Source organism: Burkholderia sp. Tr-20390, assembly GCF_017104595.1.
Lineage (GTDB): Bacteria > Pseudomonadota > Gammaproteobacteria > Burkholderiales > Burkholderiaceae > Burkholderia.
In genome coordinates this window covers 1-57671 of the sequence record NZ_JAAGPC010000004.1, presented here as the reverse complement: position 1 = coordinate 57671, position 57671 = coordinate 1, and the positions used below count along the sequence as shown (strand labels likewise).

Here is a 57671-nt window from a genome sequence, read left to right as displayed (position 1 = left end):
GGCACGGCCACGGCGATCCGCTCCGTCGGCACCGCGCCTTGCTGCAGGATGACCTTGTCGAGATCCTCGACCAGCAACTTGATGCCGCCCAGCGACACGATCGACGACGAGCCGTGAAACCGCCCACTGGAGATCTGCGTGTAGTTCATGTTCCAGCCGTCGAACGCGCGCGCCTGTTCCTCCACGTCGGTGAACGCGCAGAACGCGACCGTTCGCGCGAACAGCGGATCGCCGGAGAAATCGCTCGGGTGGGCAGGCGGCGTCATCGAGGGCGGAGGGCGGGGACGGGCGGGCCGGATCGATTCATTGTAGCCGCTCGTCGCGCCGGTCAAAAAGCGCCGGACAGGCATCGCCTCGTCAAAACCCTGACTTGCCGAAATCCGATAGTGGAAAACCTTTCGGCACCCTATCTTTGGCAGCAATAGGACGCTGGAGAGACGGTGATGGAACTTCCCCGTGGCGGATTCTGGAGGAACTGGGTCGGCAATCAGTCGTGCGTGGCCGCGCATCTGGCCGCGCCCACCAGCGAGGCGGAGATCGCGGCGCTGGTGCATGCCGCGACGCGGCAAGGCAAGCACGTGCGGTGCGCGGGGTCGGGGCACTCGTTCACGCCCGTGGTGGCCACCAGCGGCCTGCTGCTGTCGCTGCAGGACTACCAGGGCATCGTGGACGTCGACGAAGCGCGCAAGCGCGTGACCGTGAGGGCCGGCACCAAAATCAATGCGGTGACGCGGCACCTGAAGGACCTCGGCCTGTCGCTCGTCAACCAGGGCGACATCGATTCGCAGGCGATCGCCGGTGCATTGGCCACCGGCACGCACGGCACGGGGACGACGCTTGGCAACCTGTCGTCGCAGGTCGTCGGAATGCGCCTCGTGCGCCCGGACGGCTCGATCATGAAGGTCAGCGACCGGCAGGACCTCGACCTGCTGCATGCAACGCAGGTGAACATCGGGATGTTCGGCGTGGTGTCGGAGATCACGCTGCAGGTGACCGATGCGTTCTGGCTGCACGACCGCGTGTGGCGCGAGGACTTCGACGCGCTGATGGAGCAGTACGACGACCTGGCCGCGAAGCACCGGCATTTCGGTTTCTTCTGGTGCCCGACGTCGGCCAGCCGCGAGCTCTACTGCCTGCCCGACACCACGAAGGTGTCGAATTCGAAGAAGGACTACGACGTGTGCGAGATCAAGGTGATGGATATCACCGACGCGCGCACGTTCCATGAAGGCGAGCACGAGAAGATCGCCTACAGCTCGGAGGTGTATGCGATCCACTACGTGCCGAACTTCCACGAGCTCGAGTACGCGGTGCCCGCGCAACACGGCAAGGAAGCGCTGCGCCGCGTGCGCGAGCTGATCCTCACGAAACACCGCGACTGCATTTTCCCGGTCGAGTACCGCTTCACGAAGGGCGACCCGGCGTGGATCAGCCCGTTCAATCATCAGGACAGCGTCACGATTTCATGCTCGGGCGGCCCGAACGGCGTCGACTACTGGCCGTTCCTGAAGGACGTCGACGCGATCCTGCGCGACTACGGCTCGCGTCCTCACTGGGGCAAGCTGCATTTCACGAACCGCGAGGACGTCGATCGCTGGTTCCCCAAGGCCGAGGCGTTCCGCGCACTGCGACGCAGCGTGGACCCCGAAGGCTATTTCCTCAACGATCACCTGCGGACGCTGTTCAGTTGAGCAGACCGAACGAACCGGAATGGAGCACGAAACATGAATGTCAAGATTGACGGCCGCCTGGCCGGCAAGGTCGCGATCGTGAGCGGCGGCGCCGGCGGCTGCGGCGGCGCGGCGTCCGAACTGTTCGCCGCCCAGGGCGCGAAGGTCGCGATCATCGACCGCGACGGCGACGCCGCCGACACGCTTGCGTCGCGGCTGCGCGATGCGGGCCTGCAAGCGATCGGCCTGGGCGCCGACGTGTCGAAACAGGCGGAAGTCCAGCAGGCCGTGAATGCCGCGCGGGAGCAGTACGGCAACGCGGACATCCTGTTCAATCACGCCGGCACGCTGATCGTCAAACCGTTCCTCGACATCGAGGAGTCGGAATGGGACTGGCTGATGGGCGTGAACGTGAAGAGCATGTTCCTGATGACGAAGGCGGTGTTGCCGCAGATGCTGGAGAAGGGGCGCGGCAGCATCGTCTGCACGTCGTCGATTTCCGCGGTGTGCGCGACGCCGGGCGAGGTGCTGTATGACGCGACCAAGGGCGCGTGCCACATGTTCGCGCGGGCGATCGCGGTCGAGTATCGCGACCGCGGCATTCGCTGCAACGCGCTCGCGCCGGGGTTCATCCGCACGCCGCACGGGATGCGCGAACTGAAGGACCTGCAGGCGATGGGTGTCGACGCGACCGAGGCGGCGATCGCGGTGCAGCAAGGCCGGCTGTGCGAGCCGTCGGAAGTCGCGGCCGCCGCGCTGTTCCTCGCGTCCGACGAGTCGAGTTTCGTCAACGGCACGCACCTGTTCGTCGACAACTGTTTCTCCGCCGTCTGATCGCGGATGCTCGCCAGATTCAACCGCCGCAAGGCGGTTGAATCTCATCGTTGCGCGTAGACATGAAAAAACCGACTCGCGGCATCGAGCCAGCGAGTCGGTTTTTTTTCAACCTGCTTCGAATCCGCTTCAGACAGACGGATCGACGTTCGCCTCGAGTTCGCGGATGCGCTCGAGATTGCGCGTGTCCTTCAGCACCGGCGGCCCCGCGAACGTGTTTCGCACGCCGAAGCCATACCAGATCACCATCAGCACCACCACGAAACCGACGAGCACGTACAGCACCTTCTCGTTCGGCGGCTGGATGCCGACATACGCGAGCACGCACGCGCCGACCAGCGCGAGCAGCGCACACGGCTTCGACCAGATCCCCAGTTGAAACGGGCCCTTGTCGGTCCACGAGCGGCCTTCGGCCAGCATCCCGGAGCCGATCGGCATCGCATACGAGATGAACAGGAACACCGCGCTGCCGGCGCTCAGCACCGAGAACGCGTCGCCGTACAGCGTGACGACGATCGCGAGCACCGCGCACGTCCAGATCGCGGGGCCGGGCGTCCGGTGCGTCGGGCTCACGCTGCGCAGCAGCTTCGACGCCGGCAGCCCGCCGTCGCGTGCGAACGCATACACCATCCGCGACGTCGACATGATCGCCGCGAGCCCGCACACGTAGTTGATGAAGAACATCGCGAGTTCGAGGGTGACGCGCAACGCCTTCGGAATCGGCGCGAGAATCGCCTCGAAAAAGCCGGTGCCCTGCTTCATGCTGGCGGTCAGGTCGGGCATCACCAGCACGAACGCGCACACCATCACGTAGCCGAACACCGCGGACCAGAACACCGACCCGATGATGCCGCGCGGCACGTTTTTGGCCGCATCGTGCGTCTCTTCCGACGTGTGCGCGGAAGCGTCGAAGCCGGTGATCGTGTAGGTCACGAGCAGCAGGCCGGACAGGAACGCGAGCGGCGTGGCCTGCTTCGGCCATGCGCCGCCATCGACGCCGGTGAAATTGGTGAACGTCACGAGGCGATGCGCGTCGAACGCGACCGGCGAGTAGACGAGCAGCGACACCACCAGCGCGATCGTCACCACGAAGATGAGATAGCCCGACAGGTCGGTGATCTTGCTCGCGATCCTGATGCCTCGCGCATTCAGGATCGCCTGCGAGATCGTGATGAACGCGATGAACGCCGTCTGATGCCACCAGGTCAGGCTGTCCGGGCTGACGCCGAACATCGGCGCGATCAGCGTCTTGAAGAACGGATCGTAGGTGCCGAAGTTGATCGCGGCGATCACGAAGATCAGGCCGATCAGGTTGAGCCACGCGGTCATCCACCCCCATTTCTTCCCGCCGAGGATGGCGCCCCAGTGATAGAGGCCGCCGGCCGTCGGAAACGCGGACGCGATCTGCGACATCGACACCGCGACGATCAGCGCGAACAGCGAGCCCAACGGCCAGCCGAGGCCGATCGACGCGCCGCCGGTGGCCGAAAACGCGAGCTGGAACGCGGTAATGCCGCCCGACAGGATGCAGATCACGGAAAACGACACCGCGAAGTTCGAGAAACCGCTCATACGTCTCGACAGTTCCTGCGCATAGCCCATCTTGTGCAGCAGGCTTACGTCACTGTCGGTGCCTGAATCAGGCTGGCGTTTTGCATCCATGGTCGCTCCGTCACGAATGTCCTGCGTGGCAGGACCGTCATCGCCGCCCGGGCCAGGCAAGCTGGCCCGCTCCTGGGATTCGTCGGCGGCTCGCGATGCCGTGTCGAGCGGTCATCGCTTTCCAGTCCGATGCGTGAACGGTATGAAATCAAATTTCCCGGCTCTATCAGATTTCGGCAATGGAGTGAAAATCCCGCGGGATGCACCGGAACAGGGCGTATCGGCCCGTTTCGTCGCCGGGAGGAGCGGGAGCGTGACGGAGGCGCGGCGACGGTGGCGGCGGTGGCGGGCGATCGCCGGATCGCCGCCAGGCAAGCGGCCCCGGACGCAAGCGGGAACCGGCGACGGCCTATTCGGTTTTCGGCGTGCCGTGTCGCGGTCCGAACCGGGCGCGATAGTCGCGCGGGGAGACGCCGACCTGCTTCGCGAACGCGCGCTGCAACGCGTCGACGCTGCCGAATCCCGACCGCTCGGCGATGCGTTCGAGCGGCCAGTCGGCCCGCTCCAGCAGCGCCTTCGCGCGCTCGACGCGTGCGGCCAGCACGAACTGCGCGGGCGATCGTCCGGTCTCCTTCAGGAAATTGCGCGCAAACGAGCGCTCGCTCATGTGCATCCGCGCGGCCAGCGCGGCGACGCCGAGATCGCCGGCCGGATCGTCGGCGATCTCGGCGAGCAGCGCGCGCATGCGCGGCGTCGCGTTGGCCAGCGAGCCGAGCCCGACGCTGAACTGCGCCTGTCCGCCGGGCCGGTGCATGAACAGCACGAGTTCGCGTGCGACCGCGAGCGCGGTCGGCGCACCGCAATCCGCCTCGACGAGCGCGAGACACAGATCGATGCCGGCCGTCACGCCGGCCGACGTATGGAACGGCGGATCGCTGACGTAGATCGCGTCCGGTTCGATCCGCGCGTCGGGACGGAGTGCCTGCAACATCGCGCACTGGTTCCAGTGCGTGGTCGCGCGCCGGCCGTCCAGCCATCCGCCTGCCGCCAGCACGAACGCGCCCGTGCAGATGCTCGCGATGCGCCGCGTGCCCGCGATCCGCGTGCGCAGCCACGGCAGCACGCCGGCTTCCGACGCGGCGTGGCGCAGCGCCGCTTCATCGCCGCCGGCGACGATGAGCGTGTCGATCCGCGCGGGCAGCGCCGCGAGCGCGGCCGTGCCGGCGAGGCGCAGGCCCGCGTGCGTGACGATGTCGCCGCCGTGTTGCGACGCGAGCGTGAGCCGGTACGGCGCGGCATGGTCGGGAAGATGACGGTTCGCGACCGCGAACACTTCCATCGGGCCCGTGATGTCGAGCGACTGGACGCCTTCGAAGCCGACGACGACGATGTCGCGTGCCGAACAGGTTGACTGGGACATGGCGGAAAGTGCGGTGGAGTTGTCCTTGTGACCGCGAGCATGATCCTTGTAATTTTCCGGACATGCAATCGACGGAAGCGGGTGAACGATGCGGGGACGGAAGACAGGCGGGGCGGTGCTGCTCGTTTGCGCGATGCTGGGCGCAAGTGCAGCGGGGTGGCAGGTGCCGGTGAAGGCGGAGGACGCACGGCCGGTCGCCCAAGCGCTGACGATCGGCGCGCCGAAGGCGGGCCGCGCGCGGCCGCTCGTGGCGATCGTCGCGGACAACGCCGGAACGGAGACGACCGATTTCATCGTGCCGTACACGCTGCTGAAGACGTCCGGGGCGGCCGATGTCGTCGCCGTATCGGCCGATGAAGGCGAGGTCGAACTGATGCCCGCGCTGCGCATGCTGGCCGATACGACGTTCGACCGGTTCGATGCCGCGACCGCTGCGGGGGCCGACGTGGTGATCGTGCCCGCGCTGCATCGCGCGGACAGCCCCGCCGTGCTGGCGTGGTTACGCAAGCAGGCCGCCGCCGGCGCGACGATGGTGGCGATCTGCGAGGGCGCGGAAGTGCTCGCGAACGCCGGCGTGCTGCGGCATCGTACGGCGACGTCCCACTGGTATTCGCGCGACAGTTTGCGGCGCCGCTTCACCGATACGACGTGGGTCGACGATCGCCGCTATGTGATGGACGGCAACGTCATGACGACGACCGGCGTGTCGGCGTCGATTCCCGCTTCGCTGGCGTTGGTGAGTGCGCTGGCCGGGCCGGCAGCGGCGCGCGAGACGGCGCGGCGCGTCGGCGCGCACGCATGGAGTGACGTTCACGACGGCAGCCGGTTCGCGTTGACGGCGCGTGCGGTGGCGGTTGCGTTGACGAACCGCGTCGCGTTCTGGCGGCACGAGACGTTCGATCTTCCGGTCGAAACCGGGTTCGACGAGCTACCGGTTGCGTTGACCGCCGACGCGTGGGCGCGGACCTGGCGCAGTGACGTCGTCGCGACGGCAGACGCGCGCGTGGTCGAGTCGAGGCACGGGCTGCGGTTGCTGGCGCAGCCGGCGAATGCGCGGCACGCGCGCATGACGGTGCCGGCTGACCGGCGCGGGGAAGCGGTGCTGCCCGGTGTGCTCGGCGACATCGCGGCACGCTACGGCGATGCGACGTCTGGCTGGGTCGCGCTGCAACTGGAGTATCCGAAGCAGTAGCCGTTGTGCGTGCTGCGCTTGTAACGGAATTCACCGGCGCCGGGCAGCGGAAATGTAGAGGCACGGCCGTTTCATGTCGATCTCCTCGCGAACGCTGTGCCGCTCACGCGCTGGCGGGGCGATGTTCCTGATCGATCAGACAGAGGCCGGAGCTTCGGCCGTCCTCCGGGCGGACAGCCGACTCCACAGCATGCCGGAGCGGCTGCCGCTGCGGCAGTACGCGAGCACCGGCTTCTGCAGCGTGTCGACCAGTGCACCGAAGGCATCGATTTCCGCATCGCCGATGCCGTCGCGCTCGACCGGCAGGTAGCGTGCTTCGAGGCCCAGTTCGCGGGCCGCTGCGGCGATTTCGTCGAACGCCGGATGGGCGTCGCCTTCGCCGTCCGGCCGGTTGCAGATGACCGAGCGGAAGCCCGCATTGCGGATCGCCTTCAGGTCGGCCGGCGTGATCTGCCGCGACGCGGAGAAGCCGTTCGCCGCCGTCGCGCGACACTGTTCGATCGCGTGGCGGAAACAGGCGATCGCGAAATCGACATCCTGCTCCGTCGTAAAGCGGCCGAAGCTCACGCGCACGGTGCGGCCGGCCGTTTCCGCATCGAGGCCGATCGCGGTCAGCACGTGGGACGGTGCGCCGCTGGTCGAGTTGCAGGCGGACGTCGACGACACGGCCAGCGCTTCGCCGAGCATGAACGGGAAGAAGCCCGGCGCATTCACTGTCAGGCTCAGCGTGTGCGGGATGCGGCGCGCGGCGGCCGCGTTCTGCGTGACATCGCCGAGTGCGACCAGCGCGTCCGTCAGGCGCGCGCCGAGCGCCGCGATTCGAGCGGCTTCGCCGTCGAGCTTCGCAGCGGCCAGTTCGCATGCCACGCCCATGCCAACGATCTGATGCGTCGCGAGCGTACCCGAACGCAAGCCGCGCTCATGCCCGCCGCCGTGAATCTGCGGGGCGATCTGGTCCGCGATGTCGCGGCGCACGAACAGCGCGCCGATCCCCTTCGGGCCGTACACCTTGTGCGCGGACATCGACAGCATGTCGATGCCGAGCGCGCGCACGTCGATCGGCGTCTTGCCGAGCGCCTGCGCGGCGTCGACATGGAGCAGCGCGCCCGCGTCATGCACGATGCGCGAGATTGCGCCAATATCGGTCAGCGTGCCGAGTTCGTTGTTCACGAGCATCAGCGACACGAGGCCCGTATCGGGGCCGATGGCGGTCGCGACTGCGTCGGCGGTGATCTCGCCGTCGCGCGTGGGCGTGAGGAACGTGACCGTCGAGCCGTGCTTCGACAGGTTCGCCATCGTATCGAGAATGGCCTTGTGCTCGATACGGCTCGTGATCAGGTGGCGCTTGGCGGTCGCGTTTTCCGCATAGCCCTTCAGCGCGAGGTTGTTCGATTCGGTGGCGCCCGAGGTCCAGACGATCTCGTCGGCGTCCGCGCCGATCAGCGCGGCGACTTGCGCGCGGGCCTGCTCGACCTTGTCTTTCGCGAGCCGGCCGGCGGCATGCGAGCTCGATGCCGGGTTGCCGAAGATGCCATCGAAGCCGAGGCAGGCCGTCATCGCTTCGATCACGCGCGGATCGGCGGGCGTCGTGGCGGCGTAGTCGAGGTAGTGCAGCGTGGTGGTGTCGCTCATGTCCTTCTCATGCTCGTTTCTTTCGGAATGGAAGAAATGATACGGGGGACAGAAGGGAAAAAGGATCCAAAGTTGGCTGGTGATTGCGCTTGATATGGAATAACGTTTTATCTAATTGTGGATTGGGGGAATTTATTTTTCTGGCGGCGGGCGAGTGCGATTTGCGTGCCCGCTGCCCATTTTGCGAGGGATGATCGCGATGCAGTATGAACTGACGACGTTGTCGTGTTTGCTGCTGGAGCAGGATGCCGTTTCCGCCGGCGCACACCGATGGGTATCGGATCCGGGGGCCGCGGGGCGTCTGCTTGGCGCATGGCGTTCGGAAATCGGCGAATTGGGGCAGATCGTCGTGCTGCGCGGCTTCGATGAAATCGCCGAGCTGCAACAGGAGCGCCGTCGTGCGTTGATGAGCGGCGGGCCGTTCAATATCGACCGTGACCACGTGGGTCTCAGCATGGAAACCTACGAACTGTTTCCGTTCCTGCCTGCGATCGAGCCGTCGACGCTCGGCAGGTTCTACGAATTTCGCCGCTATTGGCTCAAACCGGCCGGGATCGCGCCGACGATCGCCGCGTGGGGGCAGGCCGTCGGCCCCGCGCAAGCCTATACGTCGCATCTCGTCGCGAACATGTACGCGATCGACGGCCCGCCTCGCATCGCCCATATCTGGGGGTTCTCGAGCCTGGAGGAGCGCATGGCATTGCGCGCGCGCCACTATGCCGAAGGGCTTTGGCCGCCCAAGGGCGGACCGCAGCAGATCGAGCGGGCTACGTCGACGATTTGCCTGCCGGAGGCATGGTCTCCGCTGGGTTGAGTCTTCGGTGAATTGCCGATCAGGTCGCCGTATCTTGTTCGTTCTGAATCGCCAATCGATAGGCATCCCGCACCCATGCCTGGAGTGCGGGCTCATATCTGGCCGGGATCGTGATCGTGAGGGTGGTGAGGCGCGTACAGTTTCCCGGCAGCTCCAGATACCGCTGCCACACCTTCCGTACAAGCTGCGACATCGCGGAACACGTCATGCCGACTTCCGCCGCCACGGCCCGCTGCGATCGGCCCTTGACGAAAATCTCGTGCAGGGCCCACTGGTTCAAAGGCTTGATTCGTGTATTTTGCACGCGCAACAGGCGGAACTGTTCGGCAGTCATGCGTCGGGTCTTTTGCATTCAAACTCGCCCGGAAGTGTGAAGTGAAGAAATCAAGGTCGCGCCGCATGAAGTCTTGTGACCATCGAAGGCAGCGTCTCGACCTTCGACCTTGAATGCCGTGTCGCCCTCGGCAATCTCGCAAGCGCCATGAATCGGACACGAGCATGGGTCGCCGATGCGGGCGACCGCGCGCCCCATCACCGTGCTTTTTCGGGCGCCGGATTCGACCCGGCCGCCGTGGGTGTGCGTATCTTCTACCCGGATAATTCCCCGCATGGGATTCCGTCCTCCAAGTGGTTTGAGGTCTGACGCGGCGATCACGCTCGGATGAAGCAATCTGCCGCGCCGGTGTGCATCACCATGAATAGCCTTGCATGCCGTAATTCGTATCGTGTCGACGTCCCCACCACGGCAGGTAGGCGTTGTTTCCGCCGCGTGCGCGGAACCAGTCCTTGTCGGGATCGATCGGCGTGAGCTTCGACGGTGGCATGACGACAACCGCGACGGGATGCTCGGGGTCGGTCGTGCCGGCGACGAGTGCGTTGCCGCCGTAGTGATTGATCCGGCCGATGGAGAGCGCGACGTCGGTCAATGCGCTGCCGGTTCCCATGTCGCCGAGTAGGGCGGCTGTGTTGAAGGTCTGTTTGTGGTGGTCGTATTCGGGAAGCGTTTCCGTCAAGGTCTGCGCGAGCGCGGCAAGACGTGCCGACGATGCGTCGCTGCCTTTGCCTGCGTCGTGAACGATGTAGTTGAGGTCGGCGGCCGCGACGCCGGCGTTGCGCGCCGCTTGGTCGATGGTCGCCTTCCACGCCTGCACGGCGCGGGTCGTGCCGACCTTCTTCGGAAAATCAAGCGTGTTACCGGTCGCGGCCTTGCCGATCCATGCGAGTGGTTCACGCTCGGTATTGAAGGTTGGGCCGGCGAGGAACAGTACGACAAGGTTCTCGTTGATCTGTGCGTCCGTGGGCGGGAAGTTGGGTGCATCCCAGTTCATCACCCAGACGCTCTTGTCGGGGTTCGCCTGCAGGTAGTCCAACGCGTTGTTCAATGAAGTGAAGCCGGCGTTCGCGCCGCCTTGTGTGATTTGTACGTCGGGAGGCGTGTCGCGGCTCCACCTTTCTCGGAAATGCGGGTTGCCGATCGAGAATGATTTTCGAATTGAGTCGCGCAAGTAGCTTTGCGATTCAGCCGAATCAAGTCGATTCGGAATCGCAAGCTCAACATGAATTCCCGCCAATTCGCGCCACTCTCCTTTGTCGTTTGGTCCTACCGTGTAGAAATATTTTGGATTGGCGAAATAGCGCGAGCGAATTATTAGAGGAAACTCGAACATGTACTTGCGATAGAAGCCTCTAAATGTTTCCTCGCCTCTGTTTCCGTATGCGATACCAGCTACCGATTGCAACGTGGTAAACGACTTCGGATCAGTGCGAACCATATCGTCATTCTTGTTTGGAACGGCAAGTCCTTGGGTCCACAACAATTGCCATTGGGTGGGGTAGTCCATGCGTTGCAATGGATTCAGCCACATCAGGCCAACAACCTGTGCAACAAACGGCTTCGCCGATTCTTCTGCGGCTTGTTCGGCAAGCGCTCGGACAGGCGTGGCCTGTGCTGGACACATCAGGACGGTGGTGAATAGAAACACCATGACTGCAGCCAAGCCGGGCACGACAATGAATCGCTTCATCCAATCTCCTATTTCCAAATGGGCCGGGTCAGGTTGTTCTACGTGTGCCATCATCGAAGCCATGAGCACGGTGGTGATCAGCCATGTAGAAACGGCAACGGCGACACGTCTCGGCCATGTAGCGATCAGTGTTTTCAAATCACCCTTCAACATTGAGGCTGCATCGGCTTGCATTACCACGAGTAACCTTGCATGCCGTAATTCGTATCGTGCCGGCGTCCCCACCACGGCAGGTAGGCATTGTTGCCGCCGCGTGCGCGGAACCAGTCCTTGTCGGGATCAATCGGCGTGAGCTTCGACGGCGGCCGGACAACGACCGCGACGGGATGCTCGGAATCGGTCGTGCCTGCGACGAGTGCGTTGCCGCCGAAGTGGTTGATCCGGCCGATGGCGAGCGCGACGTCGGTCAATGCGCTGCCGGTGCCCATGTCGCCGAGTAGGGCGGCTGTATTGAACGTCTGCTTCTGGTGGTCGTATTCAGGAAGCGTTTCCGTCAACGTTTGTGCGAGCGCGGCGACGCGTGACGATGCGGTATCGCTGCCTGCACCTGCGTCGTGGACGATGTACTTGAGGTCTGGAACCCCGACGCCGGCATTGCGTGCCGCCTGGTCGATGGTTGCCTTCCATGCCTGCACGGCGCGCGTCGTGCCAACCTTCGGCGAAAACGCTTGCGTGTTGCCCGTTGCGGCTTTGCCGATCCATGCCAGCGGTTCGCGTTCCGTATTGAAGGTCGGACCGGCGAGGAACAGCACGACAAGGTTCTCGTTGATCTGTGCATCCGTGGGCGGGAAGTTGGGTGCGTCCCAGTTCATCACCCAGACGCTCTTGTCGGGGTTCGCCTGCAGGTAGTCCAAGGCTTTGTTCAGGGACGTGAAGCCGGCGTTCGCACCGCCTTGTGTGATTTGTACGTCGGGAGGCGTATCGCGGCTCCACAAAGTCTTGGGTGACGGCGGGCCGATTTCGAAGTATTCGACAATCTCCTTGGTCAGGATGGCTTTGGCATAGCCCGGTTCGAGCCTGACGGGTATGGCGAGTTCGACGTGGACTCCGGCGAGTTCGCGCCAGTCTTTTGAATTGTCAGGATTAACTGTGTAGAAGTACTTTGCGTTTGTCGCGTAACGCGTATGCATCAACCCAAGCGCTTCATTGATGTACTTGTGATAAAAACCTTTAAACGTCTCTTCCCCTTCATTGCCATATGCAACACCTGCTACTGATTGCAGCGTTGTGAACGACTTCGGATCGGTTCGTACCATGTCATCGTTCTTGTTCGGTGCGGCGAGTCCTTGGGTCCACAGTAATTGCCATTGAGTCGAGTAGTCTTTACGCTCCAATGGATTTAACCAGATTAGCCCAACGACCTGTGCGACAACCGGCTTCACCGGTCCTTCTGCAGAGGATCCCGCATGCGTTACGGGTTCCGTTGCCGGTGCCGCGTGCGCCGACCGTACCGTGGCCGTGGTGAGCAGGAGCACCATGAGTGCCGCCAGGCTGGGCACGACGAAGAATCGTTTCATCCAATCCCCTATTTCCAGTTGTATCGGGTCCGGTTGTTCTACGTGCGCCATCAACGACGCCATGAGTACGGCCGCGATCATCCATGCCGCGACAGCAACGGCGGCACGTCGAGGCCATGTAGCGATCAGTGCCTTCATATCGCTCCTCCGACCTTCAGATAGAACTGACCTTCACGCTCATTTACGATCGTACCGGGCATGCTTCCTTCGCTGTTTTCAGCGTGGACCCATTCATACAACGGCAATCTATCAAGCTCCCCTTTTGTGAAATAGCTTGCATATTTCCCGTTTGGATTGTTTTCTGGGATACCCGTGACCATCCGCCAATCCGCCTCAATCCGTAGCGCTTTCATTTGCTTGGGCGTCAGATAGCAAACCCCAATCGCCACATCGTACGCAAGCGCCTTTTCGGCATGCTTCGGATTGGTCATCGTCGTGGAGTGATTCGTCGGGCTGTTGGTCGAGCCACGATCAAGCCAATCGACAATCTGCTTGTCGCGCCATTCCTTGTAGCCCTCCGGCATTTCGCTCTTGCCGTCCTCACCGATCACGTGGCCATCACCATCGAGCCATTCCGTATTCAGCGTTCGCCGGGCCTCCATCCGCATCAACGCGCGGTCCTCGTAACGCTGTCCGGCTTCGCTCTCTGCCGTCCCTTGCGCGACGCTGTCATTGTTCTTCGGGTTGTACTGATCGTAGGGATCGTCCGCGCGCTTGTCTGCTTCGCTCTTGCTTGCGTCGCGCCATGCGGCCGGCGGATCGTTGCCTTCGTTGAAGTCGCTTGTCGCATTGCCGTCCTTCGTTTCGATGCGCTTGCCGAACCGCAACGCCTTCGGCGGGAACGGTTCGTCGAGTGCCGGCGCGTCCGCCACCACGCTCCAACCCTCCGGCGGATTGGCGTTCACGCGGAACATATTCAATGCCGAGCTGATCTGGGTCACGAAAAGCATGATCGGCGCGGATGCAAGCGTGGCCGCCACCCCGAACACGGACTCGTTTCCCTTGAGTGCACCGATGAGGTTGAATTTGGCAGGTGGCGAAGGCGGATACCAGAATCCCGACGTCGTTCCCTCTTTGCCATGCCGCCAGTCATCCTCCCGATACCGATAGCGTTTCTGCACGCCGACGTGGAAGCCGGAGGCAAAGACGCGCTGCGTCAGCACGCCGGGGACGCTGATATCGTTCAGCTCGTTCTCGTCGATGCCGCGCCAGCCGATGCCTTGAACCGTGACCGCCGAAATCACCTGGTCGTGTGGACAGCAATACGCGGTGACGCGACCATACGTCGATCCGTTCAGGCCGTGGCGCACCCGATCCTCGTGCGCCGCATACGACCGCTTGCTGGTCGGTGATACCCGTTCGTTCGCCATGTCTTCATCGATCTTGTCTGCGGCAAGTTCATAGGCCTTCCGCGTGCCGATGATCGACAGGAACTTGCCGAATGTTTTCGTGCGGGCGGTGTAGGTCTGCCGTCCGCGACGACCGCCACCGTCCCTGGTCGCGCGTTGCGACCAGGTATCCATGAACGTATCGGATGGATTCGGGCCGTCTGCGCGCGCAAGGCTGTACGGTGCATTCGCCAGCACGTAGGCATCGGCCACGCAATGCCCGCTACGTCCCCACGGATCTTCGACGTCGGGTAGTGCATCGCCGAAGAAAGCCGCGGTAAGGCCCACGATGTTGCCCTGGCTATGGCACACGACGGTGATCGGCACGTCGGCCTGCATGCGGCGAATCGACTCGATCAGCCTCGCAAGGCGCAACGCTGCAAGCACGCCATATGCGCGGGGCGGCGCGCGATACAGCGGTCGATTGGTCGGGTTGATCCCCTGGACGGTCAACCACCCGGCCGCGCGGTCGTCGAGGCCGCCGTGCCAGAGATCGGGCAGGCTCGCGCAACCGTTCGTGAACGGGCCGCCGCCCCAGTAGTCTTTCTCGTTCAGAAAGATCTTGTCGCCATACTCTTTCAGCTCAGCGGCGGTCGCCCGATAGCCCCATCGGAAATGAATGACGGGAGAGAAGGACGGGTCGGATTTGATGTAGTTGCCGGACCAAAGCTTCGGATTCAAAAAACCGTCCGGCGTCACGCTTTCCGTGTACTTCGCAGGCACCAGTTGCCCGGCCTCGATACCGCGATACTTGAGTTGATCGTCCAGCCGTCCGAGCCGGCGGTTCAAGCCATCGCACAGCCCCTGCTCGGCGGCCTCGAACCATTCGCCTTCTGAGTTCACCCCATGCACGAAGATGACGATACCGGGCAACGGAAGTTGTTTGATGCAGATCAGCCGAGTGTCTTTCGTCCACATCGCGACCCCTTCGCTCCGGCCGACGACGATCTGCGGCGGCTCCGGGCGCGGCGCAACCGCGTCGGGCACGTCGGTCTTCGCGGCATGCTCGTTGGTGCGGGCGTCCGCAGCCGGTCGAGGATCGAGAGATGAATCGGTCATACGGAGTCCTGCGCGTGCGTTAAACATTCTTCTTGGTGAACTGAACCGCCAGCTTCTCGAACCGGTCGGTATCGACCTCTGGCAGTTCCCCGGCCATGTCGGTCGTCAAGTCCGACAGCGTTCCCGATGCCTTTCGAATCTGTCCTTCGAACCCCGGTGCCGCGTGACCGTCCGTTGGGCGGACCAGCTTCGGGACGCGGCCGAGCGGACGTTGATCGAACGTCGGCAAGTCGACGCTCATGCTGGCGGGGCCATCCCATGCATGACCGTTCGATTTCACGGTGAACTTGCCGGGGCATCCCAGTTCGATATCGCCGCCATGCAGCTTGAGATACGCGCCGCCGGACGTGACGAATACGACTTCGTCGCTTGCCGTGCCGACGAGCTTGCCGTCGGCGGCAGTCAACCGGATGTTTTTGCCGGACTCGATCTGCGTGTCGTCGTTCTGCGATTGAAGGGCTACTTTCCCCTGATGCGCGATCGCCGATACGCCGTTGCCGTGCGCGAACATCGCGATGCCATGCCCGGCATGCAGATTGATTCGCTCGCCGCTCGTGATCTGCATGTGTTGCTGCGCGATCTGATCGATGTTCTCGCCGGCATACGTGACGTGCGTTTTCGGCGTGACGTTCAGCGACCCTGCTTGCGCGCCGAACGCCATGAATGCGGAGGCGTCACTTGCCGCGCCCGCTTCCGATCCGCCGGGTTTCCAGTGACGGAACGCGTTGGCGAGGTTGTCCTGGCCGGCCGTATCGACAGCGCGTCCGCCATGCTGGCCGGCATAATCACCGAGCGACTTGAACAACTCCGTGCATTGGTCGAGCAAGTGAATCAGCTCATCGCGATCGAGCTGACCGCCGGTCGCGTGCGACCGCGCATAGGTCGTCAACAGCATGCCTTGGGCCGCGCGCAACGCCGCGGCGGCGTCGGTGCGCAGTTCCGCGCCTTCCCCCCGGTCGCTCCCGTGTCCATCACGACGGGGCTGCGTCAGATACCCGAGATTCAATTGGGTGTGCGCATGTTCGCTCGCCAACTGCGCCGAAATTTGCGACGGCGTATCGTCCAGGCGAAGCTGGTTGTACCGGTGGCCGTTGATTTCCTTGGTCTTGATCCCGGACAAGTAACGGTTGCCGGGTAGCGAACCGGTATCGCTGAAGGTCGCGGGCGGGTTCGCGCCGTTGCTCAGGATTCCGATGATCACCAGACGGTCCGGATCGCCCGACAGGCTGCCCAGCAAAACCTCCATGCCGACCCGAGGCAGGAAAAGCGCGCCGAAGTATTTCCCCGCGAGACTTGCGCCGACGCGAATCGGCGCACTGTCGCCGGCCACGCCGGTCGTTCCGGCGCCTTGCGCGTGGGCGTGATCGACCGGGTCGTAGCCGTGAATCTGCACGCGCACGCGGCCGGCCTCATCGCAGAACACTTCCTCTCCCGGTGTGCCGACGATCGTGCCGGTGAGCAGATGGATCGGCGGCACATCGATTCGCGGATCGTAGGCAGGCGTGAGCGGCACGCCGCGTCGCACGCACGTGAAGCTGTTCTCATAGCGCGTGTCCGTTCGTTCCGATGCATCGGCCGGCGCCGGCGGAACGGCTTGCGCCAGGTGACGGCTTGCCGTGAACAGCCCGTTTGCGCGACCTGCCAGCATCTTCGGCAGGTTGTTCCAGATATCGTGCCGAACCGACGTGACGACAAACTGCCGATGATCGGCGGGCTTCATGTCCAGCTCCGGGTCGCCGGTCAACGTGAACCAGTGACCGACCGGCAGGTCGCGCACGCTGCCGATGCCTTCATGGCGTACGGCTTCGAACTGATGCGCGAGCATCCGGTCGTGCGTGAGGCGATCGTGATCGCTCCACGAATCGCCGACGTGCGGAATGTCGATCGCGACGTCGGTCAGCAGGCGCGCAAGGTCGTTTCCCGACTCGCCCTGATCGATGCCGGTGACGCTCGTGGATTCGTCTACACGGGCTTTCTTGTAATCCCACGATGGACGGCTGACTTGGCCGGGCGACAGGCTTTGGCAGCATGCAAAGAGCGTTGCCGTGTCGCGTGGTTCGACTCCGGCATCGCGCGGATGGACGCGGACGGTACCGGCCGGCGCTTCCGTCAGGCGATAGGGATCGTCGCAAAACAGGAGGGTGTGGACCGGGCGTTCGTCGGGCATGCCGCTCGCCCCGCCGATCGGTCCCGCGTTCGCAAATACCGTGATGCCGTCCCGACGCAACAGACGCCGGATGAAGCGCGCGTCGGATTCGTTCACCTGCCGTGTCAGTTCGCGCGCCGGATAGCGTTCGGCCCGCAATGCCGACAGGTCGAAATCGAAGGCCTGCGCGAGTGCGGGGCTGCGATGTTTCCACTCATTCATCAGCGTCGCCAGAATGTCGATCACGTTGCACGATCGGAACAGGCGGGCGTTGGTGCGGCGCTCCATCAGCGACAGGGCGTCGCACACGTGCAACTGGTACACGGTCAGTTCACCGTCGGATTGGCCGGTCCGCACGTCGCGCACGATCGCATTGATCGCTCGTATGCCGCCGCGATCGGTCGTCAGCCGGACCGACACGGGCAGACCGAGAAACAGCGCAGGCGACAGATGAGCGTGAGTGGACACGCAGGTCAGTTGCCCGTCGATCCCCGATATCAACCCTTCGCGAATATCGGCGTGATGGAGCGCCAGCAGATGGCCGACCGTGCGTTGCGCCAGCCCGAAATAGAGATCGACAGGCCGCTGGTTGCCGCCCATCAGACCGGACGCAAAATTTCGGAATGTACTTTCTATCGACATCACCGCAATCTCGTTGTTTTCGTTCTCAATTCGGACTGGTTCGAATTGAGTTTTAAGGTAAATAAAAAGAAGGTTCTGGAAAATTTGCGATGGAGAGTATCAAACTTATTTGTCGCGATAAATGGTTTGATATTTAGAGATGGCTTTTCTATTTCGTGGAGACTTTATTTGACGTTCTTTGTGATGGGTTGAAGTTTGTATTTGGTAATGGGTGTGAATGTTTTGAATGAGGATTTATTGTCGGATCAGCGGGTAATGATTTATTTTTCGTCGAAATAAATTGAATGAAAGGTGTGAAGAATGAGATCCATCCCATGTCTGGACGAACTGCGGTGCATTGCGGTGTCGGAAAGGGAGGTGAACGGGATTGCGCGGGTGCCCGTCCGGTGCATCTTGGTTTGCCCCTGTTTTTTCGCCTCCTGCTACCTCGCGGTCGGCTTCTGTGCATGCGTGACGTGAATGGCGCCTTGCGTGGATCCCCCGATGTCCATGAGGGAATTCCCCCGTGACGCCCGAGCGCGCGTCACTTCGATGCCGCACCCGTTCGCTTCGCGCTTTCCCGTCGGACATTTCCGGCACCGCCCGCGATTATTTGCATTTCGCGAATGGCGCGTTCGCCGGTTGTTCCCTACCCGGTTGGCGGCCGTGCACCTATCGTGGTGACGTCGGCTGATTGAACCCAACGCGTCGCACCCGAGCGCCAGCCGGCACTTCCTCGCGATTCGCGTCGCACACAAAAGACATCGGACCAGGCTCATGCGCTGGCGCTGCGGCGCGCGCAGGCGAACCTGTGTCCACGGAGACGGACATGAAAGCAAACGAGTGGGATACCTCATACGAATGGAAGGCGGTCACGCTGCTGGCGCTCGGCTTCGGGCTGGTCGGCCTCGATCGCTGGCTGATCGCGCCGCTGTTCCCTTCGATCATGAAGGACCTCAACCTGAACGCGCAGGACGTCGGCAACTGCATCGGCGTGCTCGGCCTGTCGTGGGGCATCTTCGCGGCGCTGATGGGCGGCATCTCCGACAAGATCGGCCGCCGCAAGGTGCTGATTCCGGCCATCATCGCGTTCTCGCTGCTGTCGGGCTTCTCGGGGCTCGCGGGCGGCCTGCTCGGGCTGATGGCGATTCGCGGCCTGATGGGCGTCGCGGAGGGCTCGTTCTGCCCGACGAGCTTCGCCGCGACGGCCGACGCATCGCATCCGCGGCGGCGCGGGCTGAACCTCGGCCTGCAGCAAAGCGGCTTCGCGCTGTTCGGGCTCGCGCTGTCGCCGATCATCGCGACGCAGCTGCTCGGCTTCGTGTCGTGGCGCTGGGTCTTTGCGCTCGTCGCCGTGCCCGGCCTGATCCTCGGCGCGATCATGTTCTTCGTCATCCGTGAGCCGAAGGTCACGCAGGCCGTCGCGTCGGAGCATGCGCCGGCGTCGCTCGGCCATGTGCTCAAGAGCCGCAACATCCTCGTGGCGATGGCCGCCTTGTGCTGCGCGATGACCGGCGTATTCGTGCTCGGCGCGCTGTTGCCGCTGTACCTGACCGACTACCTGGCGCTCGGCACGCAGAAGATGGGCCTCGTCGTGTCGGCGATCGGTTTCGGCGGTTTTCTCGGGCAATTCGGGTTGCCGGGCCTGTCCGACCTGGTCGGCCGCCGCCTCGCGAGCATCGTCGGCTTCGCGGGGACGGCCGTGATGCTCTACATTTTCCGCGGCCTCGGCCCGCAGCCGCTCGCATTGTTCGGGGTGCTGTTCGTCGCGTCATTCTTCACGCTCGGGCTGGTGTCGCTGCTGTCCGGCCCGGTGGCGACCGAGGCCGCGCCCATCGGGCTCGTGTCGACGTCGATCGGCGTGGTGGTCGGGGTCGGCGAGATCTTCGGCGGCGGCATCGCGCCGGCGATGGGCGGCTACGTCGCCGCACACTTTGGCATCCAGAACATTCTGTGGCTGCCGATGTGCGCGGTCATGCTGGGCATCGTGGTCAGCCTGCTGCTGAAGGAAACCGCGCCGGCCGTGCTGCAGCGTCGGTTGGCGGCCGTGCAACCGGAACTGGCGGCGGGCGAGCAATCGCGGTAAGGCGATGTGCAGGCAGGGCAGTGCGCGTGCGGGCCGGCGTCATCGACGATTGACATCGATTGGGTGACAGAGTGACGCCTCCCGCATGACACAGCCCGTGATCCGCACGGGTAGACTGCCGGTTTCGCTGTCGAAAAAGGGCGCGGTATGGACCGGTTCCTGAGCATCGAGGCATTCGTCCGGGTGGCGGAGGCGAGCAGCTTCGCCGAGGCAGCGCGGCAGCTTGGCGTGACCAGCTCGGTCGTGACGAACCGCATCCAGCAGCTCGAGAAGTTCGTCAACGCGCCGCTGTTCCATCGCAGCACGCGCCACGTGCGCCTGTCCGACGTGGGCGAGGCGTTTTATCGCGAATGCGCGGACGTGGTAGGGCGCGTCAACGAGCTGACCGACCAGATGCGCGAGCTGCGCGCGACCCCGACCGGGCGGCTGCGCATCCAGATGCTGCCCGGTTTCGCGCTCGATCACTTCGGCGCGCCGCTGGTGGAGTTCAACCGGCGCTACCCGGGCATCCAGCTCGACGTCATCGTCAATGACCGTGTCGTGGACCCTGTCGAAGAAGGGTTCGACATCGCGTTCCAGATCTTTCCGCCGATCTCCGAGTCGCTGATCGAACGGCGGCTGTTCACCGTCAGGCGCCTCTTCTGCGCGTCGCCAGCGTACCTCGACGCGCATGGTGCGCCACAACATCCGCGCGACCTGCTGCAGCACACCACCGCGCTCTATTCGGGCTATCCGTCGCGCAACCGCTGGACGATGACGCGCGGCGACGAGGTCGTCGAAATGGAGTTGCCGGGCATGATCCGCTCGAACTCCGTGCACCTGCTGCGCGAGTACGCGCTGTCCGGCGGCGGCGTCGTGTGCCTGCCGACGCTCGTGGCGAGCGAGGCGCTCGTCGCGGGCCGGCTGGTGCCGATCCTGACCGACTTTCAGCTCTCGCCGCTGAGCTTTGCCGCGGTTTATCCCGCAACGCAGCGACAGGCGTTGAAAGTGAAGGCGCTGGTCGAGTTCCTCGCGGAAACCATCGGCGACGAATCGCCGTGGGATCGTCCCCTTCTGGAGCGTGGCTGGGTGCGTTGAAGCGCGCGGATTATTCGCGAAACGCAAATGCCGTAGTCGCCGTCCCGTACCTTGTTGCGGTGGGTGCGTGCCCCTAGAGTGGAATCCAACAAGCGGTTCAACTCAGGAGACAGAAATGACCGACACGGCATTCCACACCGTCTTTGGCTCGCTCAACGATTACCGGAAGGGCGAGATCGAAATCACGAGCGGCAGCGCTCAACACTACGCGTTCTCGAATGTCTTCGAGGTCGCATCGAAGTCGGCCCCTTATGAAAAGGTCGTCGCCGGCAAGAACCTCGAATACGTGATCGAAGTGCTGCGGACCGACGGCCAGTCGCCGTGGTTCGCATGCGCGCACGATGAGTTCGTGATCCAGATGGATGGCGAAGTCCGGATCGAATTCATCAAGCTCGATACGCCGCCGCAATCGGGCCGCGGCACCGTGAACGCCGGCACGCAGCCGGCCGGCCGCAAGATGGGCTACGTCGTATTGCGCCAGGGCCATCAGGCGCTGCTGCCGGCCGGCTGTGCATACCGCTTCACCGCCGGCAAGCCGGGCGTCGCACTCGTGCAGACCATCCTGGGCGAGCTGTCCGTGGAGAAGTGGGCCGACATCTGCCTGCACTGATTCGTCCGACCTCATTCGACACTTCCAGGAGACACGTTATGGCCACCCTCGACACCCTCGATACCTCCGCAGGCTTCGCCGCCGATCTGGTGCGATCGACCGAACCCGATGCCGTCACCGGCTACCGCCGCTTCCAGCTCGGCGCATTCGAATTCCAGCGCGACGAATATTTCGTGAAGATCAGCTGGCCCGCAAAAGGCCAGACCCGCACGCACGCGATGCCGGCGGACGCGTTCCTGCGCGCGATGATGCGCGACGTGGCATGGGGCTTCTTCTACGGCTGGGTGAACTTTGATCACGTGTTCGGCACGCGCAACCACTACGGCAAGGTGGACATGTATGCGGGCACCTTCAACGGCATCCTGAAGGACGCCGGCGTGGACTACACCGAGACCTTCGACACGCCCACGATCATGGCGACCTTCAAGGCGATGCTGCACGACTGGACGAACGAAGGCTTCGATCCGTTCGCGGCGCCCGAGGAAACCGGCACGGCGTTCGGGCGCAAGCACGGCGAGAACGGCTCGGCGATCGAGCGCACGCGGATCGCGACGCGCCGCATGCCGGGCCTCGAAGGCGATTCGCCGCTGCGTGACGACCTGCCGGTCAACCGCGCGTTCCTCGACGTCGCGCAGGACGAGCCGGAAGTGCACGTCGAGCCGGGCTTCGAAGGCGAGCTGCACGCATTCAACCTGTTCAAGTACCTGTCGCGTTCGGACGTGACGTGGAATCCGTCGGTCACGTCGGTGTGCGGGCGCAGCCTGTTCTGCCCGACCACCGAGGAATTCATCCTGCCGGTGTTCCATGGCAACGACCGCGTCGAATGGTTCCTGCAACTGTCAGACGAAATCGTGTGGGACATCGGCGACAAGAACACCGGCGCGCCGCGCGCCCGCGTGACGATGCGCGCCGGCGACATCTGCGCGATGCCCGCCGACATCCGGCATCAGGGCTATTCCACGAAGCGGTCGATGCTGCTGGTCTGGGAAAACGCGACACCGAACCTGCCGCAGCGCTACGAGAGCGGCGAGCTCGCGCCGTATCCGATCGCGTTCTGAGCGGCGCGTCAGTCTCCGCTTGCGCTTCAAGCCATACACCGAGGACGATTCATGCAAACCCAACTCTTCATCGACGGGCGCTTTGTTGACGCCGTCGACCGCGGCACGATCGACGTGCTGAACCCGCACGACGGCTCCGTCATCACGAAGATCGCGGCCGCCACCGCGGCGGACGTCGACCTGGCCGTCGAAGCCGCGACGCGCGCGTTCCCCAAGTGGTCGGCGCTGCCGGCCGCCGAACGCGGCCGGTTGTTGCTGCGCCTGGCTGATGCGATCGAGGCCAACGCGGAGGAGCTGGCGCAGCTCGAATCGCTGGACACCGGCCACCCGATCCGCGATTCGCGTGCGCTCGACGTGCCGCGCACGGCCGCGTGCTTCCGCTACTTCGGCGGCATGGCCGACAAGCTGCAAGGCTCGGTGATTCCTGTCGAGACCGGCTTCCTGAACTACGTGCAGCGCGCGCCGATCGGTGTCGTCGGCCAGATCGTGCCGTGGAATTTTCCGCTGATGTTCACGAGCTGGAAGATGGGCCCGGCGCTCGCGGCCGGCAACACGGTGGTGCTCAAGCCGTCGGAAATCACGCCGCTGTCGACGCTGCGCATCGTCGAGCTGATGGCCGAGGTCGGGTTTCCGGCGGGCGTCGTCAACATCGTCCCCGGCTATGGGCACACGGCGGGCCAGCGGCTCGCCGACCATCCGGGCGTCGGCAAGATCGCGTTCACCGGATCGACGGCCACCGGCCGCCGGATCGTCGAAGCGTCGCAGGGCAACCTGAAGCGCGTGCAGCTCGAACTGGGCGGCAAGGGCGCCAACATCGTGTTCGACGATGCCGATCTCGACGCGGCCATCAACGGCGCCGCGTGGGCGATCTTCCACAACCAGGGGCAGGCGTGCATCGCCGGCTCGCGTCTCGTGCTGCACGAGCGCATCGCCGATGCGTTTCTCGAGCGCTTCGTGGCGCTCGCGTCGTCGATCCGGATCGGCAACCCGCTCGATGCGAACACCGAGATGGGGCCGCTGACGTCGAAGCAGCACCTCGATCGCGTGCTGGCGTTCGTCGATGTCGCGCGCGAGCAGGGCGGCCGTGTGCTTACCGGCGACAGCGCGCCGCAGGACCCGGCGCTCGCCAACGGCTACTACGTGCGCCCGACGGTCATCGAGGCCAGGAGTGCGGCCGACCGTATCGCGCAGGAAGAAGTGTTCGGCCCGTTCGTCACGGTGCTGCGCTTCGGCAGTGACGACGAAGCGCTGGCCATCGCGAACGCAACCGAATACGGGCTGGGCAGCGGCCTGTGGACGAAGGATCTGTCCCGCGCACACAAGATGGCGTCGCAGATCAACGCGGGCATGTGCTGGATCAACTGCTACAAGCGCGTCAATCCGGGCAGCCCGTTCGGCGGCGTCGGCCAGTCGGGCTACGGCCGCGAGATGGGCTTCGAGGCGATGCACGACTACACCGAGGCGCGGTCGGTGTGGGTCAACGTCGACGGCAACGTGCCGCCGCACTTCAAGCGCTGAGGTTCGCCATGGATCGCTTCGTTTATCAGGGCACGCCGTCCCGCGTGGTGTTCGAATGGGGCGCGCTCGACAGGCTGCCGGACGAGCTGTCGACGCTCGGCGCCCGCCGCGCGCTGATCCTGTCCACGCCCGAGCAGCGGCCGCTCGCCGAGCGCGTGGAAGCGATCCTGGGCGAGCGCGCGGCCGGCATCTGCGCGCAGGCGGTCATGCACGTGCCGATCGAGGTCGCGCATGCGGCGCGCGAGATGGCTGCCGAGCTGGAAGCGGACTGCTGCGTCGCGATCGGCGGCGGGTCGACGATCGGGCTGGGCAAGGCGATCGCGCTCGAATCGGTGCTGCCGATCCTGGCCGTGCCGACGACGTACGCCGGCTCGGAGATGACGCCGATCTTCGGGCTCACGGAAGGCCGGCTGAAGCGCACCGGGCGCGACGCGCGCGTGCTGCCGCGGACGGTGCTCTACGACCCGTCGCTGACGTTGTCGTTGCCACCGGACATTTCCGCGGCATCGGGCATCAACGCGATGGCGCATGCCGTCGAGGCGCTGTACGCGGAAGATGCGAACCCGGTGATCAGCCTGATGGCGGAAGAATCGATCCGCGCGCTGGGCGAAGCGCTGCCCGTGGTCGTGCGCGATCCGGCGAACCGCGACGCGCGCAGCCGCGCGTTGTACGGCGCGTGGCTCGCGGGAACCTGCCTGGGCGCGGTCGGCATGGCGCTGCATCACAAGCTGTGCCACACGCTCGGCGGCACCTTCAACCTGCCGCATGCGCAGACGCACGCGGCGATGCTGCCGCATACCGCGCACTACAACCACGCTGCCGCGCCCGATGCGCTGCGCCGCGTGGCGCGCGCGCTGGGCGGGAACGACGCGGCCGAAGCCGGCCCGCTGCTGTTCGCGCTGAACGCGCGGCTCGGCATCGCGCCGGCGCTCGCCGATATCGGAATGTCGGAGGCCGGCCTCGACGAAGCGGCCGATCTCGCGTGCCGCAACCCGTATGCGAATCCGCGGCCGATCGAGCGTGAGGAGATTCGCGCGCTGCTTCAGCGCGCATGGGAAGGGCGCGCGCCGCAATGAAAGGCCGGATGCGCCAACGGAGACAACCATGAGCCTTGACCACCATGACGGTGACACCACGCTGGCCGAGCCGGTTGTCGCCCGCTTCGACGGCATGCCGAGCCCGCGCTTGCGTGCACCGATGCGGCGCCTCGCGCGGCATATTCATGCGTTCGTCCTCGATCGGAGCTGACCGCCATGGCAAGATTTTTTGCGGTGTTTGCGACGGACCAGCCGGGCATGCGCGACGTGCGCGATCGCGTGCGACCGATTCACCGGACTTACCTGCGCTCGGCCGACCAGCACGGCGTGGTGGTGCGGCTCGGCGGCCCGACGCTGGACCCGCACGGCGACGCGATGAACGGCACGCTGCTCGTCGTGGAGGCGGACGACATTCAGGCGGTGATGCAGTTCATCGGCAACGATCCGTATGTGAAGGAAGGGCTGTTCTCGCATGTGGAAGTGCGGCCGTGGGACTGGAGCCTCGGCAATCCCGAGCAGAGAGTGTGAATCATGGACGCACGACAACTCTGCCGCGTTTCCGATGTGCCAGACGGCGGCGCGCGGGTCGTCGACGAAGCGTGCATCGGGCGCCCCGTGATCGTCGTGAGACGCGGTGAGCAGGTGTGGGCTTATGTGAATCGTTGCCCGCACTTTTCGGTGCCGCTCGATTTTGTGCCGGGTCGCGTTTCCTGCTACCGGTCGCAGGTGCTGATGTGCGCCCATCACAGTGCGCTGTTCCGGTTCGACGATGGCGTGTGCATCGACGGGCCTTGCTCGGGTTCCGCGCTGGAGGCTGTGGCGGTCGAGGTGGATGCCGCCGCGTGGGTCGTCTATCGAGGCGCTTGATTCCAGTGATTTGATGAAGGGCGAGCAGGGCCGTTCAATGCGACGGCCATCGTGTTTATCGATAAGTAAAGCTAATCATATTTCAGGTGTCTGGTAATCGATACCTGAATGACGGCGATTCCTTGTGCAGCAACGAGCGAGCACCTGCCACGTAGCAGGTGGTGGCCTCGCTTTTTCATAAAAAGACGGAGACGGAATGAAACTCAGGTTTGGAGCAGTGGCGATTCTCGCCGTGGCGCAGGGCGCATGGGCGCAGAGCAGCGTGACGATGTTCGGGTTGATCGACGCGGGCGTCTCTTATGTCAGCAACGAAGGTGGCGGAAAGAACGTCAAGTTCGACGACGGCATATTCGCGCCCAACCTCTTCGGCTTTCGCGGCACGGAAGACCTCGGGGGCGGATATCGCGCGATCTTCGCGCTGGTGAACCAGTTCTCGATGGCGAACGGCGCGATCATCGGCACAGGGATTTTCGGGCGTAACGCGTACGTGGGCCTCGAAAGCAACCGGTTCGGTAGCATCACGCTGGGCAATCAGTATGACTTCATGGTGGATTCGCTGTTTTCGAAGAACAACGCGATTTCACGGGATATCTCGGGGCTGTACGGCTTTCGCAATGGCCCGTTTCAACGTCTCGCGCTTCCGGATAATCCGACCGGTGCATTCGATTGGGACCGTACGGCGGGTAGCAAACCGGTCGCGAATTCCGTCAAGTACAGTTCGCCGACGGTGTCGGGATTTTCCGGTGGTGCGATGTATGCGTTTGGTGGGGTGGCCGGGTCGGTCGGGGCGGACAATGCGGTCAGCGCCGGGGTGAACTACGAGATGGGGTCGTTCGGGGTGGGCGCGGCCTACACGAACGAGAAGTACGGCCCCGCGCCCGGCGTGCCGTCCACCAGCGTGCGCAACTGGGGCGTCGGGATGCATTACGACTTCGGCGTCGTGACGGCGAATGCGCTGATGACCACCGTGCGCAATTCATTCAACGATGCCGGCGTGTGGATGGCCGAAGCGGGTGGGCTGTGGCACGTCAGGCCGGATGTCGTGCTCGGTGCGAAATACATGTACATGAAGGGTAATGAAGCGGTGAACAACAACCACGCGCATCAGGTCAGCGTGGCGCTTCAGTACCTGTTCTCGAAGCGGACGATGGTGTATGTGTCGGCGGATTATCAGCGCGCGAACAACGGTGCGAATGCGCAGGTCAATGGCGTGCTGGATCCGAACGGGGCGTCGAGTTCCGCGAGCCAGACGGTGGCGCGGGTGGGGTTGCATACGGTGTTTTGAGGGGGGCATTTCACGCGTGATTTTCACAAGTTGACAGGAAGGCGTCGGCCGAATACAGGCGGCATGACCTGGGGAAATGAGGCCGACCGGGCACCCGTGAGCAAACCTCGGCCCTCATGTAAGATGCGCACAGCTTCACCCGGTCTTGAGAGGGGCCGGTTCCCGCTTCATAACGGCAATCAGCCGCACAACAACAAGGAAGCCACGAAATATGCCGGGGATTCCCACCCAAGCCTTTACTGTCTGGCACACGATCCTGTCCGTGGCCCGACACGCACCGTCGCCGCACAACGTTCAGCCGTGGCGCGTGCAACTGATTTCGGACGATTACGCCGAGCTGTTCATCGACGGCACGCGCACGCTGCCCAAGGAAGACACGACCGGTTCGTTCCTGTTGTCCGCGATGGGCATGTTCATCGACGCGATCGATCTGCTCGCGGCACCGCACGGCTTGCATGTTGAATGGCAATTGCATCGCCCGGTGCAGGAGTTCGCGGCCATCCTGTCGCGGCCTACGCCGCCAGGGTTGATTCCGTTCGCCGCGTTGCGACTCGTCGCGAATGCCAACGCGGACGCATCGTGCGACGACCCGTCCGCACTGATGCTGGCGCGCCGCACGTCGCGCCTTTCGATGGATCCGACACCCGTGCCGGACGCGGCCGTCGCGCAACTGGCGGCGCTGGCCGACGAATGGGGGCATCGATATACGCACCTGTCGGGCGCGGAACTGATCGAGCCGATCATCGCGGCGAACATCGACGCCGTGTTCCATGACATGAACGTCGCGGACTACCACGACGAAATCACTGCCTGGTTTCGCTTCACGGAAAGCTCGACCGCTCGCCATCGCGACGGTCTCGACTGGCGCTGCATGAACCTGTCGCGCGCGGAATTCTGGATGTCCGCGCGGCTGTCGAAAATCCTGATGTTCAAGCCGACGCGCTTCTATTTCAAACGTCGGTATCGATCGCAACTGGGACACGTGCCCGCGATCGGCGTGTTGAGTGGCGATTTCTTCAACCCGGAGAATGCGATCGAGTCGGGCCGCTTCCTGCTCCGCTTCTGGCTGGCGTTGACGAGTCTCGGCCTGTACCTGCATCCGTACGGCAACCTGGTCACGAACCCCGACGCCGCCGCGTGGTTCAGCACACATACCGGGGTCGACCGGGCATGGCTCGTGTTCAACGTCGGCTACTCGCGTACGCCGCCGCAGAGCCAACGCAGGGCGCTTGCCGACATCCTCGTCGACGCGCCGGTTCCGTCCTACTCGCCGAGATCCGCATGAATACGCTCATTCGCCTCTTTCTCGAAGCCATCCTCTGGACGCTCTGGTTCCTTCGTCGCGTGATCAGCGTCGACGGACGTCTCTATGTGTTCCTCAATGCACCGATCTTCCAGCCCTACCTGGCCTATGTCGGCCGCATGCGCGCCCGGGTGGCATTCCTCAAGGCGAGCACGTCGTGCCCTGCGTACGTCGAGTTCCTGAAGGCCGAAGGCTACAAGCCCGGCGGCAAATGGCGGCTGTCGGACCTGCCCGCCATGACCAAGGAGAACTACATCAAGCGCTATTCGATCGAGCAGCGTTGCTATGGCGGTGCGATTCCGAAGTCGGGTGTCGTCATCGACGAGTCATCGGGGTCGACCGGCCAGCCGAATAACTGGGTGCGCAGCGCGGCCGAGCGCAGCGACGTCAAACGCATCCTTCAGCTGAACTATCAGCTGGTGTTTCGCGACTCCGGCAAGATGTTGCTGAACTGCTTTGCGCTCGGGCCGTGGGCGACCGGAATGAACGTGTCGATGTCGCTCGTCGACGTCGGCATCATGAAGTCGATCGGCCCGGACAAGGCCAAGCTGATCAACACGCTGAAGCTGTTCGGGCCGAAGTACCAGTACCTGATATTCGGCTACCCGCCGTTTATCCGTTCGGTGGTCGACGACTGCGATCTCGACCTGACGCCGTATCACATCGATTTCATCGTCGGCGGTGAAGGGTTGTCGGAAGCGTTGCGCGACCATCTGCTGCGCAAGGCGAGCACGGTGATCTCGTCGTATGGCGCGTCGGACCTCGAGATCAACATCGGTGTCGAGACACCGACGACGATCGGCTTGCGGCGTGCGTTGCTGAGTCGCCCCGAGTTGTGCCGCGAGCTGTTCGGGCGCGATTCGCCGCCGATGATCTTCCAGTACAACGCGCTCGACTACGTGATCGAGACGAATGAGGACGGTGAACTGCTGGTGACGATCGGGCGGCAGTCCGGTGCGGCGCCGAAGATCCGCTACAACATCCGTGATTCGGGTGGGACGTATAAATTCCGCGAGCTGAACAAGCGTCTGTCGGCGCATGGCATGCGCCTGACGGACTTCGCATCGCGCACCAGCCATTTTCCGTTTTTGTTCGTGTACGGGCGCAACGATTCAAGCGTGCCGTTCTATGGCGCGAAAGTGTTCCCGTCGGATATCGAACAGGTTCTGTCCGCTTCGCCGGTGTTGCACGACTCGATCAGTACGTTCCAGCTCGCTACAACCGAGGATGCGCAGTTGACGAGCTTTCTGCATGTCCATCTTGAGCGGGCTTTGAGGAATGGGTCGGTGCAGCTCGACGATGCGGCGCTGCACGGCGAGATGTTCGAAGGCATGAAGCGCGTGAATCAGGATTTTCGCGAAGTGTCGAGGTTGTTCGATCCGAATCAGGTGATCGTGCATGTGCATGAGCACGATACCGGGCCGTTTCAGGGGCGGGATATTCGGATCAAGAACAAGTACATTGCGTGAGGGGCAAAGCTCGCCGTCGAGTTGCCCGTGGCGTTGCACGCGGGCTGATGTGGTGAATTGCCCCGTAGGCGGCGGGCCCATCGACTTACTCATGCACTTCCACGATGGACTTGGCCGCCGTGTACCGGAACCCAGCCAACACCTGCAGACAGGCCTCTTGACGCCCATACCCAAGGCTGTTGTGGATTGAACAACGTTCGTTGTGCAATAGGCAACAGAACGAAGTGACATAGCGCGCCGATACATGGAACTCACTAGTGGCTGGCTTCAGCAAGAATATTTGGCCCTTCTCAAGTAGTTGACAGGCCGCGAAGACTCCTCCGGTCCGCGGGCCGGATCGACGGCACCATCCGACAGAAGTGCCTCTCTCTCGCCCCTTCTTGTCCACCGTCAGTTTTTCGGTATAATGAATCCACGTTCGGAATGTCGAACGTAAGAAGTCAAGCATCCAGAGTCGGATTCTCCGACGCCAACCTGCCCTCCCGGGCAAGGTGGACGCCTCTGAGGCGATGCGGCCGATTTACGGCAACGAAGCGGGAGCAGCATGGCTGGCACCGGTTCGATAACCACTCATCCGGAGCAACCATGCGTCAAGCTACCTCTGCCTCCTGTCCGACAGTCTGCGAAGACTGGTCACACTACCTCCCTGGTTTCACGCTGACGCATACGGTTCATCTCGTGTCGAGACGGAATCCGGGCATCGTCTCGACTGCGGCCGCTGTGCTCGAAGGCGAAACCGCCACGGTCGACCGTTGGGCCATCACCCGCTGTGGTGACGTTCTCGAGCAAAAGATCGTTCTCGGGGAGATGACGGAAGGGCAGGCGGTGCGGCTGCGCGAGCGACTGGCCGCGCTCGAGGGCGTACTGCGCACGAGGGTGGAGCATCATTTCGTGCGGGGTGGGGCGGCGACGAGCAACTGAATGTCACTGCCCCCGCTCGTCGTGCCGCTGCTCGCGTGTCGGGGATTGTTGTAGTCTGGCAATACGATAGTGTGGCGCACCGGCCTGCCGCCGAACTGACAATGAACCTATGATGTGTCGCGCAGGCGATCGGTGAACCCGAACGGTTGGACCGTTACCGATCGTTTGATCCTGCCGATCTCATCGTCGTCCGATTCGCCAGAAAATCAGGAGTGTGTCGTGTTTCACCGGAGATCCATGTTGGGCCGTCGGAATATCGCGTGCGTTGTCGCCGTGGCGATCATGCTGGCCCCAGTTGCGACGCGTGCAGCGGCCGACCATGTCAACGAAACGGCGAGCGTCGCGCCTGCCGTTTCGGCCAACACGTCGCTCACGCGGCCGATCGTCGGCGACGATCCGGTTGCGATTCGGGAAGCACTGGAGAAGCTGCACGTCAAAAGCGCGTCCCCGTCCCTGGGCGATCGCGTCCGCGGCCTGATCCCCGGCGTGGCCGACAAGCACGGCCAGAACGCCGACCTGGCCGCGGTCAACCTGGATCGTGAGGTCACTTTCCTGGTGCCGGTGTCATACGGGCTGCGATATCAGTCGCAGAAGCATCTGTTGAAGGTGAACGTCGACCTGGTCGACGCCGACGGCGAAGGCCGGACAGGCATCCTGCTCAGAAAGGCCATTACCGGGCCGCGAGGGCGAGGGCTCGTGATCGCACCCGAGGCGAAGGCAAAAGGCTATATCCAGCAGATCGACATCATCGAACTCGATCCCGGAAAGGGCAGGAAGTCCACCGTGCGCGGCAGCGTGAGGCTGTCACCCGCTGCGTACGCGCAAGCGCAGGGCGGGTTTGTGTTCGCTCTTTCCGGGCGCCTGGTCCGGCCGTACCTGACCGAACATATCGAGCACGCCGAGCCGAACAACGACGAGCCGACCGACATCACGACGAGGACGTCGAGGTTGTACCTGGATATCGAATCCATTTCGCTCGTGAGTCGGGCGAGTGGTGCGGTGTTGTTGAAGAAGCTGAGTTTGTCGAAATAGTGGGTTGCTTGCGCGAGTCTTTGGCTGGTAAAGGGGCGCCGGCCACCGGCCGGCTCGCCGGCGGCGAGCCGGTCGATCTCGTGGAATTGGCTCATGCCCGGTCGGGGATCTCGATCGGGCTCACTTGACGTGTGGTATCCGCAAGCTGGCGGGGAAGATTACCGCGCCCGGGGATACGATTCAACGAGCCGTGTGCGAATCACGTCACGTCTACCACGACCCATCCCAGTGCTTCCAGACGACTCCGATGCGCGTCGGTCAACCTTGTTTCATGGATAGCGAACGCCAGGAAGTGTCGCGGGCGAGTCGCCGCCACGAAAAGATTGTTGAGGCGGCTTATCGTGTTGACATCCTTTTCGGTAAGGCTCGATTTTTCTCCGCATAGAAATGGGAGTGATGCGTTGACGTCGTACTTACGGTTGTAGACGCATTCGAGGACTAATGTTGCCGCATGGGTCTCACCTTTCACCGCTGCGATAGTTTCCACAGACAGACCGTGGGCGACAGTCTCCGATTGAGTGAGGCTTGGAGGAGCTGGCTGCGACTCACTGAAACGACTGATTTCACTCTCGCGCAGGTCATCAAGCGTAATGACTTGTCCAGTAATCGACGACAAACGCACTGCCAAGCCGGTCAGAACGACGTCCCAGTCGCTCGCAACGGCGGACGGCGTAGGTACATGTAGCAGGCTCTCGACCATCGCGTTGGACGCGCGAAAAGCTGTCTCTTCAGCGTAGGTTTCCAACTGGCGCCAGGTCTTTGCTTCCTTTGCTGGTGGCCAGTCCAGGTCGCGCAAAAGGTGAAGAAGGGCAACTCGCGTGCGCGACGCCGCCTCCGCGAGATTGCTGGCCTCCGCACGCGCGGCCGCCGCCATCTCCAGCGACCTATGCAAGTTCACTATGTATGAGCCCTTTCCGGCCGTGGGAGCATCGACAGCAGCGTAGTCCCCGAGGAATCGTCCACAGCCCTCCGTCGTCGTCTCGTCCTTCCGTTGTCCCACGGCCTTGATACCGTACCGCTCGATTTCGGCCGGCGGCACCAGTTGGGCGGCTCTCTCTGCAAAAGCTGGAATGACGGACTTCACGCTTTCGTTACTGAACGTGAACAGCGTGACTGGGAGATTGCTCTCGAGATTGTCCCCGACGATGTCCTGGCCAAACTCGCGCAAGCTGTTCGCAACGCTCGCGATGCTGGCACCGAAGCGCTTACTCGTCGATACCGGCAGCGAATCAGGCAGGGGGAAAGCCGCGGCCGTCTTGTCGCCAATCCGCAATATGCGCTGGTTCACGTCCCCAAAGCGCTGAAAGATGCTTTGCGCGCCCATCGCGCTTTTGAGAAGCTCATCTTGCGCGTCACTCGTGTCCTGCATTTCGTCAACAAATACGAGCGGAAATCTATACCCCAAGGCCTCGGAGAGCGCGGGATAGTTCGCCAAAGCGTGCTGAGCAAAGGCAAACATGTCATCGTAACGAAAAATTCCGTCCTTGGTCAGTGACTGTTTGAGGTCTTCAATAAGGGGATAGGTGGCCGCAGTCTTGCCCGGTAGAGTGCCATCCGCGCACGATAGCTCCAGCTCTGGACCGATGTAGCGCAGCGACCGTAACGCCGGAGCGAATTTGAACGGCGAATTTTGGGCCAAAGCCCTCAGCTTGTAGTTTGCATGGATTCGTAGCTCGGAAATCCTTCGACACTCATTGTCGTCAATCACCCGCACCTCGACGCCGCAACTGCGAAGCAACGGTAACGACACGAATTTGTGAATGAACGTCTGGATTGTCCCGATAAAGTGCGGGTGCGAGAAAAGGAGCGCCCCGTAGCGGCTTTCACGGAGCCTAGCTTCGATTTCCTCGCGAGCAACGTTCGTATGCGAGACGACACAAATGCCTCGGTTCGCGTGCTGCCATTTCTTCGCCAGAATGGATAACTTCGCAGCCAAGAGTGTCGTTTTCCCACTTCCGGGCGCAGCTTGGACGTCTACGCTGCCACCTGCCAACAGAACGGTTTGACGCTCTGGGTGCGTAAAGTCCAGCGAAGGGTACTCAACCTGCAATTCGTCGATGTCTGCCTGAGTAATCGCGGGGATGCTCACGACGTAGCTCCCGGCGAAGCTACAACGCTCGCACCCGCAGCGGCGGTTGCCGAGGGTGTGGCGGGAGTCTTCACGCTGTCTGTAGTTACGTAGCGAAGCGCATTCTGGAGATAGGTCGGAAGCGTCGCCAAAAGACTCGGGCCCGAGCCGTATTTTCCAGTCTTGAGAAGATGAGCACAGAATTGAGCAGTGATGGCTTTCGACGCTTGTTTCGTCTGAAGCGGCTTGTAGACGTTCGCAGCGATTTCGTGCGCGGCCTTCCCGTCTTTGACGTAGCCGTCCCAGACCACCTTAGCCGACGTGAGCTCGGTTTCAATTTCGGTTTGAGTCAGAAAGCCATCGTCGCCGGCCTTCTTTGCCAATGCGACCGCATCGTGAAGTAGTTTTGCGCAACCCGACGCGGCCATGTCGTATTCCAACGTCCAGGCGTTTGAGACGAAAACCTTGGTGGAACCGCCTTCGGCACGTTTCTCTTTCCGTTTCACGTGGTCAACAATCTCGGAGGCCGTGTACTGGTCAAAGAAGCGCTTTCCTTTCGTCGGGCGTTCAACATAGTCGATGTGTGTCGGAACGATGTCGCGGTCAGTAATACATGCGACCGGGATAGGAAGGAGCTCATCGTTCTGACGCTGAAGGATGCGCGCGTATCTGAACAGACCGACTGTGCCGACGTTGACGATGGACACGCCGTGTTCCGAGAATGACAATCCGCACTGAGCGGCTAGCGTCGGGAGCAGAATGGCTTCAGCTGGGCCTTCGACAATGACGACCGAACGAGCAAAGAAAAGGTTCGCCTTTGTGCTGTCGAGGAAGCGCTGAAGGAACGCGTAGTCCCCATCTTCGAGTTTGGTGAAGCCTTTCCTCAAAGGGTAAGGCTTACCTTTAACCATCAAAATCGTGCTTTCAACCGGCGCCGCCGATGCGAGCGTGGGGCTGTGAGTGCTTATCAGCACCTGGACAGGCTGCTCCTTGCGCTCCGCGTGTTCACGGAATAACTCAAGAACGCGTCCTTGTAGCTGGGGATGAATGTGCGCTTCGGGCTCTTCAATCAGCAGAAGAGCCAGCTCCTCGCCTTCGCTTAGGAGAACAAGCTCCGCCGACATGAAGAGGACATTGTTGTAGCCAAGACCGCGCGCACACTGTTCGAATTCCGAGACTCCGATTGGTGGCAACAGAGCAAGTTCCAGCTTCTCCAGGATTTGGAGAAGTGACATCCTCGATGAGATGCCAATGCGCGACGACAGCTGGTCGCCGGAAAACGAGACCCGAGCAAGGTGCTTGTCGTTAACCTCTTGCTGTACAGCCTTAATAACCTCGCTCGAAGAGATTCGATGCTGAGCCTGCTGCATAAATCCCACAAGCGTCGTCGGTTGCTTGGACGCATCGTCACGGTCGAAATCGTCATGCTCCTGGCCTACGATGTTCTTGTGAGCCTGCAAGATTTGCGAAAGACGTGATTGGCGACCCGCGCGCAATTCAGCTTCCGCGTCACGTAACGGTCTCAGGTAAGTAGCGCGAATGAGGTCCCGAACTGCGCTGCCAATTTCGATACCCGAGCCGTCATGCCCGGACATCACGACGGTGACGACGTTCCCGCGGTTCCGACCAATCGGTTTGCCGAATTTTGCGGTTACGTGGACGACAAGATAGGGGGCGCCTGAACTCGGGTACGTCAGCCATTCAACGACTGTCGCTCGTTGTTCTTTCGACAAATCGCGGAACTCGGCTTCGAGCCAGAGTGTTTTCGCACGAGTGTCCCCTTCGAGATGGAAGTCGTGCTCTTGAATTCTCAAGAATTCATAGCTCGTGGTCAGTAGCACATGCCGAATTGCATCGATGACCGATGTTTTGCCTGCGTCGTTCTCCCCGACGAGCACATTTAGACCCGAAGCGAACTCGAGTTGCAAATCCGTGCCGCTTTCCTTGGAGCCAAACACACGGAAGTTTTCACCACTTATTCGATGTAGATACACGTTCTTTCTCTTCGCGTAGATATATTTTTCCCCAGGCCGCTTCTTCTAACGCAGCCCGTCTTAGGATTCCGCATCTGCGCGAGAGTTTTCCGTTCCGATATGTCACGCGCGTTGCGGCCGGCACTAGACATTGTTCGAGAAGCCGCGACTGCGGTGGTGAAGACCCGATGCAGACCCTGCGTGAGGCTGAATGAGTTATGGTGGGTGACGAATGTCGTTCCCTTGCCGCTATGCGGCGAGAGTGAGCGTTTCATCATGCGTACATAGGTCGGGATGCAACGCGCGGGCGCGGCATGACCACGGTAGCCGCGCCGCTCACGGTTCCTCAGCGCGGCCATCAATGGCATGGTGGCACGCGTCGCTTAGAGCTGACCGGTCAGCAGTTGATGCATCAGAGCGACATGGTGGTAAATCTGCCGTTCTTTGCTCTTCCCCAACCCAGGGTAGTGTTGTGCTGCGACGTCGTCAGCGTAGTCCTGCAATGCTTGGTCGTTGCCGAACTTTCGCGGAAACTGCCGAGCGCGCGCGATAAGTTTCCCCGCGGCTTGGAGGAATTTTTCGCCGACTGTGCCAACGTTGAGTTCAACGTCGTCGGAAACGAAGTGTTCAACCCACACGTCTCCGCCTCGTTCCTTGAACGTGCCATGTATCGCCACCGCGGCGGCAGGGCCGCCACCCGCTTCAAACGCCGCCCCAAGGATTGTGTAATCGCCGAATCCAACCGCTACTTGTTGATAGTTCAGGTGTCGGTCGGTGAAGAACTCGATGCCAACGTAGTCGGCATTGCGCGCCTTGCGTTGAAAGTCATCGCGTACATCCACGACCTTTTCACGAGGAAGCATCGCTCGATGCGCCGCGCTCATCCGCTCGTGCAGGTTGATGTGGAATCGAATGTTCGCCCTTTCTGCTAGCCGTTGTACCTGAGAGTCCGACAGCCGGGCATTCATGTACAGGAGGGCAACGTCGCGCTCGCGATATTGCGTGAGGAAATCTCTGATTTGCTCCGGGGTCGTCGCCTGCGAGCACAGCAGGCCAGGAATCAGAGAACCGTGCGCGTCGATAGCTTCCTCGATAGGCTCAATCCAACCGTCGAGGCCACGGCCATGGAATTCGTGCTGGTAGGGGTTCGTAACGACAACCAAGTTGTCATTAGCCGCCCCGAAATCGTTCAACAGTCGCTGCAACTGCGCATGAGCTCGATTGACAGGCTCTAGTATCGGAATAACGGTGTCGCGAAGCGGGTAGTTACCACGCAACGAACGTAATGCCAACATCTCCGACTGCCTAGCGTAGAGATAAGGAAAGTACAAAGTTTGGCCTCTCGCATTCCGCCATGCAGGCGGAGAGAGAGCCTCAGGCGAGCTGGAAGCCGACGTTCTCTCTCAATGCAGAGAGTGCGGTTTCTCTCTGGCGCCCTGACAACGGAGTGGCGTAGCCAAGCACGCGCAAGCTCTCGGGCAGCGCGGTCACAAAGCGCACGGTTTCCCCGTCAGTTTTCCTTTTTCTTAGTGCGTCGACAAAGATAGCATGCGCCTCCAGGGGCGTAAACTCCTGGAAAACGTCACCGCAATAGGCTTGGATAATCCCGGATGGTTTCACTACTGGCACGCCGGTTTTCATCGAAACAGCATTGATATATTCGGCTTTCTGAAGGCAGCTGAATATGGTTTGGGGTGATACGTTATTGCGGTTGGTCAATGGCTCGCGAATCTGTCGCAGAGAGCCCCGCTCGGTCAGCACGAGGACACCGACGCGCGGGTCAACGATTTCAGCATAGCTTTCCGCGCAGCGCGGATGGGTCACCAAACAAACGCGGTCAAACGCGGCCAAGTAGTCCGATGTCTGTGTAGTGAGGCGTCGCGGTGTGTCGAATTCAGTTTTGATTTCGTAGGCCGTCGACGTGCCGTTGAAGACCGCAACGTCGACGATTGAACGCCCGACGGGAAGCTCTACGTGCAGCGACGCAGTGTTCGGGCTGTGCCTTCCAAACACTATCCGGCCGGCAATCTCAGTCTTGTAGACGAACTCGTTGCGATATGCGCGGCGAATCTCGAGCCAAGCAGACTCAAATAACGATGCCAACGGTTGGCCCTTGGCCGCCGTCAATAGTCCATGCTCCGCCAAGAATCCGAGCGCTATCTCCCAGTTTCCAGACCGCCCAATATCTGCAAAAACCGGCCGCGTGAACATGCGCGCGAGCAGACGCAGCCGCTCCGCTGAACTCAAGGTTCGGCGCGGTGCGCATGATTTCGCAAGGGGAGCAGTGGATTGCAAAGCAGACATTTGGTTGGGGTTATCGTCAGCGGGCGTACCTGCCGTATAGGTCGGTCGCCATTGTAATCCCGGCGCCGTTTTCATTGCCAGGTCGCAAAAATTAGTGCCAGCTACCTTCAGGGTTGCCCGGCCAGCGCGATTCTTCCTCGCTACGTGTTCGGAGAAGCAAGGAACCGGGGCCGGAGCTCCGGGGCCAACGGAGGTGGGGGGGTCTCCGAGTGGGAGGCGTTCTTGGAGGGCTGCGGGTTAGTTCTATTAGTTTCCCTTAAGCCCCGTCCCGCCTGGCTTTGCGGGCGGCCGGACGGCCTTAAGGAAAACTTCTGCAGCGAGCTCTAAGTAAAACTATTAGAACGTGCCACCCGCATCGCCGATTCGAAGCCCCTCACTCCACCGTCACCGACTTCGCCAGATTCCTCGGCTTATCAATATCCGTCCCTCGCGCCAGCGCAGCGTGATACGCGAGCAATTGCATCGGCACCGTATGCAGAATCGGCGAAAGCGGCCCGTAGTACTCGTTGAGCCGAATCACCTCGATCCCTTCACTCGGCACGAGTCCACAGTCCACATCCGCGAACACAAAAAGCCGTCCATTCCGCGCACTGACCTCATGCATGTTCGAGCGCAGCTTCTCAAGCAGCATGTCGTTCGGCGCGACCGCAATCACCGGCATTTCGTTACTCACCAACGCCAACGGCCCATGCTTCAGCTCCCCCGCCGGATAAGCCTCCGCATGAATATACGAAATCTCCTTCATCTTCAGCGCGCCTTCGAGCGCGATCGGATAATGCATCCCGCGCCCGAGAAACAGCATGTTGTCGCGTCGTGCGAGCAGCTCCGACCAGGCCATGATCTGCGGCTCGAGCGCGAGCACTTTCGACATCGCATCGGGCAGATGTCTTAGCGCACGCAGATGCTCCTTCTCTTCGTCGTCGCTCAACCGCCCACGCACCTGCGCAAGCGACAGCGTCAGCAGAAACAACGCAACGAGCTGCGTCGTAAAAGCCTTCGTCGAAGCCACGCCGATTTCAACGCCTGCACGCGTGACAAACTGCAGCGCACATTCCCGCATCAATGCACTCGTCGCAACGTTGCAGATCGCGAGCGTATGCATCATCCCGCTGCGCTTCGCGACATGCACCGCCCCGAGCACATCAGCCGTCTCACCACTCTGCGACACCGCGACAACGAGCGTACGCGGATTCGGCACACTATCGCGATACCGAAACTCGCTGGCAATTTCCACGCTGGCCGGCAGCTTGGCGATGCTCTCGATCCAGTACTTCGCCGTGAGCGCCGCGTGATAACTACCGCCACACGCGAGCAACAACACCGAATCGACGTCGTTGAAAACCCGCCAAGCACCATCACCAAACAACTCCGGCATGATCGAAGACACATCGAGCAACGTATCGGCCACCGCCTGCGGTTGCTCGAAAATCTCCTTCTGCATGTAGTAGCGATACGATCCGAGATCGGCCGCACCGCTATGCGCGGCGACTCGCTGCACCGCACGCTCGACACGCTGGCCGGCCGCATCGACGATCCAGTATCGGTGCAGTTGAATATCGGCAACATCACCGTTCTCGAGGTAAGCGATGCGATCGGTAATCCCCGACAGCGCAATCGCATCCGACGCCAGAAAATTCTCCCCTTCACCGACGCCCACGACGAGCGGCATGCCATCACGCGCACCGACGATCCGGTGCGGCTCGTCGCGGCACATCACCGCGATTGCATAACTGCCGCGCAGTCGCGCAACCGCGCGCCGCACTGCATCGAACAGGTCGCCGTCATAAAGATGATCGATCAGATGCGCGATTGCCTCGCTGTCGGTCTGGCTCGCGAACACGTAGCCATGCGCCTGCAGTTCCGCGCGCAGTTGATCGCAGTTCTCGATGATCCCGTTATGCGACAGCGCGATGCGCGCATTGGCGTCGCTCGGCGAGAAGTGCGGATGGGCGTTGAGCGTGACGGGCGCGCCGTGCGTGGCCCAGCGCGTATGCGCGATGCCGGTGTAGCCGGACAGCGCATGCTCGGCGATCTCGCGCTGCAGGTTGGCCACACGATCGACGCTGCGGGCGCGCGCCAGCGCCCGGTCGCGGTACACCACGACGCCGCACGAATCGTAGCCGCGGTATTCGAGCCGCTTCAGGCCGTCGACCAGGTTCGGCAGGATGTCCCGCTGGGCGACCGCCCCGACAATTCCACACATATCGCGCTCCGTAAATGTCCTGTCTGGATCAGTGAGAGCGATGGTAGGGCCAGCCAAATGGAATTAAATTTCAAAATACAATAGCAAATGAAATGAATGGCAGATCGTCTATCATGTTGAAATTAAATTTCACGCCCTGACCGGAAGGAGCCGCCGATGGCCGGCATCACCCTCGACGATCTCGACCTGCGCATCCTCGCGATCCTGCAGGACGACGCGTCGGTGTCGAACCTGCAACTGGCCGAGCGGGCGCTGTCGTCGCCGCCCACCTGCATGCGCCGCGTGCGCCGGCTGACGGAAGCCGGCGTGATCCGTCGGCAGGTCGCGGTGCTCGACCCGGTGGCGATCGGCACGGCCGTCACCGCGCTGATCGAGATCAGCCTCGACCGGCAGACGGCCGAAGACTACGACGCGTTCGAAGCGTACGTATGCGCGGAGCCGGCCGTCACGCAGTGCTATCGCGTGTCGCCGGGGCCGGATTTCGTGGTGGTGGCCGATCTGGCCGACGTCGCCGAATACGACGAATTCGCGCGACGGCTGTTCACCGGCGCATCGAACGTCCGCAACGTGCGGACGTTCTTCTCGACGCATCGCGCGAAGTTCGAAGCGAACGCTCGGGTCACGCACGCGATGCGCAAGCGCGCGTGAGGTGATCGCGCGATCATCCGCGATGCGTTCACGAATGCCTGCGCGATGTCATCACGTCATCACGCAGCAGCATCATCCGCGCCCACCAGTTGCAGCGGCTTGCCATACCCAAAGCAATGCGCTGGTTCCGGAAACACACGCTGCCGCACGTCGTGCGCGTACTGACGCATCGCATCGCGCATCACCGCATTCGCATCGGCATAACGCTTCACGAAGCGCGGCGTGTACGCATCGAATGCGCCGATCATGTCCTCGGTCACGAGCACCTGTCCGTCGCACGCGGGCGATGCGCCGATGCCGATCGTCGGGATCGTCAGCGTGTCGGTGATATGGCGCGCGAGCGCTTCTGCCGTCCCTTCGATGACGACGCTGAACGCGCCGGCCCGTTCCGCGGAACACGCGGCATCGAACACCTGCGCGGCCGAGCGCGGGTCCATCCCCTGCGCGCGGAAGCCGCCCGTCGCGTTGGCCTGCTGCGGCAGGAGGCCGACGTGCGCTATCACCGGAATGCCACGTTCGGTCAGGAAGCGAATCGTGTCGCCCATCTCGCTGCCGCCTTCGAGCTTCACACCCTGTGCGCCGGTTTCGGCGAGCAGGCGCGCGGCGGAGCGATACGCTTGCGCGGGCGATTCCTGGTACGTCGAGAACGGCAGGTCGACGACGACACATGCCTGCGCGGCACCGCGCACGACGGCCGCACCGTGTGCAATCATCATGTCGAGCGTGACGCGCAGCGTATCGGGCATGCCGTACAGCACCATGCCGACGGAGTCGCCGACGATGATCACGTCGGCCACCTCGTCGACCAGCTTCGCCATCGGCGCGGAATACGCGGTCAGCGACACGAGGCTGCCGATGCCCTTGGTCGAACGGATCGCGGTGACGGTCTTGCGGGTGGTGCGGGTATGAGCGCTCATGAGCGGAAGCCGTGTGAAAGAAGAGCCGCCACGGTAGCATCGCGCTCGTTCGTGCAATGACCTTCGGAGGACGTCTTATGGTGCTGGCGGGACAATCGGGTGACCCTTACGCGGTGCCGCCGATGGCGCGCCTGCCGAGGCCGCTGTATGTGCGCGCGTTCGGGATTCCCGGCAACGTGAGCATCGACGCGCACAGTCATCCGTGGGCGCAGCTGATGTATGCGACGAGCGGGGTGCTCGAGGTGTCGACGCCGTCGGGCCGGCACCTGTTGCCGCCGCACTATGCGATGTGGATTCCGCCGCACGTGCCGCATGCGGTGTCGACGCGCGATTGCGTCGCGTTCCACAGCTTGTATCTCGATGCGGCGATTGCGCGCGACGACGTGCACGACGATTGCGCGATCCTCTGCATGACGCCGCTGCTGCGCGAGCTGGTGCTCGCCACGGCCGAATTGCCGGTGAACTACGACGAGACGGGGCCGGACGGTGCGCTCGTCTGCCTGATCGCCGACCGGATCGCCCGCATGCGGCAGGCGCCGCTGACGGTGCCGCTACCGCGCGATCCGCGTCTGCTGAAAATCGCGCGCGCGTTGCATGCGTATCCGGGCGATACGCGCAATCTCGACGAATGGGGCCATCAGGTCGGCGCGACGCGACGCACGCTGTCGCGGCTGTTCCGGCAGGACACGGGGCTGTCGTTCACTGAATGGCGGCAGGCGGTGCGGCTGCTGGCGGCGCTGCCGCTGCTCGATGCGGGCGAGCCGATCGGCGCGGTGGCCGCGCAACTGGGCTATGACTCGACGTCGTCGTTCATCGCGCTGTTCCAGGCGAAATTCCAGCTGACGCCCGGCGCGTATGCGAAGCGTGAAGCGCGCCGGCCCGTGCTGAACGCGTGACGCGGCCGCACACTTCCTCTCAGAACGCGAGCGCCTGCTGCACCGGATGGTGGGCGCCGCGCTCGAACCCCGCGCCCTCGAGCGACAGCAGCGCGCGCTTGCGATCGATGCCGCCCGCATAACCGGTCAGGCTGCCCGACGCGCCGACCACGCGATGGCACGGCACCATGATCGACACCGGGTTCCGGCCGACCGCACCGCCCACGGCGCGCGCGCCGCTCATCGGCAACCCGACGCGCTCGGTGATGTCGCCGTACGTCACGAGTTCGCCGAACGGAATCGCGAGCAGTTCCTTCCATACCCGTCGTTGAAACGCGGTGCCTCGCAGGTGAATCGGCACGGAGAATGTCTCGCGCATGCCGGTGAAGTACTCGGCGACTTCTTCCGCGACCTTGCGCGCAAGCGGCGACATCGCGAGCGCGTCCGCCTCGGTCACGATCGCAACCGGCGGGAAGTATTTCTGGCCGACGAAGTAGAGGCCCGTCAGCGCATCGTCCTCGATGCGCACGGCGATGTCGCCCAGCGGGCTCGGAATCAGGTGAGCGGGAGTCATCGCGACACATCTCCATGAAGGCGCCACACGTGCAGTGCGGCATACGCGCGCCACGGCGCCCAGCGCGCCGCATGCGGCGCGGATGATGGCACACGGGTGCGCTCGGTGCGCGCGGGCAGCCACGCATCGTCGGCCGGGAACGCATTCGGCCAGGCCATCGCGCGCATCGCGACGTACTGCACCGCGTGCTCGTCGAAGCCGGGCAGCGCGCGCAATGCGTCAAGCGTCATGTCGAGCGGCGCCATCGGTTCGAGCGAGAGCGTGCCGTCGTCGACGGCGCGGGCGAGCGACACGATCGCCCGTGCGGGTTCGCGCGCGATGCCGATCGTTTCAAGCGCGGAAGGCGGCAGGGCGGCCAGCGTCGCGGCGGAGGGCAGCGCGTGCATGAGGCCCGGCGGCGCGCCTTCGATCGATGTGCCGAAACGTTCGGCGAGGCGCGCCAGCACCGGCGCGCCCGCAGGCGTCGCCGCAAGCCGTTCGCCTGCAATCGCACGGATCGCGATCTCGACGCCGTCGAACGCGCCGGGGACACGCAGGCCCGGCGAGCCGCTCGCGAGTTCGCCGAGATGCGCGTCGATCACGTCGGGGCGGCTGTCGAGATCGAACAGCCGCCGCACGCGCGCGAGCACGGCCGGTACGACCGGCGTCAGCGAGGGCGACACGGTGACGGCCAGCGCGAAGCGCTGCGGCACATGCGCGACGGACAGCCAGCCGGCAATACGCCCGCTACCGCCGTTGACGTTCGGGTTCGGCAATTCAACGACACGCGCATACCCCTGCGCATCGATCCGCTCGACACCGTCGATCTGCCGCTGCGCGAGAAAGCGCATCAGGTCGTCCCAAGCGAACGGCGGGCGATACGGCAGCGGAAACGTCATGTCGCCGTCGGCCGATGCGCGGGCTCCTTTGCGCAGCCGGAGCGGATTGAGGCCGTAACGCTGCAGGAACAGGTCGTTGAAGCGCCGCACGCTGCCGAACCCGGCCGTGGACGCGACGACGGCCACCGGCAGCGCGGTATCGGTCAGCAACCGCTTGGCCATCAGCAACCTGTGCGTCTGCGCGAACTCGACCGGCGACACACCGAACTGCGCGCCGAAGATCCGGCGCAGGTGGCGTTCGGTCACGCCGACACGCCGTGCGAGCGCATCGACGGAATGGGCATTCAGGAAACCGTCCTCGATCAGCGTGGCGGCCGCGTCGGCGAGCGTGCCGGACAGGTCGAGCAGCCCGTGGCCGGGCGCGAGCTCGGGGCGGCAGCGCATGCAGGGTCGAAAGCCGGCTTTCTCGGCGGCTGCGGCGCTCGGGTAGTAGCTGCAGTTCTGCGCTTTCGGCGGCTTCACCGGGCAGACGGGGCGGCAATACACGCCCGTCGTCGCGACGCCGACGAAGAACCAGCCGTCGAAGCGGCGGTTCCGCGAAAGCAGGGCGTCATAGCAGGTGTCGGGATCGAGGCGCATGAGACGACTGTAAACCATCCCGCCCGCCGATTCTGGCTGGAATCGGACATGTGTCTCGGTGGCCGCCCTCGCGCACGCCGGTCAGGAAAATCCGGGAAAAACGGTTAATGCCATGTAGTGAAACAGTCGTCTCTTTTGCGGTTGACTAATTTGAGATGACTCATCGAAATCCCCGACTGACAGGGCATGGGCGCACGTCCTATTCTTTGAAAAACGTTTTCCAGATTGATCGACGGAATCGGCCATGCGCGACAGGCGCACCGCCGTCCGCCCCGGCGCCGGTCGCCGGTCAACGAACAACGTGCGGCGCGACGGGCGCGGCCGCGCATCGGAGACATTCATGCAATCTGCCGTCGTCGGCGCCGTGCGCGCGGCCGCCAGCCGCTACCGCTGGACCGTCTGTGCGCTGCTGTTTTTCGCGACCGTCATCAACTACATGGATCGGCAGATCCTCGGCCTGCTCGCGCCGATGCTCCAGCACGACATCGGCTGGAGCCAGGTGCAGTACGGTCGCATCGTGATGGCGTTTTCCGCGTTCTATGCGCTGGGCCTGCTCGGCTTCGGGCGCATCGTCGACCGGCTCGGCACGCGCATCTCGTATGCGCTGGCGATGCTGGTGTGGAGCATCGCCGCGATGCTGCACGCGGCGGTCGGCTCGGTGATGGGCTTCGCGTTCGTGCGCGCGCTGCTCGGGATCGGCGAGGGCGGCAACTTCCCGGCCGCGATCAAGACCACGGCCGAATGGTTCCCGCGCCGCGAACGCGCGCTCGCCACCGGCATCTTCAACTCGGGCGCGAACATCGGCGCGGTGTTCGCGCCGGCGATCATCCCGGCGATCGCGGTGGCCTACGGCTGGCGCGCGGCGTTCGTGATCGTCGGCGCGATCGGCATCGTGTGGCTCGCGGTGTGGCTCGTGCTCTATCGCCAGGCCGATACGCGCGCGCTCGCCGCGGAGTACGACGAGCCGCGCGACGAAGCGGAAGCGCTCGACGCGGCGAACGCGAATGCCGGCGCGCCGCGCTGGGGCGAACTGATCCGCAAGCGCGAGACGTGGGCGTTCCTGATCGGCAAGTTCCTGACCGACCCGGTGTGGTGGTTCTACCTGTTCTGGCTGCCGAAGTGGCTCAACGAATCGCGCGGGATGGACATGCAGCACATCGGCCTGCCGCTCGTCTGCATCTATGCGCTGACGACGGTCGGCAGCATCGGCGGCGGCTGGCTGTCGTCGATGCTGCTGCGCGCGGGCTGGAGCGTGAACGGCGCGCGCAAGACGGCGATGCTGATCTGCGCATGCTGCGTGCTGCCGATCGCGTTCGTGTCGCAGGTGCAGAGCCTGTGGGCCGCGGTGCTGATCGTCGGCCTCGCCGCCGCCGCGCACCAGGGCTGGTCGGCGAACCTGTTCACGACGGCGTCCGACATGTTCCCGCGCCGCGCGGTGGCATCGGTGGTCGGCATCGGCGGGATGGCCGGTTCGATCGGCGGCGTGCTGTTCTCGGAAGTGATCGGCCAGGTGCTGCAGCGCACGGGCCACTACTGGGTGCTGTTCGCGATCGGCGCGTCGGCCTACCTGATCGCGTTGGGCGTGATGCACGTGCTCACGCCGAAGATGAAGCCTGCGCAGCTCGACGCATGAGTGCGTGATCGCGCGTCGACAAACGAACGCGCCGCCCTTGGGCGGCGCGTTTTCTTTTGCAGGCGCGAAACAGGAAACTCAGCCGACCGCGGCCGTCGACGCGCGCATGATCAGCCGCGGCTCGAACGTCGAATAGCTCGCATCGGTGCGGCCCGCGAGCGCGTCGATCAGCTTCTGCATCGCGAGCTCGCCCATGTTCTCGCTCTGGATGTCGACGGTGGTCAGCGCGGGCGCTGCGTATTCGCCGTACGGCACGTTGTCGATGCCGGCGACCGACACGTCCTGCGGCAACCGGAAGCCAAGCGACGTGGCCTCCTTCATGAAGCCGAGCGCGATCAGGTCGTTGTAGCAGATCACGGCCTGCGGGCGCTGCGGCCCGAGCATCACGCGCGAACACGCACGCTCGCCGGCCTCGGCGGTCGGCGCATGCGCATCGTGCACGTCGAGCGTGAGCCCGGCTTCCGCGAGACAGTCGCGCGCGCCCTGGATCCGTTCGTCGTTCACGCGTGCGGTGCCGAAGCCGAGATACGCGATACGCGTGTGGCCGAGATTGAGCAGGTGGCGCGCGAGCATGTAGGTCGACAGCCGGTTGTCGATGCCGACGCTCGGAATCGGCAGGCCGGGGCTGCGACGCAGCAGCACGAGCGGCTTGTTGAGGTCGAGCATCCAGCCGGCTTCGTCATCCGGCATCCGCGTGCTGACGATCAGCCCGTCGACGCGCTGCGCGAGCGCCTCGATCAGCGAGCGTTCGCGTGCCTGGCTCTCCTCGGTATCGACGAGCAGCAGCGTGTAGTCGTGCTGCAGCGCGACGCGGTTCGCGCCTTTCACCACGTTCGTGAAGTGCGGGTTGCTGATGTCGAGGATCACGAGGCCGATCGTGCGCGTGCGGCCGGTGATCATCGAGCGCGCGAGCGGGTTCGAACGGTAGCCGAGCCGCTCGATCGCCTCCTTGAGCCGGGCCTCGACGGTCGGCGAGAAGCGCTGCGTGCCGTTCACGTACTTCGATACCGTCGCGACCGACACGCCGGCTTCCGCCGCCACGTCGCGGATCGTCGGGGAAACTTTTTTCATTCGAAGGGTAACGTTTTCGTTCCGTAAGGCCGGATTGTGGCAGAAAAAGGGCGCGCGCGGCCACGCGCCGATATCGGGAAAGTGCGGATGGCTGCGAGCGGGTTCGACCATTGACGTTCGGCGGTGCGCCCGCGTATAGTTGGAAAACGTTTTCCGATTCAGTCAGATTTCAGGTCAGATTCAAGGAGAGTCAATGAACGCCTCATCCACCGGCGCGCGCAAACCGTTCGGGCGCCTGCTGCTGACGGGCGCGGCCGGCAACCTTGGCCGCCAGTTGCGCGGCGCGCTCGCCGCCTGGGCCGACGTCGTGCGCGTCAGCGACATCGCGACGCTCGGCGACGCGGCCGCGCATGAAGAAACCCGCGTCGTCGACCTGGCCGACCGGGCCGCGGTGATGCAGCTGGTCGACGGCGTGGACGCGATCGTCCACCTCGGCGGCATTTCGGTCGACGCGCCGTTCGACGATCTCGTCGGCGCGAACATCACCGGCACGTACAACCTGTATGAAGCCGCGCGCAAGCACGGCGTGAAGCGCGTCGTGTTCGCGAGCTCGAACCATGCGATCGGCTTCCATCCGGTCACGGAAGTGCTCGACGCCGATTCGCCGCTGCGGCCCGACAGCCTGTACGGCGTGACGAAGTGCTTCGGCGAATCGCTGTCGCGCTACTACTTCGACCGCTTCGGGATCGAGACCGTGTGCCTGCGGATCGGCTCATCGTTCGAAGTGCCAAAGAATCCGCGCATGCTCGTGACGTTCCTCAGCTATCGCGACTTCATCGAGCTCGTGCGCTGCTCGCTGCTGACGAACCGCGTCGGGCACGCGATCGTGTACGGCGCGTCGGACAACCCGGTGAAGTGGTGGGACAACACGAAGGCCGGTTTCCTCGGCTTCCGCCCGCGTGACAGCTCCGAGCAATTCGCCGGGCTGTTCCCGGTGACGGCGCCGACCGCCGACTACGACGATCCCGCGCAGCGGTTCCAGGGCGGCGGGTTCGTCGTCGGCGAGCCGATGGAGCGGAAGGGGTAGCCGGCACGGTGGGGCGAGGGCCGCTTCATTGACGACGGATTTGCGATTGCGGTAAAAGGAAAGCCATCCGGTGCGACAGGTTCCGCCATGCGGGGCCGCAGAACGACGATACGCACCGGACGTCTGCATGCGAAGCGCGACACGTGGGGGCACGATGTCGTGTTTCGCCGCAATCCGATCGAATAATCACAATATCGAGAGCAATGAAAAAAACCCTATTGGCGCTGTGCGCCGCGCTGGCCGTTGCGCCGGCATTTGCCGATTTGCAGAGCGGCCTGGACGCCTACAAGAAAGACGACTACCAGACAGCCATCCCCGAACTGACGACCGCGGCGAACGCAGGTAATGCCGAGGCGGCAGCATTGCTCGGTGAATACTACGGTCACGTAAACGTTGACAACGAGCAGGCGGTCAAGTGGAGCTTCATCGCCGCGCAGCATGGCGACATGAAGACGCAATACGACATGGGCGTACGGATCGACGATATCGCGTGGCGGCTGTTTCGGTACGAGGAGGATCCGGCCAAGCGTTATTTCCGCGTGGCCGCGGATTGCTTCCAGCTGGCAGCCGACCGTGGCTACGCACCCGCGCAGAGCGCGCTCGGCCTGATGTACGACATGGGGTTGAAGCTGCCCGCGGACCTCGACAAAGCCACTGCGCTGTATCGTTCGGCCGCGCGCCAGGGCGATCCGCTGGGGCTCGAAAGCATGGGAACGCTCTATCAGAAAGGGCGTGGCGTGAAGCAGAACCAGCTGACCGCGTACACGTTCTATCTCGCGGCGTTGAAATCCGCAAAGGGCAGCCGCAAGGTCGAGTTCTCCGAGGTATCGGCCGCCGAGCTCGACGGCGTGCTGTCGGCGCGCGATCGGGAGAAAGCGAAGGCGACGGTCGACGCGTGGGAGCCGGGGCAGCCGCTCGAAGGGATGTAACGCCGCCGTCGGCGCGTGGCGGCCCAACAGCCCGATTGGCGACCGGCGGCGTGTAATGCTTCGTCAGCGCAGGATGTCGGTCGCCTTGTGCCGCGCGTCGACGCCGTCGATCAGGATCAGCGGGCCGCTTGCGTGCCGCGCGCGCAGCGGCTGGATCTGCCGGTATGCATCCGATTCGTACCACGCGCGCGCCGTGTCCAGATCGGGAAACGCGATCGCGATCAGGTCGCCGCGCCACACGCCTTCACGTACCTCCGGCCGCGCGCCGTGAATCACGAAATGCCCGTCGTACGGCACGAGCGTGCCGTCGATGCATTCGAGGTATTCGACGATGTCGTCGCACATCTCGACGTCGTGCAGGTGGGCGATGGCGTAGGCGGTCATGGCTGGCTCCTTGATGTGATGCGGTTCATGCGTCGATGGAGCCATGATCGCGGCGCGGGCGGCGCGCGTCGATTACCTGCGACGTAAGCAAATCCGCGCGGCTGCGAAAGGGGGCAGGCGCGTGCCGGCAGACACACTGCGCGTGCGGCGCGGCAGCGTCCGTGCATACCGCTTATCCGCACGCATCGTCAGTCGCGGCACGGCAGCACGGCGGCGCTGCGTCACCGTCAACGCGTCTTGCTGCAAGCCGGATCGGTGCCGCGCCGCTCGGCCGAATCACACCAGTAATCCGGCCGCCACGCTTCGAACGTGACCGCTTTCGCCGCATTGGCGCGCGTGACGCGCACCGGGTCGGCCTTCAGCGCATCGCCGTTCGGGTCGTCGTTGAAGCGCCAGTTCCGGAACACCTCGCGATGGAACACCCACGTGCGATGCGCAGTGTCGTAGCGAAACGTGACACGATCGCGCCAGTGATCGTGGCCCGCGAATACGCCCTGTTCGATCGTGAAGGTGCGCGGTTCGATCGTGAGCGCGTTCTCGGCGACGCCATCGAGATACGGGTCGCCCATCCCGCCTTCGTCGGCTTTCATGATCACGGCGTCGTTGCGCGCCGCGAGCCGGTAGTGCCCGTCCTTGCCCGGCAGGAAGATCATCAGCGGACGCAGCGACGCCTTGCGCATCGAGTCGTCGGGCTGATGCGCGACGACGACATAGCCGATAGGGGGGCCGTCGGTCAGTCGCCCTGACGCGGCATCCATCGCTTCGTAGCCGGCGGGCAGCTGCGCGACGATCTCGTCCGGAAGGTCGGGGGCGGCGGGGCAGGCGAACGATGCAGGCGTATCGGCGCACGTCCGGGCGCAAGCGTTGCCGACGCCGATGCCGAACGTCAGCAGTGCGGCGACGAGGCATCCTGTGATGCGGGGGATCGTCATGCGGATCGGGTCTTGAAGTCGCGCCGCGGAAGCGGGCGCACGCGCGTCGACCCGTCTCGCCGCAGCGAAGGTTGATTGTTCGTCAGGTGACGCAGTGTAACCAGTCATGCGCGCTTGCGTGTTGGCCGCGGGACCGGCGCGGGCACCGGTGCCGACGCCGGCGCTTCGTCGGCCTGCGCGCACATCCGGTCGAGCATCCGTTGCGCGGTTTCCGCGCAATCCTCGCCCTCCGGCTTGTTCTCGATTTCCTCGATCAGCACCTCCAGATGTTGCCGGTTCTGCGCGAGACGCTGTTCGAGCCGCACGATTTCGTCGACCTTGTGCCGCAGCGCGACCAGCAGCTCGTCGCGCGGCCACGCGCCGAGATCGGGCGGCAACACCGCGCGGATCTCGTCGAGCGCAAAACCCGCGCGCTGCGCGCGGTCGATGATTGCGAGCCGCGTCAACGCTTCCGACCCGTATTCCCGATAGCCATTGGCTTGCCGACGGGCCGGTTCGAGCAGCCCGCTCGCTTCGTAGAAGCGGATACGGGACGCCGCGAGGCCGCTCGCCTTCGCCAGTTCGCCGATTTTCATGCTGTGCTCCAAAGGGCTTGACCTTAAAGTTGACTTTAAAGTTATCGTTGGGCATCGTCAATCGAGGGTGCCCTCCATGAACCTGTTTACACCGCTGACACTGCCCAACGGGGCGGTGATTCCGAACCGTCTGGCCAAGGCCGCGATGGAAGAGAACATGGCCGATGCGAACCATGCACCGTCCGATGCGTTGCTGCGCCTGTACCAGGCGTGGGCCGATGGCCAGGTCGGCCTGATCTTGACCGGCAACGTGATGGTGGACGGCCGCGCGATGACGGGGCCGAACGGCGTCGTGCTCGAGAGCGATGCGCATCTCGACCGCTTCCGCCGCTGGGCGCAGGTGGCGCGCTCGGGCGGCGCGCACGTGTGGATGCAGATCAATCATCCGGGGCGCCAGATGCAGGCGGCGCTCGGCCAGACGACGCTCGCGCCGTCGGCCGTGCCGCTCGCGCTCGGTGCGCTGTCGAAGCAGTTCCCGGTGCCGAAGGAGATGACGCGGGCCGATATCGCCGACGTGCAGCAGCGCTTCGTGCGCGCCGCGCAACTCGCGGAGCAGAGCGGCTTCACCGGCGTGGAGATCCATGCGGCGCACGGCTATCTGCTGAGCCAGTTCCTGTCGCCGCTGACGAACCGCCGGCAGGACCCGTGGGGCAGCAGCATCGAGAATCGCGCACGCCTGCTGCTCGACATCGTGCGGGACGTGCGCGCGACGGTGTCGCCGCAATTCGCGGTCGCGGTCAAGCTGAACTCGGCCGATTTCCAGCGCGGCGGCTTCAGCGCGGACGACGCGAAGCGCGTGGTCGAACTGCTGAATCCGCTCGGCGTCGATCTCGTCGAACTGTCGGGCGGCAGCTATGAAGTGCCGGCGATGCAGGGTGAGGCACGCGACGGGCGCACGCTGGCCCGCGAAGCGTATTTCCTCGAGTTCGCGCGCGACATCACGGCCGTTGCGCGGATGCCGCTGATGGTGACGGGCGGCATCCGGCGCCGCGTGGTGGCCGAGCAGGTGGTCGACAGCGGCGTGGCGATGGTCGGCATCGCGACCGCGCTGTCGATCGAGCCGAACCTGCCGCGCGACTGGCGGGCCGGCAAGGACAGCGCGCCGGTGCTGGAACCGATCCGCTGGAAGAACAAGGCGCTGGGCGCGCTGGCCAACATGGCCGTCGTCAAGTTCCAGCTCACGCGGCTGAGCGTTGGCCGGCGCACGCACCCGCAGGTGTCGCCGCTGCGCGCGCTGGTCGGGCAGCAACTGGCCGCGCAGTGCCAGACGCGGCGCTACCGGAAGTGGATGGCGGGGCGCGCGGCGGGCACGCGTGCGTGACGCGCGGTCATGCGGCCCGGCGAGGGATTCGTCGGGCCGCTGTTCGCCGAGCCAGGACGTTCATGCGGTTGCGTGAGTGGCCGCGCATTCGCGGTGAGGTCGCAATGCATGCGCCCGCGGCAGGGCATGCGCACTGGCGGGCGGGTGCGGCGCACCGCATCGCGCCGCATCAGAACCGGTAGTTCGCCACCACTTCGAGCCGCCGGTCGTTGCCGAGCAGGTATTGCGTCTCGTTGTAGTACGCGGACTGCACGAAGCGCCGGTTGAACACGTTGTACGCGCGCGCGGTGATCGTCGTGTCCTTGCGCGGCTTCCACGCGAGGCCGAGGTCGACGGTCGTGTACGACGGCATCACGAGCTGGTTCGCGGTGTCGGCGAAACGCTTGCCGACGTACTTGACGCCCGCGATGCCCGTCCAGTCCGGCGCGAAGCGCCAGCTCACCCACAGGTTCGCGAGCCGCTGCGGCACCGACACCGGCACGTTGCCCGCGCGCGATACCGTCGTGCCGCCGGACGTCTGCTGGAAGTCGTCGTATTTCGCGCGCAGGATCGACACGTTCGCGTCGACGCGCCAGTCCTTCGCGATCTCCGCGCCGACCGTGGCCTCGAGCCCGCGCGACGACTGCCGGCCGACCTGGATCGACTGGTTCGGGTTCAGCGGATCGGCCGTCAGCAGATTGCTCTTGACGATCCGGTACGCGGCCAGCGTCCATTCCGCCTTGCCGCCGAGGAACGACTGCTTCACGCCGATCTCGATCTGCCGGCCGGTCGCGAGCGTGAAGTTCGCCTTCGACGCATTCAGCGACAGCAGCGAGCTGATCGGATCGGCCGCGACCGAATACTGGCCGTATACGGCGAGGCCGGGCTGCACGTCGTACACGGTGCCGATGCGCCAGCCGGTGTTCGCGAACACCTTCGTGAATGCGCCGCCGTTCACGAGATCGTCGCGGTTCACGCTCGCATGGTCGTAGCGCAGCCCGCCGATCACCGACCAGCGCGGCGTGATCTCCAGCCGGTTCTCGGCGAACAGCGCGTACTGGTTCGCCTGGCTGCGGTACTTCGGATAGGTGCCGGCCGTGTTGATGAAGCTGCCCGGATCGAAGTTGAACGGATCGACCGTCGACGTGCCCGAATACGGCGAGTTGTTGTCGTGCTGGAACGTCGTGTGATTGAACTCGAAGCCCGTCGAGAACGTGTTGCGCATGCCGAGCAGCGCGGTGGTGACGGTGGCCGCCGTCACGTTGCCGTACTGCTCCTGGTCGTGGAAGATCTCCGTGAAGCTGCTGCGCCGCACTTGCGCGGTCGACGGCAGGTACGTGTAGTACTCCGCATCCTTCCAGTGACGGTTGCTCTTCATCCGGTACAGCGTGCTCGTCACGTTGAGGCTGTCGCTCGGCTGCCAGTTCGCCGCGACCGTCGCCCAGCTGTCGCGGAACGCGATGTCGCTGTCGCCGACGTTGTAGTTCTTCTTGTCGAGCGCGCGATCGCGCGCGCCGTTCACGAGCGGCACGCCGAAATACTGCATCGGATGCTGGAAGCCCTGCGCATACGACGCGGTCACGTACAGGTCGGCGCTCACGTCGTAGCGCAGCGCGCCGGAGATCGACAGGTTGCGCGAATTGCCGCGGTCGACCCAGTTCGACGAACGGTTGCCGCTGATGTCGAAGCGATAGGACAGCTGGTCGTTGATCGCGCCACCGCTGCCGAACGCGACCCGCGCCGTGCCCTCGGTGCCGCCGCCGACCTGCAGCTCGTTCCGGATCGCGCCGCGCGTCGGCTTCTTCGGCACGATGTTGACGACCCCGCCGATCGCGCCTTCGCCGTAGATCACCGAAGCGGGGCCGCGCAGCACGTCGATATGGTCGACCGACCACGTGTCGAACGGAAACGTGATGCCGATCGCGCCGTACGGGCGTACGCCGTCATAGAGCTGTGTGACCGACGACGCGCCGACGAAGCCGCGCGCGCCGAGCTCCGAGCCCCCGTTGCCCGGATGCGGCGACGCGCTGATGCCGGCGGCGCGGCTCACCGCGTCGACGATCGCGCTGTCGCCGCGCGTGTCGAGCGTGTTGCGATCGATCTGCTCGACGCTCGCGGGCGTTTCGAGCGAAGTCAGGCCGAGACGGCTGCCGGCGTCGAGCGGCTGCGTGAGCGGTGTCGCCTTCTGGGCGCTGACGCGAATCGGTGCGAGCGTGGCGCCGGCGCTCGCGGCATCGCTCTCCTGGGCTTGCCCGGCGGGCGAGAAGGCCGCGAGCAAGGCGGCGGGCAGCATCAATCTGAACTTCATGTTTCGAGATCCTTTGAATCTGTTCAATGCGGTGTTGCTTGTCAGGCCGGGCATCAGAACGCGTACCGCATGCCGGCGAACACGCTGCGCCCTTCGCCCGGATAGAAGATCGCGGTGTTCGCGGTGCGCGCATCGGCGACCGTGCTGATGTCGCTCACATAGCGCTTGTTGGTCAGGTTGCGCGCGTCGACGAACAGCGACAGGCCATTGCGGAAGTCGTAGCCGGCCTGCAGCCCGAGCAACGTGTAGCTCGGCACGCGCAACGTGTTCGCATCGTCGGCCCACGCGCCCGACGGCACCCAGTCGAGCGTCGCCGCGATGTGGAAGCCGCTCGGCCGCGCGTAGCCCAGCGTCGCGCGCAGCACGTTCAGCGGCACGCCGGCGATCCGGTTGTTGCCGTACTGCGGGTCGTTCTTGAAGCGGAAGTCGTTCAGGTTCCAGATGCCCGACAGCGTGACCTTGTCGCCCGCGCCGCGCCCGGTGACGTTGCGCAGCAACTCGACCGACGCGCCGGCCTCGATCCCTTGCAGCACCGTCTTGTTTGCGTTGAACGTCGACGCCGGCACGTCCGGGTTCGTCGTGTACTGCAGCAGCTGGTCGCGCACGAGCGAGCGATAGGCGGTCACGTCCCAGCTCACGCGCTCGCGCGCGCCGCGCGTGCCGAACTCGATCGTCCACGCGTGCTGCGCCGCGAGCGGCGTGAAGCGCGTCGTGTTCGAGAAGGTCTGCGTGAGGTCGGTGAAGTCGGGCACGTCCTGGCTGCGCGTGATGTCGACGTACGCCTGGGTGTGCGCGTCCGGCTGCCACAGCAGCCCGAGCTTCGGATTGACGCCGCTGTAGCTCGCGTTCGTCGACTTGGTGTTCGGGTTGCGCGGCAGCCTGCCGTTGTCGATGTACTCGCGCACCGAGTGCAGCACCTTCACACCCGTCATCAGCGCGACGGTCGGCATGAAGAACAGCCGGTTCTCGACGTACGCCTCGTAGTTGAACGCGGTCTGCGTCGAGTCGAGCGTCTGCGCGCCCTTGTTGCCGTTGACGTTCACGTACTGGTTCGCCTGCGTGCGGCCGCCGAAGAAGCGCGCACCGACGATCAGGTCGTTGCGCATCCCGCCGAGCGTCAGGTGGCCCGTGTAGCGCGGCGCGAAGCCGTAGGTCCAGCCGTCCTGGTCGAGCGCCTGGAAGATCGGGTGATAGAGGCTCTTGTGAATCGCCCACGTGTCGAACTGCAGCTCGCCCGAATCGAGCTTCACCGTCGTGCGGTTCGCGATCCGCTCGGTGCGCGTGTTGCGCGCCTGATCGCCCGAGATCGCATTCGGCGCGGCCTTGGTCGGATTGTTCAGCGCGTCGGACAGCGACAGCGTGCCGGGCAGCAACTGGTCGACGACGTACACGCCGACATAGAAGCGCGTCTCGACCGTCGGGCTGAACCGGTAGCCGACGTTCGCGTTGAACTGCTCGTATTGCCCCTTCGAATGATCGCGATAGCCGTCCGCGTGGTTGACGCTGAAGTTCGCGAGAAAGTCGAGCGGGCCGAGCACGCGCGAGATCTGCGCGCTGGTGCGCACCGTGCCGTAGCTGCCGCCTTCCACGCGCAGGATGTTCGGCGCGTCGGCGGTATGGGCGGTCGGCGTGATGAAATCGATCGCGCCGCCGAGTGTCGACGCCCCGTACGCGAGGCCGTTGCCGCCCTTGTAGACCTGCACCGCCTGCAGCGCGAGCGGATCGATCTGGTAGTAGTCGCCGCTGCCGTCCGCGAGGTTGGTCGGGATGCCGTCCTGCAGGATCTCGAGGCCGCGCGTGTGGTACGAGCGGGCGATCCCCGAGCCGCGAATCGACAGCCGCAACTCCTGGCCGTAGCGGTTCTCGACGAACACGCCGGGCACGTCCTTCAGCACGTCGCGCAGCGTGAACGCATAGGTGTTCCGGTAGCGGTCGGCATCGACGAAGCCCACCGAGCCGACCGTCTGCTCGAGCGTGCGTTTCAGGCTGCCGGTCGATTTCGATGTCAGCGAGTCGATCTCGCGGGTTGCGTTGACGTTGATCGCGGGCAGGGGCGACGCGGCCGGGGCGTCGGTTTGCGTGTCGGCGCCTTGCGCGCAGGCGGCCGACGCGAAGAGAACGGAGATCGCGCCGGACAGCGCGACGGCAATACGGGTCGAGGTAAACATGTCGTTGTACGTAGGGTGATGGAAATCGACGTGATCGCCGTGATCCCGGACAACTGGCAGCCGAACCGCGCGTAGGAGGCGACATGACTTTCTCCATCGTCGGGCGTTGCCCGGAGACGGGCCAGCTCGGCATCGCGATCAGC

General features: G+C 63.9%; 49 protein-coding genes and 1 riboswitch (1 of these 50 running past the window's edge). Of the genes, 24 read left to right on the top strand and 25 right to left on the bottom strand.

The window, feature by feature from the left end:
- Nucleotides 1–266, bottom strand: the 5' end (the start) of a protein-coding gene (locus tag G3N98_RS02790) for a helix-turn-helix domain-containing protein (protein WP_206147147.1). Its footprint begins 739 nt before the window's first position; 266 of the gene's 1005 nt are visible here — the first part of the coding sequence; its start codon is at nucleotides 264–266; its stop codon lies off the left edge, out of view.
- 177 nt (nucleotides 267–443) lie between these two features.
- Between G3N98_RS02790 and G3N98_RS02785 the strand changes: the two genes are divergently transcribed.
- Together G3N98_RS02785 and G3N98_RS02780 are read left to right on the top strand one after the other, a co-directional pair.
- Nucleotides 444–1691 carry a D-arabinono-1,4-lactone oxidase gene (locus G3N98_RS02785; RefSeq protein ID WP_206147146.1) on the top strand — a complete coding sequence of 416 codons (1248 nt, stop codon included), beginning with the start codon at nucleotides 444–446 and terminating at the stop codon, nucleotides 1689–1691.
- A 33-nt stretch (nucleotides 1692–1724) separates the two neighbouring features.
- Nucleotides 1725–2504: an SDR family NAD(P)-dependent oxidoreductase gene (locus G3N98_RS02780; RefSeq protein WP_175239299.1), complete on the top strand. Its 780-nt coding sequence runs from the start codon at nucleotides 1725–1727 to the stop codon at nucleotides 2502–2504.
- Between the two features lie 129 nt (nucleotides 2505–2633).
- Here the strand turns inward: G3N98_RS02780 and G3N98_RS02775 are convergent, their stop codons facing one another.
- The gene (locus G3N98_RS02775) at nucleotides 2634–4166 is read right to left on the bottom strand and encodes an amino acid permease (RefSeq protein WP_089474077.1); all 1533 of its coding nucleotides are present in this window, start codon (nucleotides 4164–4166) and stop codon (nucleotides 2634–2636) included.
- 349 nt (nucleotides 4167–4515) lie between these two features.
- A complete protein-coding gene (locus tag G3N98_RS02770) occupies nucleotides 4516–5526 on the bottom strand; it encodes a helix-turn-helix domain-containing protein (protein WP_206147145.1) in 1011 nt (336 codons plus the stop codon).
- An 88-nt stretch (nucleotides 5527–5614) separates the two neighbouring features.
- Between G3N98_RS02770 and G3N98_RS02765 the strand changes: the two genes are divergently transcribed.
- The gene (locus G3N98_RS02765) at nucleotides 5615–6718 is read left to right on the top strand and encodes a DJ-1/PfpI family protein (RefSeq protein ID WP_206147144.1); all 1104 of its coding nucleotides are present in this window, start codon (nucleotides 5615–5617) and stop codon (nucleotides 6716–6718) included.
- Between the two features lie 135 nt (nucleotides 6719–6853).
- Here G3N98_RS02765 and G3N98_RS02760 read toward each other — a convergent pair whose 3' ends face one another.
- Nucleotides 6854–8350 carry an aminotransferase class V-fold PLP-dependent enzyme gene (locus G3N98_RS02760; RefSeq protein ID WP_206147143.1) on the bottom strand — a complete coding sequence of 499 codons (1497 nt, stop codon included), beginning with the start codon at nucleotides 8348–8350 and terminating at the stop codon, nucleotides 6854–6856.
- Between the two features lie 190 nt (nucleotides 8351–8540).
- Here G3N98_RS02760 and G3N98_RS02755 point away from each other — a divergent pair, with 190 nt between their 5' ends.
- Nucleotides 8541–9164 carry an NIPSNAP family protein gene (locus G3N98_RS02755; RefSeq protein WP_241025711.1) on the top strand — a complete coding sequence of 208 codons (624 nt, stop codon included), beginning with the start codon at nucleotides 8541–8543 and terminating at the stop codon, nucleotides 9162–9164.
- A 19-nt stretch (nucleotides 9165–9183) separates the two neighbouring features.
- Here the strand turns inward: G3N98_RS02755 and G3N98_RS02750 are convergent, their stop codons facing one another.
- From G3N98_RS02750 to G3N98_RS02725, 6 genes are all read right to left on the bottom strand, one after another.
- On the bottom strand, nucleotides 9184–9516 hold the full coding sequence (locus G3N98_RS02750) for a TrfB-related DNA-binding protein (protein WP_174975079.1): 333 nt from the start codon (nucleotides 9514–9516) through the stop codon (nucleotides 9184–9186).
- Nucleotides 9517–9774, bottom strand: a complete 258-nt coding sequence (locus tag G3N98_RS02745) for a PAAR domain-containing protein (RefSeq protein WP_089432094.1) — start codon at nucleotides 9772–9774, stop codon at nucleotides 9517–9519.
- 79 nt (nucleotides 9775–9853) lie between these two features.
- Nucleotides 9854–11188 carry a virulence factor gene (locus G3N98_RS02740; protein WP_206147194.1) on the bottom strand — a complete coding sequence of 445 codons (1335 nt, stop codon included), beginning with the start codon at nucleotides 11186–11188 and terminating at the stop codon, nucleotides 9854–9856.
- A gap of 173 nt (nucleotides 11189–11361) precedes the next feature.
- Entirely contained in the window at nucleotides 11362–12843 is a 1482-nt protein-coding gene (locus tag G3N98_RS02735) for a virulence factor (RefSeq protein ID WP_241025710.1), read from the bottom strand.
- Nucleotides 12840–15152 carry a hypothetical protein gene (locus G3N98_RS02730; protein ID WP_206147142.1) on the bottom strand — a complete coding sequence of 771 codons (2313 nt, stop codon included), beginning with the start codon at nucleotides 15150–15152 and terminating at the stop codon, nucleotides 12840–12842. The genes G3N98_RS02735 and G3N98_RS02730 overlap by 4 nt, the downstream gene beginning before the upstream one ends.
- A 19-nt stretch (nucleotides 15153–15171) precedes the next feature.
- Complete coding sequence (locus G3N98_RS02725) at nucleotides 15172–17940, bottom strand: type VI secretion system Vgr family protein (protein WP_206147192.1); 2769 nt, start codon at nucleotides 17938–17940, stop codon at nucleotides 15172–15174.
- A gap of 808 nt (nucleotides 17941–18748) precedes the next feature.
- Here G3N98_RS02725 and G3N98_RS02720 point away from each other — a divergent pair.
- From G3N98_RS02720 to G3N98_RS02655, 14 genes are all read left to right on the top strand, one after another.
- Nucleotides 18749–20005 (top strand): MFS transporter, encoded by a 1257-nt coding sequence (locus tag G3N98_RS02720; protein ID WP_206147141.1) that lies wholly within the window; start codon nucleotides 18749–18751, stop codon nucleotides 20003–20005.
- Nucleotides 20006–20152: 147 nt separating this feature from the next.
- Nucleotides 20153–21082, top strand: coding sequence for a LysR family transcriptional regulator (locus tag G3N98_RS02715; protein ID WP_089474086.1), 930 nt, complete (start codon nucleotides 20153–20155; stop codon nucleotides 21080–21082).
- A 115-nt stretch (nucleotides 21083–21197) separates the two neighbouring features.
- Nucleotides 21198–21692, top strand: coding sequence for a hydroxyquinol 1,2-dioxygenase (locus tag G3N98_RS02710; protein WP_089474087.1), 495 nt, complete (start codon nucleotides 21198–21200; stop codon nucleotides 21690–21692).
- 38 nt (nucleotides 21693–21730) lie between these two features.
- A complete protein-coding gene (locus tag G3N98_RS02705) occupies nucleotides 21731–22750 on the top strand; it encodes a hydroxyquinol 1,2-dioxygenase (protein ID WP_175239309.1) in 1020 nt (339 codons plus the stop codon).
- A gap of 51 nt (nucleotides 22751–22801) precedes the next feature.
- A complete protein-coding gene (locus G3N98_RS02700) occupies nucleotides 22802–24268 on the top strand; it encodes an aldehyde dehydrogenase family protein (protein WP_206147140.1) in 1467 nt (488 codons plus the stop codon).
- An 8-nt stretch (nucleotides 24269–24276) separates the two neighbouring features.
- Entirely contained in the window at nucleotides 24277–25344 is a 1068-nt protein-coding gene (locus G3N98_RS02695; RefSeq protein WP_206147139.1) for a maleylacetate reductase, read from the top strand.
- Between the two features lie 28 nt (nucleotides 25345–25372).
- On the top strand, nucleotides 25373–25516 hold the full coding sequence (locus tag G3N98_RS02690; RefSeq protein WP_206147138.1) for a hypothetical protein: 144 nt from the start codon (nucleotides 25373–25375) through the stop codon (nucleotides 25514–25516).
- Nucleotides 25517–25521: 5 nt separating this feature from the next.
- Complete coding sequence (locus tag G3N98_RS02685; protein WP_046549162.1) at nucleotides 25522–25833, top strand: YciI family protein; 312 nt, start codon at nucleotides 25522–25524, stop codon at nucleotides 25831–25833.
- Between the two features lie 3 nt (nucleotides 25834–25836).
- Nucleotides 25837–26172, top strand: a complete 336-nt coding sequence (locus G3N98_RS02680; protein WP_206147137.1) for a Rieske 2Fe-2S domain-containing protein — start codon at nucleotides 25837–25839, stop codon at nucleotides 26170–26172.
- Nucleotides 26173–26368: 196 nt separating this feature from the next.
- A complete protein-coding gene (locus G3N98_RS02675; RefSeq protein ID WP_206147136.1) occupies nucleotides 26369–27457 on the top strand; it encodes a porin in 1089 nt (362 codons plus the stop codon).
- Nucleotides 27458–27719: 262 nt separating this feature from the next.
- Nucleotides 27720–28742: a hypothetical protein gene (locus G3N98_RS02670; RefSeq protein WP_206147135.1), complete on the top strand. Its 1023-nt coding sequence runs from the start codon at nucleotides 27720–27722 to the stop codon at nucleotides 28740–28742.
- The gene (locus G3N98_RS39655; protein WP_241025709.1) at nucleotides 28739–30229 is read left to right on the top strand and encodes a hypothetical protein; all 1491 of its coding nucleotides are present in this window, start codon (nucleotides 28739–28741) and stop codon (nucleotides 30227–30229) included. Before G3N98_RS02670 ends, G3N98_RS39655 begins: the two co-directional genes overlap by 4 nt.
- Nucleotides 30230–30668: 439 nt before the next feature.
- Nucleotides 30669–30772, top strand: a riboswitch (SAM-I-IV-variant riboswitch).
- A 42-nt stretch (nucleotides 30773–30814) separates the two neighbouring features.
- A complete protein-coding gene (locus tag G3N98_RS02660) occupies nucleotides 30815–31150 on the top strand; it encodes a hypothetical protein (RefSeq protein ID WP_206147134.1) in 336 nt (111 codons plus the stop codon).
- A gap of 219 nt (nucleotides 31151–31369) precedes the next feature.
- Complete coding sequence (locus G3N98_RS02655; protein WP_206147191.1) at nucleotides 31370–32182, top strand: hypothetical protein; 813 nt, start codon at nucleotides 31370–31372, stop codon at nucleotides 32180–32182.
- Between the two features lie 199 nt (nucleotides 32183–32381).
- Here G3N98_RS02655 and G3N98_RS02650 read toward each other — a convergent pair whose 3' ends face one another.
- From G3N98_RS02650 to glmS, 5 genes are all read right to left on the bottom strand, one after another.
- Nucleotides 32382–34271, bottom strand: a complete 1890-nt coding sequence (locus tag G3N98_RS02650) for a UvrD-helicase domain-containing protein (protein ID WP_206147133.1) — start codon at nucleotides 34269–34271, stop codon at nucleotides 32382–32384.
- Complete coding sequence (locus G3N98_RS40310; protein WP_206147132.1) at nucleotides 34268–36244, bottom strand: AAA family ATPase; 1977 nt, start codon at nucleotides 36242–36244, stop codon at nucleotides 34268–34270. Before G3N98_RS40310 ends, G3N98_RS02650 begins: the two co-directional genes overlap by 4 nt.
- 362 nt (nucleotides 36245–36606) lie before the next feature.
- On the bottom strand, nucleotides 36607–37554 hold the full coding sequence (locus G3N98_RS02640; protein ID WP_277396874.1) for a sce7725 family protein: 948 nt from the start codon (nucleotides 37552–37554) through the stop codon (nucleotides 36607–36609).
- Nucleotides 37555–37597: 43 nt separating this feature from the next.
- Complete coding sequence (locus G3N98_RS02635) at nucleotides 37598–38602, bottom strand: sce7726 family protein (protein WP_241025708.1); 1005 nt, start codon at nucleotides 38600–38602, stop codon at nucleotides 37598–37600.
- 298 nt (nucleotides 38603–38900) lie between these two features.
- Complete coding sequence (gene glmS, locus G3N98_RS02630; RefSeq protein ID WP_174947408.1) at nucleotides 38901–40730, bottom strand: glutamine--fructose-6-phosphate transaminase (isomerizing); 1830 nt, start codon at nucleotides 40728–40730, stop codon at nucleotides 38901–38903.
- Between the two features lie 156 nt (nucleotides 40731–40886).
- On the opposite strand from glmS, the gene G3N98_RS02625 reads away from it, so the two are divergent.
- On the top strand, nucleotides 40887–41378 hold the full coding sequence (locus G3N98_RS02625) for an Lrp/AsnC family transcriptional regulator (RefSeq protein ID WP_021160045.1): 492 nt from the start codon (nucleotides 40887–40889) through the stop codon (nucleotides 41376–41378).
- A gap of 59 nt (nucleotides 41379–41437) precedes the next feature.
- Here the strand turns inward: G3N98_RS02625 and panB are convergent, their stop codons facing one another.
- Nucleotides 41438–42295 carry a 3-methyl-2-oxobutanoate hydroxymethyltransferase gene (panB, locus tag G3N98_RS02620; protein ID WP_206147130.1) on the bottom strand — a complete coding sequence of 286 codons (858 nt, stop codon included), beginning with the start codon at nucleotides 42293–42295 and terminating at the stop codon, nucleotides 41438–41440.
- 77 nt (nucleotides 42296–42372) lie between these two features.
- On the opposite strand from panB, the gene G3N98_RS02615 reads away from it, so the two are divergent.
- Nucleotides 42373–43191 carry a helix-turn-helix transcriptional regulator gene (locus G3N98_RS02615; protein WP_206147129.1) on the top strand — a complete coding sequence of 273 codons (819 nt, stop codon included), beginning with the start codon at nucleotides 42373–42375 and terminating at the stop codon, nucleotides 43189–43191.
- 19 nt (nucleotides 43192–43210) lie between these two features.
- Here the strand turns inward: G3N98_RS02615 and G3N98_RS02610 are convergent, their stop codons facing one another.
- From G3N98_RS02610 to G3N98_RS02600, 3 genes are all read right to left on the bottom strand, one after another.
- A complete protein-coding gene (locus tag G3N98_RS02610; RefSeq protein ID WP_089432112.1) occupies nucleotides 43211–43744 on the bottom strand; it encodes a methylated-DNA--[protein]-cysteine S-methyltransferase in 534 nt (177 codons plus the stop codon).
- A complete protein-coding gene (locus G3N98_RS02605; RefSeq protein WP_175240506.1) occupies nucleotides 43741–45219 on the bottom strand; it encodes a DNA-3-methyladenine glycosylase 2 family protein in 1479 nt (492 codons plus the stop codon). The genes G3N98_RS02610 and G3N98_RS02605 overlap by 4 nt, the downstream gene beginning before the upstream one ends.
- Before the next feature lie 63 nt (nucleotides 45220–45282).
- Complete coding sequence (locus G3N98_RS02600; protein ID WP_206147128.1) at nucleotides 45283–45543, bottom strand: hypothetical protein; 261 nt, start codon at nucleotides 45541–45543, stop codon at nucleotides 45283–45285.
- Here G3N98_RS02600 and G3N98_RS02595 point away from each other — a divergent pair.
- Nucleotides 45542–46834 carry an MFS transporter gene (locus tag G3N98_RS02595; protein WP_206147127.1) on the top strand — a complete coding sequence of 431 codons (1293 nt, stop codon included), beginning with the start codon at nucleotides 45542–45544 and terminating at the stop codon, nucleotides 46832–46834. The two genes, G3N98_RS02600 and G3N98_RS02595, sit on opposite strands and share 2 nt — an antisense overlap.
- A gap of 78 nt (nucleotides 46835–46912) precedes the next feature.
- Here G3N98_RS02595 and G3N98_RS02590 read toward each other — a convergent pair whose 3' ends face one another.
- Nucleotides 46913–48016: a LacI family DNA-binding transcriptional regulator gene (locus G3N98_RS02590; RefSeq protein ID WP_175240504.1), complete on the bottom strand. Its 1104-nt coding sequence runs from the start codon at nucleotides 48014–48016 to the stop codon at nucleotides 46913–46915.
- Nucleotides 48017–48098: 82 nt separating this feature from the next.
- On the opposite strand from G3N98_RS02590, the gene G3N98_RS02585 reads away from it, so the two are divergent.
- The gene (locus G3N98_RS02585; RefSeq protein WP_206147126.1) at nucleotides 48099–48932 is read left to right on the top strand and encodes an NAD(P)-dependent oxidoreductase; all 834 of its coding nucleotides are present in this window, start codon (nucleotides 48099–48101) and stop codon (nucleotides 48930–48932) included.
- Nucleotides 48933–49135: 203 nt separating this feature from the next.
- Nucleotides 49136–49861 (top strand): tetratricopeptide repeat protein, encoded by a 726-nt coding sequence (locus G3N98_RS02580; RefSeq protein ID WP_206147125.1) that lies wholly within the window; start codon nucleotides 49136–49138, stop codon nucleotides 49859–49861.
- A gap of 63 nt (nucleotides 49862–49924) precedes the next feature.
- Here G3N98_RS02580 and G3N98_RS02575 read toward each other — a convergent pair whose 3' ends face one another.
- From G3N98_RS02575 to G3N98_RS02565, 3 genes are all read right to left on the bottom strand, one after another.
- Nucleotides 49925–50245: a DUF1330 domain-containing protein gene (locus G3N98_RS02575; protein WP_206147124.1), complete on the bottom strand. Its 321-nt coding sequence runs from the start codon at nucleotides 50243–50245 to the stop codon at nucleotides 49925–49927.
- A gap of 227 nt (nucleotides 50246–50472) precedes the next feature.
- Nucleotides 50473–51177: a hypothetical protein gene (locus tag G3N98_RS02570; protein ID WP_206147123.1), complete on the bottom strand. Its 705-nt coding sequence runs from the start codon at nucleotides 51175–51177 to the stop codon at nucleotides 50473–50475.
- Nucleotides 51178–51281: 104 nt separating this feature from the next.
- Nucleotides 51282–51752, bottom strand: a complete 471-nt coding sequence (locus G3N98_RS02565; protein ID WP_206147122.1) for a MerR family transcriptional regulator — start codon at nucleotides 51750–51752, stop codon at nucleotides 51282–51284.
- Between the two features lie 76 nt (nucleotides 51753–51828).
- Between G3N98_RS02565 and G3N98_RS02560 the strand changes: the two genes are divergently transcribed.
- Nucleotides 51829–53073: an NADH:flavin oxidoreductase/NADH oxidase family protein gene (locus tag G3N98_RS02560; RefSeq protein ID WP_206147121.1), complete on the top strand. Its 1245-nt coding sequence runs from the start codon at nucleotides 51829–51831 to the stop codon at nucleotides 53071–53073.
- Between the two features lie 169 nt (nucleotides 53074–53242).
- Here G3N98_RS02560 and G3N98_RS02555 read toward each other — a convergent pair whose 3' ends face one another.
- A complete protein-coding gene (locus G3N98_RS02555) occupies nucleotides 53243–55360 on the bottom strand; it encodes a TonB-dependent receptor (protein ID WP_206147120.1) in 2118 nt (705 codons plus the stop codon).
- A 53-nt stretch (nucleotides 55361–55413) separates the two neighbouring features.
- Entirely contained in the window at nucleotides 55414–57528 is a 2115-nt protein-coding gene (locus G3N98_RS02550) for a TonB-dependent receptor (RefSeq protein WP_206147119.1), read from the bottom strand.
- Nucleotides 57529–57671 lie beyond the last annotated feature (143 nt).

Coding starts and splice junctions, on each gene's coding strand:
- G3N98_RS02730 (WP_206147142.1), bottom strand. CDS start 15,152: ATGACCGATTCATCTCTCGATCCTCGACCGGCTGCGGACGCCCGCACC.
- G3N98_RS02715 (WP_089474086.1), top strand. CDS start 20,153: ATGGACCGGTTCCTGAGCATCGAGGCATTCGTCCGGGTGGCGGAGGCG.
- G3N98_RS02555 (WP_206147120.1), bottom strand. CDS start 55,360: ATGAAGTTCAGATTGATGCTGCCCGCCGCCTTGCTCGCGGCCTTCTCG.
- G3N98_RS02615 (WP_206147129.1), top strand. CDS start 42,373: ATGGTGCTGGCGGGACAATCGGGTGACCCTTACGCGGTGCCGCCGATG.
- G3N98_RS02610 (WP_089432112.1), bottom strand. CDS start 43,744: ATGACTCCCGCTCACCTGATTCCGAGCCCGCTGGGCGACATCGCCGTG.
- G3N98_RS02740 (WP_206147194.1), bottom strand. CDS start 11,188: ATGAAGCGATTCATTGTCGTGCCCGGCTTGGCTGCAGTCATGGTGTTT.
- G3N98_RS02735 (WP_241025710.1), bottom strand. CDS start 12,843: ATGAAGGCACTGATCGCTACATGGCCTCGACGTGCCGCCGTTGCTGTC.
- G3N98_RS02725 (WP_206147192.1), bottom strand. CDS start 17,940: ATGTCGATAGAAAGTACATTCCGAAATTTTGCGTCCGGTCTGATGGGC.
- G3N98_RS02745 (WP_089432094.1), bottom strand. CDS start 9,774: ATGCGGGGAATTATCCGGGTAGAAGATACGCACACCCACGGCGGCCGG.
- G3N98_RS02705 (WP_175239309.1), top strand. CDS start 21,731: ATGGCCACCCTCGACACCCTCGATACCTCCGCAGGCTTCGCCGCCGAT.
- G3N98_RS02590 (WP_175240504.1), bottom strand. CDS start 48,016: ATGGTCGAACCCGCTCGCAGCCATCCGCACTTTCCCGATATCGGCGCG.
- G3N98_RS02695 (WP_206147139.1), top strand. CDS start 24,277: ATGGATCGCTTCGTTTATCAGGGCACGCCGTCCCGCGTGGTGTTCGAA.
- G3N98_RS02770 (WP_206147145.1), bottom strand. CDS start 5,526: ATGTCCCAGTCAACCTGTTCGGCACGCGACATCGTCGTCGTCGGCTTC.
- G3N98_RS02575 (WP_206147124.1), bottom strand. CDS start 50,245: ATGACCGCCTACGCCATCGCCCACCTGCACGACGTCGAGATGTGCGAC.
- G3N98_RS02690 (WP_206147138.1), top strand. CDS start 25,373: ATGAGCCTTGACCACCATGACGGTGACACCACGCTGGCCGAGCCGGTT.
- G3N98_RS02660 (WP_206147134.1), top strand. CDS start 30,815: ATGCGTCAAGCTACCTCTGCCTCCTGTCCGACAGTCTGCGAAGACTGG.
- G3N98_RS02755 (WP_241025711.1), top strand. CDS start 8,541: ATGATCGCGATGCAGTATGAACTGACGACGTTGTCGTGTTTGCTGCTG.
- G3N98_RS02750 (WP_174975079.1), bottom strand. CDS start 9,516: ATGCAAAAGACCCGACGCATGACTGCCGAACAGTTCCGCCTGTTGCGC.
- G3N98_RS02775 (WP_089474077.1), bottom strand. CDS start 4,166: ATGGATGCAAAACGCCAGCCTGATTCAGGCACCGACAGTGACGTAAGC.
- G3N98_RS02685 (WP_046549162.1), top strand. CDS start 25,522: ATGGCAAGATTTTTTGCGGTGTTTGCGACGGACCAGCCGGGCATGCGC.
- G3N98_RS02780 (WP_175239299.1), top strand. CDS start 1,725: ATGAATGTCAAGATTGACGGCCGCCTGGCCGGCAAGGTCGCGATCGTG.
- G3N98_RS02680 (WP_206147137.1), top strand. CDS start 25,837: ATGGACGCACGACAACTCTGCCGCGTTTCCGATGTGCCAGACGGCGGC.
- panB (WP_206147130.1), bottom strand. CDS start 42,295: ATGAGCGCTCATACCCGCACCACCCGCAAGACCGTCACCGCGATCCGT.
- G3N98_RS02560 (WP_206147121.1), top strand. CDS start 51,829: ATGAACCTGTTTACACCGCTGACACTGCCCAACGGGGCGGTGATTCCG.
- G3N98_RS02600 (WP_206147128.1), bottom strand. CDS start 45,543: ATGAATGTCTCCGATGCGCGGCCGCGCCCGTCGCGCCGCACGTTGTTC.
- G3N98_RS02625 (WP_021160045.1), top strand. CDS start 40,887: ATGGCCGGCATCACCCTCGACGATCTCGACCTGCGCATCCTCGCGATC.
- G3N98_RS02710 (WP_089474087.1), top strand. CDS start 21,198: ATGACCGACACGGCATTCCACACCGTCTTTGGCTCGCTCAACGATTAC.
- G3N98_RS02570 (WP_206147123.1), bottom strand. CDS start 51,177: ATGACGATCCCCCGCATCACAGGATGCCTCGTCGCCGCACTGCTGACG.
- G3N98_RS02585 (WP_206147126.1), top strand. CDS start 48,099: ATGAACGCCTCATCCACCGGCGCGCGCAAACCGTTCGGGCGCCTGCTG.
- G3N98_RS02580 (WP_206147125.1), top strand. CDS start 49,136: ATGAAAAAAACCCTATTGGCGCTGTGCGCCGCGCTGGCCGTTGCGCCG.
- G3N98_RS02675 (WP_206147136.1), top strand. CDS start 26,369: ATGAAACTCAGGTTTGGAGCAGTGGCGATTCTCGCCGTGGCGCAGGGC.
- G3N98_RS02550 (WP_206147119.1), bottom strand. CDS start 57,528: ATGTTTACCTCGACCCGTATTGCCGTCGCGCTGTCCGGCGCGATCTCC.
- G3N98_RS02700 (WP_206147140.1), top strand. CDS start 22,802: ATGCAAACCCAACTCTTCATCGACGGGCGCTTTGTTGACGCCGTCGAC.
- G3N98_RS02595 (WP_206147127.1), top strand. CDS start 45,542: ATGCAATCTGCCGTCGTCGGCGCCGTGCGCGCGGCCGCCAGCCGCTAC.
- G3N98_RS39655 (WP_241025709.1), top strand. CDS start 28,739: ATGAATACGCTCATTCGCCTCTTTCTCGAAGCCATCCTCTGGACGCTC.
- G3N98_RS02765 (WP_206147144.1), top strand. CDS start 5,615: ATGCGGGGACGGAAGACAGGCGGGGCGGTGCTGCTCGTTTGCGCGATG.
- G3N98_RS02635 (WP_241025708.1), bottom strand. CDS start 38,602: ATGAAAACGGCGCCGGGATTACAATGGCGACCGACCTATACGGCAGGT.
- glmS (WP_174947408.1), bottom strand. CDS start 40,730: ATGTGTGGAATTGTCGGGGCGGTCGCCCAGCGGGACATCCTGCCGAAC.
- G3N98_RS02720 (WP_206147141.1), top strand. CDS start 18,749: ATGAAAGCAAACGAGTGGGATACCTCATACGAATGGAAGGCGGTCACG.
- G3N98_RS02565 (WP_206147122.1), bottom strand. CDS start 51,752: ATGAAAATCGGCGAACTGGCGAAGGCGAGCGGCCTCGCGGCGTCCCGT.
- G3N98_RS02605 (WP_175240506.1), bottom strand. CDS start 45,219: ATGGTTTACAGTCGTCTCATGCGCCTCGATCCCGACACCTGCTATGAC.
- G3N98_RS02785 (WP_206147146.1), top strand. CDS start 444: ATGGAACTTCCCCGTGGCGGATTCTGGAGGAACTGGGTCGGCAATCAG.
- G3N98_RS02760 (WP_206147143.1), bottom strand. CDS start 8,350: ATGAGCGACACCACCACGCTGCACTACCTCGACTACGCCGCCACGACG.